The organism is Amycolatopsis sp. NPDC005003 (assembly GCF_053600695.1).
On sequence record NZ_JBSGAI010000026.1, the window covers coordinates 56880 to 113724 of the forward strand.

Annotated in this window: 50 protein-coding genes and 1 pseudogene (2 of these 51 only partly in view); 21 read left to right on the plus strand and 30 right to left on the minus strand. The window is 72.0% G+C overall.

The genetic code is table 11. The features are described 5' to 3' along the window. The 5 genes in view from ACWED2_RS27905 to ACWED2_RS27925 are tightly spaced (at most 46 nt apart) and all read right to left on the minus strand, a layout consistent with a single transcriptional unit that may run on beyond the window. Positions 1-579, minus strand: the 5' portion of a protein-coding gene (locus ACWED2_RS27905) for an SDR family oxidoreductase (protein WP_449693461.1). 129 nt of this gene lie to the left of the window's left edge; only the first 579 of its 708 coding nucleotides appear in the window; its start codon is at positions 577-579; the stop codon falls past the left edge of the window. A 30-nt stretch (positions 580-609) separates the two neighbouring features. Next, the gene (locus ACWED2_RS27910) at positions 610-1857 is read right to left on the minus strand and encodes a cytochrome P450 family protein (RefSeq protein ID WP_449693462.1); all 1248 of its coding nucleotides are present in this window, start codon (positions 1855-1857) and stop codon (positions 610-612) included. 26 nt (positions 1858-1883) lie between these two features. Then, positions 1884-3209, minus strand: coding sequence for an MFS transporter (locus tag ACWED2_RS27915; RefSeq protein ID WP_449693463.1), 1326 nt, complete (start codon positions 3207-3209; stop codon positions 1884-1886). Between the two features lie 8 nt (positions 3210-3217). After that, positions 3218-6820 (minus strand): type I polyketide synthase, encoded by a 3603-nt coding sequence (locus ACWED2_RS27920; RefSeq protein WP_449693464.1) that lies wholly within the window; start codon positions 6818-6820, stop codon positions 3218-3220. Positions 6821-6866: 46 nt separating this feature from the next. Continuing rightward, the gene (locus ACWED2_RS27925; RefSeq protein ID WP_449693465.1) at positions 6867-8528 is read right to left on the minus strand and encodes a condensation domain-containing protein; all 1662 of its coding nucleotides are present in this window, start codon (positions 8526-8528) and stop codon (positions 6867-6869) included. Positions 8529-9303: 775 nt separating this feature from the next. On the opposite strand from ACWED2_RS27925, the gene ACWED2_RS27930 reads away from it, so the two are divergent. Genes ACWED2_RS27930 through ACWED2_RS27945 form a run of 4 tightly spaced genes read left to right on the plus strand, consistent with a single transcriptional unit; the run spans position 9304 to position 15763 of the window. Then, positions 9304-10542: a cytochrome P450 gene (locus tag ACWED2_RS27930; RefSeq protein WP_449693466.1), complete on the plus strand. Its 1239-nt coding sequence runs from the start codon at positions 9304-9306 to the stop codon at positions 10540-10542. 46 nt (positions 10543-10588) lie between these two features. Then, a complete protein-coding gene (locus ACWED2_RS27935; RefSeq protein ID WP_449693467.1) occupies positions 10589-13924 on the plus strand; it encodes a non-ribosomal peptide synthetase in 3336 nt (1111 codons plus the stop codon). Between the two features lie 58 nt (positions 13925-13982). Continuing rightward, positions 13983-14954 carry an aldo/keto reductase gene (locus ACWED2_RS27940; protein ID WP_449693468.1) on the plus strand — a complete coding sequence of 324 codons (972 nt, stop codon included), beginning with the start codon at positions 13983-13985 and terminating at the stop codon, positions 14952-14954. A gap of 11 nt (positions 14955-14965) precedes the next feature. Further along, positions 14966-15763 carry an alpha/beta fold hydrolase gene (locus ACWED2_RS27945; RefSeq protein WP_449693469.1) on the plus strand — a complete coding sequence of 266 codons (798 nt, stop codon included), beginning with the start codon at positions 14966-14968 and terminating at the stop codon, positions 15761-15763. 63 nt (positions 15764-15826) lie between these two features. Here ACWED2_RS27945 and ACWED2_RS27950 read toward each other — a convergent pair whose 3' ends face one another. Then, entirely contained in the window at positions 15827-17101 is a 1275-nt protein-coding gene (locus ACWED2_RS27950; RefSeq protein ID WP_449693470.1) for a PucR family transcriptional regulator, read from the minus strand. 438 nt (positions 17102-17539) lie between these two features. On the opposite strand from ACWED2_RS27950, the gene ACWED2_RS27955 reads away from it, so the two are divergent. After that, positions 17540-18202 carry a cutinase family protein gene (locus ACWED2_RS27955; protein WP_449693471.1) on the plus strand — a complete coding sequence of 221 codons (663 nt, stop codon included), beginning with the start codon at positions 17540-17542 and terminating at the stop codon, positions 18200-18202. Between the two features lie 107 nt (positions 18203-18309). Here ACWED2_RS27955 and ACWED2_RS27960 read toward each other — a convergent pair whose 3' ends face one another. Then, complete coding sequence (locus tag ACWED2_RS27960; protein WP_449693472.1) at positions 18310-20268, minus strand: hypothetical protein; 1959 nt, start codon at positions 20266-20268, stop codon at positions 18310-18312. A 289-nt stretch (positions 20269-20557) separates the two neighbouring features. Here ACWED2_RS27960 and ACWED2_RS27965 point away from each other — a divergent pair, with 289 nt between their 5' ends. The 4 genes from ACWED2_RS27965 (at position 20558) to ACWED2_RS27980 (ending at position 24910) form a co-directional block, all read left to right on the plus strand. Next, positions 20558-21295 carry an ANTAR domain-containing protein gene (locus ACWED2_RS27965; protein ID WP_449693473.1) on the plus strand — a complete coding sequence of 246 codons (738 nt, stop codon included), beginning with the start codon at positions 20558-20560 and terminating at the stop codon, positions 21293-21295. Positions 21296-21488: 193 nt separating this feature from the next. Next, positions 21489-22985, plus strand: coding sequence for a hypothetical protein (locus tag ACWED2_RS27970; RefSeq protein ID WP_449693474.1), 1497 nt, complete (start codon positions 21489-21491; stop codon positions 22983-22985). Then, positions 22982-24292: an N-acetyltransferase family protein gene (locus ACWED2_RS27975; RefSeq protein WP_449693475.1), complete on the plus strand. Its 1311-nt coding sequence runs from the start codon at positions 22982-22984 to the stop codon at positions 24290-24292. Before ACWED2_RS27970 ends, ACWED2_RS27975 begins: the two co-directional genes overlap by 4 nt. Positions 24293-24352: 60 nt before the next feature. Further along, positions 24353-24910: an SMI1/KNR4 family protein gene (locus ACWED2_RS27980; RefSeq protein ID WP_449693476.1), complete on the plus strand. Its 558-nt coding sequence runs from the start codon at positions 24353-24355 to the stop codon at positions 24908-24910. Positions 24911-24970: 60 nt separating this feature from the next. Here ACWED2_RS27980 and ACWED2_RS27985 read toward each other — a convergent pair whose 3' ends face one another. Beyond that, positions 24971-26125, minus strand: coding sequence for a 4-hydroxybenzoate 3-monooxygenase (locus ACWED2_RS27985; RefSeq protein ID WP_449693477.1), 1155 nt, complete (start codon positions 26123-26125; stop codon positions 24971-24973). Between the two features lie 77 nt (positions 26126-26202). After that, complete coding sequence (locus tag ACWED2_RS27990) at positions 26203-26979, minus strand: helix-turn-helix domain-containing protein (RefSeq protein ID WP_449693478.1); 777 nt, start codon at positions 26977-26979, stop codon at positions 26203-26205. Between the two features lie 219 nt (positions 26980-27198). On the opposite strand from ACWED2_RS27990, the gene ACWED2_RS27995 reads away from it, so the two are divergent. Next, positions 27199-27528 (plus strand): alpha/beta fold hydrolase, encoded by a 330-nt coding sequence (locus ACWED2_RS27995; protein ID WP_449693479.1) that lies wholly within the window; start codon positions 27199-27201, stop codon positions 27526-27528. A gap of 31 nt (positions 27529-27559) precedes the next feature. Here the strand turns inward: ACWED2_RS27995 and ACWED2_RS28000 are convergent, their stop codons facing one another. From ACWED2_RS28000 to ACWED2_RS28025, 6 genes are all read right to left on the minus strand, one after another. Further along, entirely contained in the window at positions 27560-29173 is a 1614-nt protein-coding gene (locus ACWED2_RS28000) for an FAD-binding oxidoreductase (RefSeq protein ID WP_449693480.1), read from the minus strand. Between the two features lie 188 nt (positions 29174-29361). Next, positions 29362-29991: a response regulator gene (locus ACWED2_RS28005; RefSeq protein WP_449693481.1), complete on the minus strand. Its 630-nt coding sequence runs from the start codon at positions 29989-29991 to the stop codon at positions 29362-29364. Continuing rightward, the gene (locus ACWED2_RS28010; RefSeq protein ID WP_449693482.1) at positions 29988-31307 is read right to left on the minus strand and encodes a sensor histidine kinase; all 1320 of its coding nucleotides are present in this window, start codon (positions 31305-31307) and stop codon (positions 29988-29990) included. The genes ACWED2_RS28005 and ACWED2_RS28010 overlap by 4 nt, the downstream gene beginning before the upstream one ends. Before the next feature lie 134 nt (positions 31308-31441). Next, entirely contained in the window at positions 31442-32050 is a 609-nt protein-coding gene (locus tag ACWED2_RS28015; protein WP_449693483.1) for a TetR/AcrR family transcriptional regulator, read from the minus strand. After that, complete coding sequence (locus ACWED2_RS28020; RefSeq protein ID WP_449693484.1) at positions 32043-32318, minus strand: hypothetical protein; 276 nt, start codon at positions 32316-32318, stop codon at positions 32043-32045. Before ACWED2_RS28020 ends, ACWED2_RS28015 begins: the two co-directional genes overlap by 8 nt. Positions 32319-32418: 100 nt before the next feature. Continuing rightward, positions 32419-33435 (minus strand): zinc-dependent alcohol dehydrogenase, encoded by a 1017-nt coding sequence (locus ACWED2_RS28025; protein WP_449693485.1) that lies wholly within the window; start codon positions 33433-33435, stop codon positions 32419-32421. Between the two features lie 65 nt (positions 33436-33500). Here ACWED2_RS28025 and ACWED2_RS28030 point away from each other — a divergent pair, with 65 nt between their 5' ends. Next, positions 33501-34088 (plus strand): TetR/AcrR family transcriptional regulator, encoded by a 588-nt coding sequence (locus ACWED2_RS28030; protein WP_449693486.1) that lies wholly within the window; start codon positions 33501-33503, stop codon positions 34086-34088. 19 nt (positions 34089-34107) lie between these two features. Here ACWED2_RS28030 and ACWED2_RS28035 read toward each other — a convergent pair whose 3' ends face one another. The 3 genes from ACWED2_RS28035 to ACWED2_RS28045 all read right to left on the minus strand — a co-directional run bounded on the left by ACWED2_RS28035 (position 34108) and on the right by ACWED2_RS28045 (position 36267). Next, positions 34108-34920 carry an FAD-dependent oxidoreductase gene (locus tag ACWED2_RS28035; RefSeq protein ID WP_449693487.1) on the minus strand — a complete coding sequence of 271 codons (813 nt, stop codon included), beginning with the start codon at positions 34918-34920 and terminating at the stop codon, positions 34108-34110. A gap of 1 nt (position 34921) precedes the next feature. Next, positions 34922-35485, minus strand: coding sequence for a hypothetical protein (locus tag ACWED2_RS28040; RefSeq protein ID WP_449693488.1), 564 nt, complete (start codon positions 35483-35485; stop codon positions 34922-34924). Positions 35486-35673: 188 nt separating this feature from the next. After that, positions 35674-36267 (minus strand): TetR/AcrR family transcriptional regulator, encoded by a 594-nt coding sequence (locus tag ACWED2_RS28045; protein WP_449693489.1) that lies wholly within the window; start codon positions 36265-36267, stop codon positions 35674-35676. 271 nt (positions 36268-36538) lie between these two features. Here ACWED2_RS28045 and ACWED2_RS28050 point away from each other — a divergent pair, with 271 nt between their 5' ends. Beyond that, complete coding sequence (locus ACWED2_RS28050; protein ID WP_449693490.1) at positions 36539-37723, plus strand: ANTAR domain-containing protein; 1185 nt, start codon at positions 36539-36541, stop codon at positions 37721-37723. Positions 37724-37769: 46 nt separating this feature from the next. Here ACWED2_RS28050 and ACWED2_RS28055 read toward each other — a convergent pair. Both ACWED2_RS28055 and ACWED2_RS28060 read right to left on the minus strand, forming a co-directional pair. Next, a pseudogene (locus ACWED2_RS28055) lies at positions 37770-38222 on the minus strand (phytanoyl-CoA dioxygenase family protein); the annotation flags it as partial. Between the two features lie 317 nt (positions 38223-38539). After that, complete coding sequence (locus tag ACWED2_RS28060) at positions 38540-38917, minus strand: hypothetical protein (RefSeq protein WP_449693491.1); 378 nt, start codon at positions 38915-38917, stop codon at positions 38540-38542. 239 nt (positions 38918-39156) lie between these two features. Between ACWED2_RS28060 and ACWED2_RS28065 the strand changes: the two genes are divergently transcribed. The 3 genes from ACWED2_RS28065 (at position 39157) to ACWED2_RS28075 (ending at position 41713) form a co-directional block, all read left to right on the plus strand. Continuing rightward, on the plus strand, positions 39157-40347 hold the full coding sequence (locus ACWED2_RS28065; RefSeq protein WP_449693492.1) for an STAS domain-containing protein: 1191 nt from the start codon (positions 39157-39159) through the stop codon (positions 40345-40347). A gap of 78 nt (positions 40348-40425) precedes the next feature. Then, positions 40426-41208, plus strand: coding sequence for an ATP-binding protein (locus ACWED2_RS28070; RefSeq protein ID WP_449693493.1), 783 nt, complete (start codon positions 40426-40428; stop codon positions 41206-41208). Between the two features lie 121 nt (positions 41209-41329). Beyond that, a complete protein-coding gene (locus ACWED2_RS28075; protein WP_449693494.1) occupies positions 41330-41713 on the plus strand; it encodes an STAS domain-containing protein in 384 nt (127 codons plus the stop codon). A gap of 55 nt (positions 41714-41768) precedes the next feature. Here ACWED2_RS28075 and ACWED2_RS28080 read toward each other — a convergent pair whose 3' ends face one another. Continuing rightward, positions 41769-42512, minus strand: coding sequence for an ATP-binding protein (locus ACWED2_RS28080; protein WP_449693495.1), 744 nt, complete (start codon positions 42510-42512; stop codon positions 41769-41771). A 389-nt stretch (positions 42513-42901) separates the two neighbouring features. Here ACWED2_RS28080 and ACWED2_RS28085 point away from each other — a divergent pair, with 389 nt between their 5' ends. Beyond that, complete coding sequence (locus tag ACWED2_RS28085) at positions 42902-43315, plus strand: STAS domain-containing protein (RefSeq protein WP_449693496.1); 414 nt, start codon at positions 42902-42904, stop codon at positions 43313-43315. Positions 43316-43372: 57 nt separating this feature from the next. On the opposite strand, the gene ACWED2_RS28090 is transcribed toward ACWED2_RS28085, so the two are convergent. Then, complete coding sequence (locus ACWED2_RS28090; protein ID WP_449693497.1) at positions 43373-44449, minus strand: DUF5937 family protein; 1077 nt, start codon at positions 44447-44449, stop codon at positions 43373-43375. Between the two features lie 104 nt (positions 44450-44553). On the opposite strand from ACWED2_RS28090, the gene ACWED2_RS28095 reads away from it, so the two are divergent. Genes ACWED2_RS28095 through ACWED2_RS28110 form a run of 4 tightly spaced genes read left to right on the plus strand, consistent with a single transcriptional unit; the run spans position 44554 to position 48746 of the window. After that, positions 44554-45300 carry an amino acid ABC transporter permease gene (locus tag ACWED2_RS28095; protein ID WP_449693498.1) on the plus strand — a complete coding sequence of 249 codons (747 nt, stop codon included), beginning with the start codon at positions 44554-44556 and terminating at the stop codon, positions 45298-45300. Continuing rightward, on the plus strand, positions 45300-46028 hold the full coding sequence (locus ACWED2_RS28100; protein WP_449693499.1) for an amino acid ABC transporter ATP-binding protein: 729 nt from the start codon (positions 45300-45302) through the stop codon (positions 46026-46028). Before ACWED2_RS28095 ends, ACWED2_RS28100 begins: the two co-directional genes overlap by 1 nt. Positions 46029-46050: 22 nt before the next feature. After that, positions 46051-46869: an ABC transporter substrate-binding protein gene (locus ACWED2_RS28105; protein WP_449693500.1), complete on the plus strand. Its 819-nt coding sequence runs from the start codon at positions 46051-46053 to the stop codon at positions 46867-46869. Further along, positions 46869-48746: a CocE/NonD family hydrolase gene (locus ACWED2_RS28110; protein WP_449693501.1), complete on the plus strand. Its 1878-nt coding sequence runs from the start codon at positions 46869-46871 to the stop codon at positions 48744-48746. The genes ACWED2_RS28105 and ACWED2_RS28110 overlap by 1 nt, the downstream gene beginning before the upstream one ends. On the opposite strand, the gene ACWED2_RS28115 is transcribed toward ACWED2_RS28110, so the two are convergent. From ACWED2_RS28115 to ACWED2_RS28150, 8 genes are all read right to left on the minus strand, one after another. Continuing rightward, on the minus strand, positions 48730-50427 hold the full coding sequence (locus ACWED2_RS28115; RefSeq protein ID WP_449693502.1) for an alpha/beta fold hydrolase: 1698 nt from the start codon (positions 50425-50427) through the stop codon (positions 48730-48732). The two genes, ACWED2_RS28110 and ACWED2_RS28115, sit on opposite strands and share 17 nt — an antisense overlap. 62 nt (positions 50428-50489) lie before the next feature. Further along, entirely contained in the window at positions 50490-50981 is a 492-nt protein-coding gene (locus tag ACWED2_RS28120) for an RDD family protein (RefSeq protein ID WP_449693503.1), read from the minus strand. A gap of 43 nt (positions 50982-51024) precedes the next feature. Continuing rightward, positions 51025-51675: a response regulator gene (locus ACWED2_RS28125; RefSeq protein ID WP_449693504.1), complete on the minus strand. Its 651-nt coding sequence runs from the start codon at positions 51673-51675 to the stop codon at positions 51025-51027. Continuing rightward, positions 51675-52859, minus strand: coding sequence for a sensor histidine kinase (locus ACWED2_RS28130; protein ID WP_449693505.1), 1185 nt, complete (start codon positions 52857-52859; stop codon positions 51675-51677). Before ACWED2_RS28130 ends, ACWED2_RS28125 begins: the two co-directional genes overlap by 1 nt. Before the next feature lie 25 nt (positions 52860-52884). Then, positions 52885-53331, minus strand: a complete 447-nt coding sequence (locus tag ACWED2_RS28135) for a hypothetical protein (RefSeq protein ID WP_449693506.1) — start codon at positions 53329-53331, stop codon at positions 52885-52887. Between the two features lie 114 nt (positions 53332-53445). Further along, positions 53446-54249 (minus strand): hypothetical protein, encoded by an 804-nt coding sequence (locus tag ACWED2_RS28140; protein ID WP_449693507.1) that lies wholly within the window; start codon positions 54247-54249, stop codon positions 53446-53448. Next, positions 54246-54776, minus strand: coding sequence for a SigE family RNA polymerase sigma factor (locus ACWED2_RS28145; protein WP_449693508.1), 531 nt, complete (start codon positions 54774-54776; stop codon positions 54246-54248). The genes ACWED2_RS28140 and ACWED2_RS28145 overlap by 4 nt, the downstream gene beginning before the upstream one ends. Positions 54777-55035: 259 nt before the next feature. Then, positions 55036-56112: a DUF5937 family protein gene (locus ACWED2_RS28150; RefSeq protein ID WP_449693509.1), complete on the minus strand. Its 1077-nt coding sequence runs from the start codon at positions 56110-56112 to the stop codon at positions 55036-55038. 99 nt (positions 56113-56211) lie between these two features. On the opposite strand from ACWED2_RS28150, the gene ACWED2_RS28155 reads away from it, so the two are divergent. After that, positions 56212-56845 carry the 5' portion of an MFS transporter gene (locus ACWED2_RS28155; protein ID WP_449693510.1) on the plus strand. Its footprint extends 578 nt past the window's final position, so the window shows 634 of its 1212 coding nt (coding positions 1-634); it begins with the start codon at positions 56212-56214; its stop codon lies beyond the right edge, outside the window.

The window sequence follows — 56845 nt, forward strand, 5'->3', positions numbered from 1 at the left end:
GCCGCCCCACTCGTCCCAGAACGGCGTGTCGGTGCGGCCCGGCGACACCAGCGTCACACCGACGTCGTCGGTGGTGACCAGGCGGCGGGTGTTCTCCGCCAGCCCGGTGACCGCCCACTTGGTGATGCCGTAGATGTTGCCCGCGCCGTACGCGTGCCCGGCGACACTGCCGACGAACACGAGGCGTCCCTTCGTCTTCTTCAGCTCGGGCAGCGTGGCCCGCACCAGCAGGGCCGGCCCCAGCACGTTGGCGAGGACCATGTCCTTCCAGCCCGCCGGGTCGCCCTCCGCGAGGTCGTCGTGCGTGGCGTAGCCGGCGTTCGCGACCGCCGCGTCCAGCCGCCCGAAGCGCTCCAGCGTGGTGGCCACCGCGGACCGGACCACGTCCCAGTCCCCGGCGTCACCCTGGATCGTCAGCAGTTCGTCCGGCTCGCCGACCTCCTTGGCGAACCGGTCCAGCCGCTCCTGACCGCGTCCGACGATGCTCACCCGCTGCCCCTTGTCGAGCAGCTGCCGTGCGGTGGCGGCGCCGATACCGCTGCCACCACCGGTGATCAGCGTTACGGGAGTGTCGGTCATGTAGCGCTCCAAGAGGTTGTGCGTCGAGGACTAGCGGGGCAGCTTGGTGGTGTACGTGATCGGCAGGTGCGAGACACCGCGGCCGACCGAGTTGTCGTAGAGCCAGGTGAGCTCGTCGAGCGGCACCGCGGGCCGGATGTCCGGGAGCCGGCGCAACAGCGTGTTGAACGCGATTTCGGCTTCGAGACGGGAAAGCGGGGACCCCGGGCAGAAGTGCGCGCCGTGACCGAAGGAGAAGTGCCGGTTGCCGGTGCGGGTGATGTCCAGGCGGTCCGGGTCGTCGAACACCTTCGGGTCGCGGTTCGCGGAGCTGATCATCAGGTGCACGAACGACTCCTTGCCGATGTGCACCCCGGCCAGTTCCATGTCCTCGGCCGCCAGGCGCAGCGTGCCGCGGTAGACCGGCGGCTGGTAGCGCAGGAACTCCTCGACCGCGCTGGGCGCGAGGCTCGGGTCGTTGCGCAGCAGCTCCAGCTGGTCCGGGTTGGCGAACAGCGCTTCCATGCCGTTGCTGATCGTGAACGCCGTCGTCTTGTGGCCGGCGTTGATCAGCAGGATCATCGTGGACACGATTTCGTCGTTCGTGAACCGGCCGTCCTCGTCGGCGGCGCGGATCAGGGTGCTGACCAGGTCCTCGCCGAGGTCGGCGCGCCGCGCTTCCAGCAGCTCCTTCAGGTACTGCTCGATGCTGTCGCTCGCCCACTTGAGACGGGCGTTCTCCTCCTCGGTCGCGTACGGCGCGCCGCTGAGCAGCAGGCCCCACTCGTGCAGCTTCTCGCGGTCCTCGAACGGGACCCCGAGGAACTCGCAGATCACCTTGAGCGGCAGGGTCATCGCGAACTCTTCGAACAGGTCGACCTCGGGTCCGAAGCCGTCGATCAAGGTGTCGGTGGTCTCCTGGATGCTCGGCCGCAGCCGCTGCATCTTGCGCGGGGTGAACGCCTGCGCCACGAGCTTGCGCAGCCGGGTGTGCCGCGGCGCGTCCGCGGTGAGCATGTTGCGGATCAGCGTCGGGCTGGAGTCCTTCAGCAGGTCCTGCCACCACGCCGGCGCGTTGTCCACGCTCTTGGAGATCCGCGGGTCGTTGAACAGGCCGCTGACCGTCTCGTAGTCCATGACCACGTACGCCTCGGCGCCGACCGGGTGGTTGACCTGGTGCACCGGGCACTTCGAGCGGAGCACGGCGTTGTCGGCGTGCTTGTTGGGGTACGCCGGATCGGTGAAGTACTCCGGGGGGAGCTTTTCGTAGTCGACGCCCGGCTGCGCTTCAGTGCTCATTCCGTTTCCTTCTTCTCCGATGACGGTCATACGGCGACGGCCTCCGGGGCCGGCAGGGTGCGGATGCGCTTGGTCAGGGTCGGCAGCGCGGCCACCCCCGAGATCACGCACATCGTGATGAACACCCACGTCGAGCCGGCCAGGTCGAAGACCAGGCCGACCAGGAAGACACCGATCGGCGCCGCGCTCATGGACATGAAGAACACCGCGCCGAGCACGCGGCCCTGGACCTTGTCCGGGGCGACGGCGGCGAGGTACGACAGGAACACCGTGCTGATGATCGGGCCGCGGATGAACACCAGCGTGACGATGAAGCCCAGCGGGATCACGCCCGGTGTCACCGCGAGCAGGATCGCCACCACCGGGCCGATCCACGCGCCGCACAGCACGATCGTCGACGGCTTGAACTTCTTGAAGACCCACCCGGCGGCCATCGAACCGACCAGCCCGCCGACCCCCGCGACGGCGAGGGTGACGCCGATGAACGAGGACGAGGCGCCCCGGCCCTCCGCGGTGGCGATCAGCGCGAGGAACACGCCGGAGTGGGTGAACGCCATGTTCGAGCCCATGATCCAGATGATCAGCGGGCGCAGGATCGGCTGCTTGAACAGGAACTTGAAGCCCTCGGCCGTACCACCCTTCTCCTTGGCGGCCCGGCTCTGCTCGTTCTGCATCGGCTTGCGCACGAACAGCAGGAGCACGGTGGAGATCAGGAACGACACCGCCGCCGCGAGGTACGGGAACGCCCGGGCCACGCCGAAGAGCGCACCGCCGATCGGCGGTCCGACCAGGGTGGCGCCGAAGTACCGGACCTGGTTCTGCGCGGTGGCGTCGGTCAGCTGGGACGGCGGTACCAGCGCCTTGATCGCGGCCACCCCGGCGGGTTGCCCGATGCCGAAGCAGATGGAGGAGCACAGCGCGATCCCGAAGATCACCGGCATGCTCGCGCTGCCGGTGAAGATCAGCACGCTGAACAAACCCAGCAGCACGACCCGGATCAGGTTGCAGCCCATCAGCAGCAGCTTGCGGTCCAGCCGGTCGGCGAGCGTGCCGCCGGGGATGGACATCAGGCTCGCCGTGATCAGCTGCATCGAGCCGACGGCGCCCGCGTACACCGTGGACCCCGTGGTGGCCAGGATCAGCAGCGGGTAGGCGATCTCCGCGGTTTCCTTGGCGATCGCGGCGAACGCCTCACTGGTCCACAGCGCCTGGAAGTCCCAGTTCTTGATCAACGGCTTTTCCGGGGTCTCCGGTGCCGCTGTCGCCTCCGCGCCCGGTTCGGGCACGGCCTCGGGCGGGTCCGCGTCGAGCTCTTGTGTGCTCGTGCCGCGCTCACGCGGTTCAGTGGACATCCAGGACCTCAATTCCTTTCCGGCGCGACGCCGGGCAACGTGGTGAGCAGGTCTTCGGCGAGCTGGTGCACGTGTGGCTCGGTCAGCACCGACCAGTGGTTCCCCGGTACCGGGATCACGCGGACGCCGCCGCCGTACAGCGGGGCCAGCCGGGTGGTGAGCTTCGCCGCCCCGCGCGCGTCCAAGCCGACCTTGAACACCACGGCCGGGCAGTCCACCGCGCGCGGCCGGTAGGGCGCCATCGCGCGCGCCTTGTGCAGGAACAGCTTGTGCAGCGCGGGGTTGCGCCGCATCTGCCGGCCGACCTCGCCGAGGCCCAGCACGCCGGCCACCTGGAAGTAGGCGTGGCTGTACAGGAACTCCGCGTCGAGCCCGATGGGCACACCGCGCCGGCCCGGCACGAACGCGTCGAGGCACAGCAGCACGTCGACGACCTCGCCGCGCTCGACGAGCAGGCGGGCCATCTCGTGCGCCATCACCGCGCCGAACGACCAGCCGCCCAGCGTGTACGGACCCTCCGGCTGGATGCCGAGCACCGCGTCCACGTGGTGCGCCGCCACCTGCGTCACGGACTGGTGCCGCCCGTCCGCCGGATCGGGTTCCAGGCCGTACACCGGGCGGCCCGCGTCGAGCCGGTCGGCCAGCGGCTGGTAGCTGAGCGCGGTGCCCGCGGCGTCGGCGGCCAGGAACAGCGGGCGGCCCGGGCCTTCCCGCAGCAGCACGGCGTTCACCGGCGCGCGCTGGGCCCGCGCCTTCGGCCGGTCCCGCTCGGCCAGCTCGACCAGCCGCCCGAACGTGGGTTCCCGGGAGAACTCGGCCAGCGACACCACGAGCCCGGCCTGGTCCCGCAGCCTGCTCATCATGTTCAACGCCATCAGCGACTCGCCGCCGAGGCCGTAGAAGTGGTCCTCGTCCGAGGCGGGCGGCTGGCCCAGCGCCGTGGCCCACACCCGCTCCAGTGCCGGCCGCACCGAGTCGCCGAGCTGCACCGGCCGCGCCTTCGTCCGGGCGGCGGCCCGCACCGGCTGGTCGCCGGCCGGGTCCGTGCCGAGGAACGGGTGCGGCGGGAGGGACCGGCGTACCAGCGACCCGGTGGCCGCGAGCACGGTTTCGCCCAGCACGTCCACCCCGCGTTCCCACAGCGTGCCCAGTGCCCGCAGCAGGCCGAGGTCACCGTCTTCGGCCCGGCCCAGCAGCGGCAGCCCGGTCTTGGTGTCGTCCCAGCCTTCGTTCCAGCGCACCGTGCCCAGCATCGAACCGCCGGGGCCCAGCTCCAGGAACGTGTCGACGCCCGCGTCCAGCAAGGTCTGCATCCCCGCGTCCAGCAGCACCGGCCGGGTGAACTGCGCGGTCCAGTAGTCCGCTCGGGCGACGGCGGCCGGGTCGGCCCACGTGCCCGTGCTGTCGGACACCAGCGGCAGCACCGGCGCCGAGGGCTCGGTCTCCGCGATGACCTTCCGCAGGAACTCCGCCGCCGGGACCAGCAGCGCGCAGTGCCCCGGCCGGTCCACGGCCAGCGCCCGCACGTCCAGCCCGGCCAGCGCGTCCCCGGCCAGCAGTTCGTCCACGTCGGACTCGAGCCCGGACAGCACCACCCCGCCGCGGCTGATCACCGACACCTTGACCGGGTGGTCCGCGCCGATCCGGCGCAGGATCTCGTCGGAGGTGCCGTTCACCGCGAGCATGCGCCCGGGCGGTGCCTCGGCCCACGCGACGCGCGCCCGCTCGTGCACCACGGCGGCCGCGTCGGCGAGCGACCACACCCCGGCGAGGGTGGCCGGTGCGAACTCGCCGATGCTGTTGCCGAACAGGCCGACCGGGGTGATGCCCCAGTCCATGAGCTGGCGGCCCAGCGCGTAACCCAGCGCCCACAGGCCCAGCTGCTGGTTGATGCCGTCGTCGAACCATCCGGGCCCGCCGTCGGCCTCGGCCACCACCGGTGTCAGGTCGACGCCGCAGGTCCGGAGCACGACCTCGCGGACCTCGTCGAACCGCCGGCGGAAACCGGGCAGCAGCCGGTAGGCGGGTGCGCCCGCGTTGTACCGCAGGGTGCCGTGGCCCGGGAACAGGAACGCCACCTTGCCCAGCGGCCGCGGCGGCACCGGGTCGCCCGCGCCGGCCAGCAGCCGCGCGGCGTGCTCCGTGCCGGACACGGCGAACGCCTGCTTGTGCTTGTGGATGCGGCGCTCGGCGAGCGTGCGGGCCACCGCGTGCAGATCCGGTTCCCCCTGCACCGCGACGGAAAGGTTTTCCCGCAGCTTCGCCAGCGCCTCGGGCGTGGCCGCGGAGAGCGGGAGCAGCGTCCCACCCGGTCGCGGCGCGGCGTCCGCGCGTGCCGGCGGTTCCTGCAGGACGACGTGGGCGTTCGTGCCGCCGACGCCGAACGAGCTCACCGCCGCCAGCCGGGTGCCGCGGTCGGGCCACGGCCGGTGCTCGGTGCACACCCGGAACGGCGTGTCCTCGAGGTCCAGCAGCGGGTTCGGCTGGTCGAAGTGCAGGCTGGGGACGACTTCGCCGTGTTCGAGCATCAGCACGGTCTTGATGAACGAGGCCACGCCCGCCGAAGCGCTGGTGTGCCCGAGGTTGCCCTTCACCCCGCCCAGCAGGCAGTAGCCGACGTCGGGGGTGGACATCCGGAACGCCTCGGTCAGCGCCTGCACCTCGACGGGGTCGCCGATCGGGGTGGCCGTGCCGTGCGCCTCGACGTAGTCGATGTCGGCCGCGTCGACGCCCGCGAGCTTCTGCGCGTAGCGGATGACGTCCCGCTGGCCGGGAATGGACGGTGTGGTGTAGCCCATCTTCTCGGCACCGTCGTTGTTCAGCGCCGAGCCGAGCACCACCGCCGCGATCCGGTCGCCGTCGGCCAGCGCGTCCTCGAGCCGCTTGAGGACCACCACGCCGACGCCCTCGCTGGGCACGGTCCCGGTGGCGGAGGCGTCGAACGGACGGCAGTGCCCGTCCGCGGACAGCGGGCCGCCCGGCTCGTGCCAGTAGCCCCACTCGCCCTTCGGCGCGACGGCGACCCCGCCCGCCAGCGCCGCGTCACACTCCCGGTTCAGCAGGCTCTGCACGGCCATGTGGATCGCGACCAGCGAGGTGGAGCACGACGTCTGCACGGTCAACGCCGGGCCGCGCAGGCCGAGCTTGTAGGCGACGCGGGTGGCGACGTGGTCCTTTTCCATGCCGAGCATGTGGTCCAGCGGGTTCAGGTCCATCCCGGCACCGGTCTGGGTGCGGTCGGCGCCCGCGTACACGCTGATCCAGCCGTCGAACCGGGTGGGGTCCAGACCGGCGTCGTCCAACGCGGACGCCGCCGCCTCCAGGAAGACCCGTTGCTGGGGATCGATTCGCGCGGCCTCGGCACGGCTGTAGCCGAAGAACTCCCAGTCGAAGTTCGCCGAGTCCTTCATGACCCCCTTGGCGGGCACGAAGTTCGGCTGCCGCACGTCGTCCGGGTCGGCGCCCTTGTTCCGCACCAGGTCTTCGACGTCGAACCGGGTGATGCCCTCGACGCCGTCGCGAAGCAGTTTCCAGAACTCTTCGACGTTCTCGGCGCCGGGCAAGCGGCACGCCATTCCGACGACAGCGACCGCGTTATCCGTGGTGGTCACCGCGTTCCTTCCCGTTCAGGTGTGCCGCCGAGCTCGGCGCGGCCGGTCAATTCCGCTGGTCGCCGGTGCGGCGTTCGCGCACCGCGCCGAGCAGCCGGTCGCGGCTGCTGCCCCGGCCCGCGGTCGCGGCGGGGGCGGCCAGCAGCTCCGCCTGCCCGCGTACGGTCCCGGCGCGGAAGAGGTCGACGGTGCGCAGCATCCGGCCGGACGCCTGGCTCAGCCGCTCCACCAGCACCACCAGCCGCAGCGAGTCGCCGCCCGCGTCGAAGAAGCTGACGTCGTCGCCGACGTCGTCGGTCTTGAGCACCTCTTGCCAGATGGTCCGGACCAGGCCCAGCCGCGCGGCGGGGTCGTCCAGCTCGGCCTGGTTCACAGGAGCCTGGTTCAGCACGGTTTCCTCCGGATCGTGTGCGATGGCGGCGGCGCTGCGGCGCAGCGCCTCCAGTAACTCGGTGGTCGTGGCCTCGGTGAACAGGTCCGCCGGGTGGTTCAGGAGGAACTCGAGCCGGTCCCGCCCGGTGGTCTGGTCCAGCCCGACGAACAGCGCCAGGTCCCACTTGCTGTACTCCGGGTGCAGCGGCTGGTAGCGGCCCACGACGTCGGGGGCGAGCACCAGCGGGTCCGCCGTCTCGGCCAGGTTGACCAGCACCGGAGTCATCGGGGGGCGGGCCATGTCGCGCCCGGGGTCGAGCGCGGCGGCGATCGCGTCCAGCGGCACGTCCGAGTCGATGAACGTCTCCATGCCCCCGACGCGCGCGGTCCGCAGCAGCTCCCGCCACGACGTGCCGGCGTCCAGCCGGACCCGCAGCACCAGCGTGGTCATGAACATGCCGATCACGTCCGCGGCCGCCGGGTCGTCCCGGCCGGGCCAGACGACCGCGAACAGGAAGTCGGTCTGCCCGGTGGTCCGCGCGAAGGTGCCGGCCAGCAGGGCCACCCCGGTCATGAAGAGGGTGCAGCCCTCCTGCCCGGCGACGGCCAGCACCGCCTCCGAAACGTCGGCGTCCAGCACGAGGTTCGCGCTGGTACCGATCAGCGACAGCTCGGGGTCGTCCGGGTCGCCGTCGTAGGGCAGCGCCACCGTGGTCGGCGCACCCCGCAGCCGGTCCACCACGTCGGCGACCCGCTCGGCGTGCCCCTCGTCCACCAGGCCGCCCTGCACTTCGGCCGGGTGCGGCGGGGTGGACAGCTCCGGCTCCACACCTTGGGCGAGCGCCCGATAGGTCGTGCCGATCTCCTCCACCAGGAGCTGCCGGGACACGCCGTCGAAGACGATGTGGTGCACGGTCAGCACGAGCAGCGTCCGATCGGGTGCGACGCGGATCACCTCGGCCCGCGCCGGCGCCTCCTCACCCAGCTCGAAAGGCGTGTAGCACAGCGCTTCCACCAGGCGCTCGATCTCGTCCGCGGCCCAGCCGTCGGCGACCGCGTCGGTGAAGCCGACCTCGGGCGCGGACGCGTCGGTGCGGTACTCGACGCGCAGCGCCGCGGGGTCCAGCCGGAATCGCGAGCGCAGGGCGGGATGACGTGCCATCGCGCGTTCCACGGCCGTGGTCAGCAATTCGTGGTCGAGGAGTCCGGTCAGTTCCAGGACGCTCGGCAAGAGGTAGCTGGGACGCAGCCGTTCGATGCGGTCGAGGATCCAGAGACCCTGCTGGGTCGGTGTCGCCGGGTACCAGATGCCTTGTGCAGCAACAGAACTAGTCATCGACGCGCTCGGACCTCGCCAACCCGACGAGGGCGCGCCAAGGCGCGCGCATTCGGCAGCGATCGCATGACCAAACCCCCAGTGAATTCCATTGAACGGGAGTGAACCCCAGTGTTAACCCCGTTAGGCCCCAGTCGATGGCGATCAGTTGTTTCCACTGTCGCCAAATCGCACTATAGCAGCCGGCCGAGGTCCGTCAAGCGGTTCCCACTCGGCGAATACCAATGTCCATCTTGGACAATTGAGCCGGGACGACAGGAGCACTGGTTGACGCTTTCGCGAACCTGGTGTTTAACTGGGCGCGACGTACGGCCGGGTATCGGCCGCGCACCGGGCTGGAAACAGCACGACTGGGGATCGGACTGGGGCTTTCTTGGGGATTGATCATGACCGACGCCTGCCCTTGGGGGCTGCGGAGCCCTGCTTGGACCAACGACGGTTGGGCCGAACGCAGCAATGCGGCCGGTCACTGGCCGGTTGTTTGTCCCGACCTGCGGTTATACCGCTCATTCATTCTCCGTTCGCGGCAACGACGCCGCGCATTCCACCATGCGGTCGACTGTTGACGTCCACCCGAATGTGATGTCCAAATGGGCGACCCACCGGCGATCGCATACGGAATGACCTGCACATACGCACAAAACACCAGGTAGCCGGTATCAAGATTAATCCGGCTACCGGATTAATCTTGATACCGCCCGGATTAATCCGCGCCCGCCCGCCGACCAGGAGTCTGCCGGATGGCTCGCTCCCCGAACCGATGAGGACACCGGCCATGCCCGTCCACAACGCAACCCTTTCCGGATGCCCGGTGCACGCCGTCGACACCGACCTGGTAGACCCCCGCTTCTACAGCAGCGGCAAGGCGTACGAGCTGTGGCGGGACCTGCAGGCGCAGGACGGGCTGAGCTGGCGCCAGGTCGACGACCGACGCGGGTTCTGGTCGGTGGTGCACTTCAAGGAGACCGACTACGTACTCCGCAACACCCACCTGTTCACCTCGGAACGCGGCACCATGCTGGAACTGCTCGGCATGGACGACCCCGCCGGCGGGCAGCAGCTCGCGGTCACCGACCCGCCGCGGCACACGATCATGCAGGCGCGGCTGAAGAAAGCGCTGGCCGTCAAGGCGGTGGACCGGCAGCGCGAGATGATCCGCGAGCTCATCACCGAGCTGATCGCGCCGATCGGCGACGGCGGAGTGTTCGACTGGGGCCAGGCCATGCTGGCGATGCCGATGTCGGTCACCGGGACGATGATGGGGCTGCCGCCGGAGGACTGGCCGTGGCTGAGCAGGCTGACCACCATCTGCATCGCCGCCGACGACCCCGAGTACCAGGACGAGGGCACCCGGGACAAGACGCTGGAGATGGCGCACCGCGAGCTGTTCGCCTACTTCCAGGACCTGGTGCGCTTCCGCCGCGACCGGGTCGGCGACGACCTGATCAGCACGCTGATCAAGACCCGGTTCGAGGGCAGGCACATGTCGCCCGGCGAGATCGTGTCCAACTGCTACAGCCTGCTGCTCGGCGCGAACGTGACCACCCCGCACGCGCCGAACTTCGTGATGGCCGAGTTCATCGACTCCGACGTGCTGCCGCAGTGGGCCGCCGAGCCGGAGCTCGGCACCACCGCGGTCGAAGAGGCGCTGCGCTGGGCGTCCCCGGTGAACCACATGCTGCGGTACGCCACCGAGGACGTGGTCGTGCGGGACACCCGGATCGCGGCGGGCGACGCCGTGGTCACCTGGATCGGCGCGGCCAACCGGGACGAGACCGAGTTCCCGGACGCCTGGAACTTCGACATCCGGCGCAAGCCGAACAAGCACCTCGCGTTCGGCATCGGCCCGCACTACTGCATCGGGCACAGTGTGGCGCGGATCACCCTGCGCACGTTGTTCGAGGAGCTTTTGGCGCAGTACAAGGACTTCGAGGCCGCCGGTACCCCCGAAAGGCTGATTTCCAACTTCGTGTCCGGCTACAAGCACGTGCCGATCACCGCGAAGCGCCGCTGACGTCCCGGTCAGCACCACTCCCCTTTTCAGTGACCCGGAGGTCGGCATGTCATTGGACGAAATCGCGCTGTCGGTCCTCGGACCGGCGACGGACCGGGCCGGGTTCGCCGGCCGGAGCTTCATCTCCCTCGGCGGCGACTCGCTGCGGGCGATGCGGCTCACCGCCATGGCCCAGGAGCAGCTCGGGCTGAAGCTGTCGGTGGCGGAGCTGCTCTCGTCGACCCCCCTGGGCACGGTGCTCTCGAACGCCGTCGGCACCGCGGCGGCCACCACCACCGCGGCACCCGAGCCGTCGGCGCCCTCGCTGACGCCGATGCAGCGGGGCATGTGGCTGCTCGAGAGCACCCTCGGCGGATCCTCCTACAATCTCGTTTTCACGTCCTATGTAGACAGTGGAACGCTCGACCGCGAAGTCTTCGGGCACGCGGCCGCCGCCACGACGGCGCGGCACGCCTCGCTGCGGACGGTGCTGCGCGAAGAGGACGACGAGATCGTCCCCGTGGTGCTGGACGAGGTCGTCCCCGAGATCGTGGACATCACCTCCGACGGCCGGGACTTCGAGGAGTCCGTCCGCGCCGCGGCCGCCGAGCACAGCCGCGTCCCCTTCGACCTCACCGCCGCTCCCCCGCTGCGCTACCTGTTCGTCGCCGGCCCGCAGCGGCAGGCGGTCGTGCTGATCGCGCACCACGTGCTCCTCGACGGGTGGGCCGTCGGCCTGCTGCTCGACGAGCTGTTCAGCTCGTACCGGGCCCTCAAGGCGGGCCTGCCGCTGCCGCGCACCGAACCCGCGCCCACCACGGAAGCCCTGCTGCGCCGCCACGAGCAGGACCGCGCCAGCGGCGAGTGGGACCGCCTGGCCGAGTTCTGGCTGAAGTACCTCGACGGCGTGCCCACCGTGCTCGAACTGCCCACCGACGAGCCCCGCCCGACGATCCAGGACCCGGCGGGCCACCGCATCCCGCTCGACCTCGGGGCGGACCTGAGCGCCCTGGTCGGGGACCGCGCGCGGGAGCTGGGCATCACCCCGTTCGCGCTGCTGCTCGCCTCCTACGGCCTGGCGCTGAGCCGCTGGACCGGCGTCGGCCGGCTGCTGGTCGGCGTCGCCCTCTACGGCCGTGACACCGCCGAGCTGGCCGAGCTGATCGCCGTCGGCGGCAACCTGGCGCCGATCCTGGTGGAGGTCGACGACGACGCGCGGGTCGTGGACTACCTGCGCGCGGTACAGGACTCGCTCGCCCGCGGCATCGAGGCGGGCGCGCTGCCGTTCGACGAACTGGTCACCCGGCTCGGCATCGAGCGCGGGCTGAGCGCCCACCCGCTGGTGCAGGTCTCCTTCGGCATGCACGATCAGCTCGTGCCGCACCGCATCGACGCCGGCGACGTGCAGCTGCGCATCGAGGAGGGCCACGGCGGCGGCGCCCAGTTCGACCTGTCGCTGTTGTTCGGCCGGTCGCGCCCGACGCTGGAAGCGCAGCTCGAGTTCGCGACGGCGCTCTGGGACGAGGCCGACGCACGGGCGTTCCTCGACGACTTCACCACCGCGGCAAGGGAACTGGCCACGGCCGAGGGCAGGGTGGAGGACCTGCGCTGCCTGTCCGACGAGCGCCGGAAGGTGCTCGACGCCGTCAACGACACGCGCCGCGACTTCCCCGCGGTCACCGCGGACGAGCTGTTCCGCCGGGCGGCGCAGCGCACGCCGGACGCGGTCGCGGTGCGCGAGGACGACCTGGAGCTGACCTACGCGCAGCTCGCGGGCGCGGCGGCCGAGCAGGCGCGCCGGCTCCGCGAACTCGGCGTCGGCCGCGGTGACCGGGTGCTGGTGGCGCTGGACCGGTCCATCGCCGAAGTCGTCGCGGTGCTGGGCATCGCGTGGGCGGGTGCCGCCTACGTGGGGGTGGACCTGAGCCAGCCCGAGACCCAGGTCCGGCACATCCTGGCCAAGGCCGCGCCGAAGGCCGCGCTGGCCGGTTCCCCGGAGGCCGTCGCCCACCTCGGCGTGCCTGCCTGCGCGACGTGGGAACCGGCCTGGGAGCCGTCGGCCGCCGAACCCGCCGCCACCGGTCCCGACGACCTGGCCTACATCGCGTTCACCTCCGGCTCGACGGGTCTGCCCAAGGGCGTCGGGGTCCCGCACCGGGCGATCGTGCGGCTCGTGCACGAGCCCGACTTCGTCCACTTGGGACCGGAAGACCGGATGCTGCGCCTGTCGCCACTGGCGTTCGACGCGTCCACCTTGGAGCTGTGGAGCCCGCTCGCGAACGGCGCGGCGCTGGAGGTGTACCCGGCGGGCCTGCCCGCGCCCAGTGAGCTCGGCCGGTTCCTGCTCGACCGCGAGGTCACCGTCGCGTGGCTGACCGCGGGGCTGTTCCGGCTGGTCGAGGAGTTCGCGCCGGCCGGGCTCGGCGGCCTGCGGCAGCTGATCACCGGCGGCGACGTCGTGCCGCACGCCCAGGTGGCGCGCGTGCTGGAACGCCACCCCGGGATCATCGTGACCAACGGCTACGGCCCCACCGAGAACACCACCTTCACGACCACCCACTCGGTCACCTCGCCCGCGGAGTCGGCCGGGCCGCTGCCGATCGGCACCCCGTTGCCGGGCACGCGCGTGCACGTCCTGGACCGGCGGCACCGGATCGTGCCGCCGGGCGCGGTCGGCGAGCTGTACGCGGCGGGCGAAGGCCTGGCACACGGCTACGTGGCCGACGAAGGCGAGACGGCCAGGGCGTTCGGCACCTTCTCCCCCGACGTCCCCGAGCGGCTCTACCGCACCGGTGACCTGGTCCGCGTGGACCGGGCCGGGCGGCTGCGCTTCCTCGGCCGCCGCGACGACCAGGTGAAGCTGCGCGGGTTCCGCATCGAGCTGTCCGCCATCGCCGACGTGCTGGCCGCCGACCCGCGGGTGCGCGACGCGGCCGTCGTGGTCACCGACGGGGACAGCTCGGACAAGCGGCTGCTCGCCGCGATCGTCCCCGCCGGGCCGGTCGGCACCGCGGACCTGCGCGACCTGGTGGCCGAGAAGCTGCCGGTGTACATGGTGCCGAGCCTGTGGGCCGTCGTGGACCGGATGCCGGTGACCGGCAACGGCAAGGTGGACCGCCGGGCGCTCGAAGCCGTGGCGGCACCGGCCGGGCAGCAGGTCGTGGCGGAGGAACCGGACCGGCTCGGTACGGCACCCGACCTGATCGCCCGCGTCCTGGAGAAGGAGGTCGAGCTGACCGCCGACACCGACTTCTTCACCGTCGGCGGCAACTCCATGGGCGCGGTGCGGCTGCTGCGGCTGATCCGCGACGAGCTCGGGGTGTCGGTGAAGCTGCGGGACTTCCTGATCACGCCGACTCCGGCGGGCCTGAACAAGCTCATCGACCAGGCGGCGCGGTCGTGACCGAGGCGACCGTGCACCATGGGGTGCCTGCATCCACCACAGGGGAGACGACACTCGGATGAAGTACCGCAAGATCGGCACCAGCCGTCGTGAGGTCAGCGCGCTCGCGCTGGGCGCGATGATTTTCGGCACGACCGTCGAGGAGGAGCGGGCGTTCGCCATCCTCGACCGGTTCGTCGAAGCCGGCGGCACGTTCGTCGACACGGCCAACAACTACGCCTTCTGGGTCACCGGCTCCCAGGGCGGCGAGAGCGAGCAGCTGCTCGGGCGGTGGCGACGCAGCCGGGGCATCACCGACGAGGTGGTCATCGCCACCAAGCTCGGCGGCCGCCCGAAGACGCCGGGCTTCGCCTTCAACCCCGAAGGCCTCGCGCCGGAGGTGATCCGCGCGTCCTCGGCGCGCAGCCGCGAGAACCTCGGCGTGGACCAGCTGGACCTGCTCTACGCGCACGCGGACTTCATGGACACGCCGCAGAAGGACATCGTCGAGACCTTCGCGTCCCTGGTGAAGGACGGGTCGGTCGCCATGATCGGCGCCAGCAACCACTGGTCGTGGCGCCTGGAGAAGTGGCGCTCGCTCGCCGAGTCCGCGAACCTGCCCGCCTACGAGGTCGTCCAGTACCACCACACCTACCTGCGGGCGCGCACCGACGTGCCGAGCCGGCGCTGGAAGGAGGGCAACGAAGGACTGTTCGGCGCGGAGCTGATGACCTACCTGAAGGATCGTCCCGAGTTGACCCTGGTGGCGTACACGCCGCTGCTGTCCGGCGGCTACGTGCGCGAAGACCGGCCCCTGGGCGAGCTGCACGACCACGCGGGCACGCAGGCCCGGCTCAAGGCGCTGCACGAGGTGGTACGGGAAACCGGCGCCACGGCCAACCAGGTCGTGCTGTCCTGGATGCTGGGCGGCGACCTGCCGGTCATCCCGCTCGTCGGCGCGTCGTCGGTGGCGCAGCTCAACGAAAGCCTGGACGCGGTGGACCTGGAGCTGACCGCGGACCAGCGCGCGCTGCTGGACGCGGCGCACTGATCCCGCAGCCGATGACCACCCACGACGCCACGGTGCCCGCCGTCCGGCCGGCCACGGCCGCGCTCCTGCTCGCCCACGGAGCGGCGGGCACCGTGCGCGCGAACTTCGGGCCGCTGATCCCGGCCCTTTCCCGCACGGTGCCGTCCTTCGGCCCGGACTTCCCCGGATCGGGCGAGACACCCCGCGCGAGCGGTCCGTTGCGGCTGGACGACCTCGCCGACCAGCTCGTGGCCGCCGCCGGTGACGCGAAGACCTTCGCGATCCTCGGCTACTCGATGGGATGCGCCGTCGCGGTCCGCGCCGCGATCCGGCACCCCCACCGGGTGACCGGCCTGATCCTGACCGCCGGCGCCCCGCGGATCGACGCCGACACGCGCGCCCGGATGGACGAGTGGCAGCGCCTGGCGGACCGCGACCACACCGCCCTGGCCCGCTTCATCGCCTCGGTGATGTTCAGCGAGACGTTCCTCGGCACGCTGACCGACCGGCAGCTGGAGAGCCTCCTGGAACTGATCGTGTACACCACGCCCGACGGCACCACCGAGCAGATCGAGCTGGTCCGGCGCATCGACGTGGAACCGGACCTGCCGAACGTCACGGCACCGACCCTCGTCATCGGCACGAAGCACGACCGGCTCATCGCGCCGGCCTCGATGCGGACCTACGCCGACGGGATCCCCGGTGCGCGGTGGACCGAGTTGGACAGCGGGCACGCCGTCGTCCTCGAAGCGCCGGAACAGTGGCTGTCGCTGGTCGAAGCGTTCCTCACCGAGACCGGTACCTTGCCCGGACGCGATATCGGTCCCTGAGCCGCGGTTCGTGTCGTCCGGGCTCGATCCTGGGGCGTTATTCCCCGTGCTCCTCGCGGTGCGCTATCCGGGCTCACCCGAGCCGTCGCGTGACGCTCGCCGCAGCGCCATGGCGCGGAGCACCAGCTCCATCGTGAAGCGGGTCTCCGGGTCGTGGAGGCGGTCGCCGAAGACCTGCTCGAGCTGGCGCAGGCGGTAGCGGACCGTTTGCGGGTGCACCACCAGCTCGGCCGCGATCTTCGGGATCTTGCCGCCGTGGCCCAGCCACGACAGCAACGTCTCGGCCAGCCTCAGCTGCGTGGCCTCCGAGAACCCGGCCAGCGGGCCGAACTGGTGCCGGGCGAGCTGGTCGACCAGGTCTTCGTCCGCCAACAGGCACAGCGTCGTCAGGTGCTCGGCGCACCACGTGATCCGGGCCGGGGGCAAAGCCCTGGCCGCCACCAGCCGTTCGGCGGCACGGGCCCAGCGCAGCGAATTCGCCGCCTTGTCCAGCGGCGTCGAGGGACCGACCACGATCCGCACCCCGAGGTCCGCGGCGATGCGCTGCAGCCGCTCGCGGTCGACCGGGGCCGGCAGGAGCAGGTGCGGTTGCGGCAGCTCCAGGTTGCTCAGCACATCCGTCCCCCACCCGGCCACCGGGACGCGGCTCACGTGGGCGTGCGGCTCGACCGACACCGCCGCCACGGTTTCGGGCAGCGACCAGCCGACGGCCTGGGCGGAATCGGTGATCACCTCGAGGGACACGGCCGGCCGCTCGAGCACGAGCTGCAGCAACCGGCGGCGCAGACCCTCGCGGGCCCCCTCGATCTCGGCCTGCGCCTCGCGGTAGCCCTGGAACGACATCTTCGCCAGCTCGTCGGCATAGCCGAACAGCATCTCCCCCAGCCGTCCCATGGCCATCGACGACAGGCGATGGCGCTGCCCGAGCCGCATGATCCCCTGCCAGGCCACCCGCGTACCCACCCGGTACGCCGCATGGAGATCGTCCAGGGTGCGGCCCGCGCGCGCCTCGCCGGCACCCAGCCGCCGGCACGTCTCGTGCAGCTTGTCCCGCGCGGTCGACGGGTCCTCGATCAGGTCCACGAACAGCCGGACGGCACAGTCGACGCCCTGCCGCGTCACGTGGTTGTAGCGGCCCTCGTCCGGCCGGGCGTAGACCGGGACCGCCCGCCAGACCTCGCGGACGATCTGCTCGACCAGGGTGGGCAGCGCCGGCCGCATGAGCTCGGCGAGCTCGTGCGCCTGACCGCGTCTTCGGAAATCGTCGCCGTCGCCGTCGTCGGCCGCGCGCCGGACGGCCGTGGTGGTGAGCCGGTGACCGTTGTGCCGGGGTGTCAAGCGTTCCTCCACCCGTTCGTGCTGGCATTCCGCGCTTTACCCGACAGTAAAACAGCGGCCTCGGAGCAGGGGACACCGCCAAGGGGCGGCATCTCTCCCCTCAATCGATCAAGACCGCGGCACCGCGGCTCCCGCAGTCCCCCGGCGCCGGCGCTGCGGACCTGCGCGCGGCCGGACCGGCGGCTCGCGGCGTTCAGGCGTCCGGGCCCCACCCTCGTCGGCGCCATCCGGCACCGGCGGGCGAAACGTCCGAATTGAGTGTCCACAATGGACTTTCTGTCACCGGCGCACAGCCACGCGGCCGCCCGCGCGGACACCTCTTGCCCGGCTGGGACACCAGTGCGACAGTCGCTTTCGCCCGACGGCGGATCCACCGTCGCCGTCGGCCGTTCCCTCGCCATCGAGGTTTTCCTTTCCGAGCAAAGGTGTTGATAGCCCATGAGATCCGTCCTCGGCAGCGCAGCCCGGGTGTTCTCCGCCTCCATCGCGGTCGTTCTCGCCGGCCTCGGCGTCGTCCTCGCCGCGCCGGCCGCCTCGGCCGCCGCCTGCACCGACATCGACGTGTCGGTGGCCCGCGGCACCTTCGAACCGGGCGAACTCGGCCTGTTCGTGGGCGACGCGGTCTACTCGGCGGTGCAGAGCCGGCTGCAGCCGCGCTCGGTGAGCAGTTACGCGGTGAACTACCCGGCGGACCTCAACGAGCCGGCCTCGGTCCAGCAGGGCAACCGCGACCTGGTCAACCACGTCACGAGCCAGGCGGCGGCCTGCCCCCGGCAGCGCTTCGTCCTGGTCGGCTACTCACAGGGCGCCAACGTGGTCGACAACTCGATCGGCATCAGCAGCGACGGGGTGATCGTCGGCGGCCCGATCGTCGCGACGATCCCGGCCGCGCTCGCCCCGCGCGTCGCCGCGATCCTGTTGTTCGGCAACCCCATCCGGTGGGTCGGCCGGAGCGTCACGGGCACCTACGAAAGCCGCACCAAGGACTACTGCGCCGACGGCGACCCGATCTGCCAGTTCCTCGGCACGAACGTCCTGGCCCACTTCAGTTACGGCGGCAACGCCGCCGACGCGGCCGAATTCGTGGCCGGCAAGGTCTGATCCGGCGGTCCTTTGTGGAGCTTATTGACCGGGTCCGCCGGAGCCGCCCGCATCCGCTCGCGGGCGGCTCCCGCCGGATGGAAGTCCACTGTGGACCGCGATCGACCCTATGACCCACCCGAGACAGGGCGGAGGACGGGCTGGACGGCGAACGGCCGGTACCCGGCCACCGGGGGCAGGTCGAAGTGGTCGAACCGGCCCGACCGGAGATCCCAGCGCACCACCCGGCTCCCGCCGCCGCGTTCGTGGGTGAACACCAGCGTCGTGGGCGTCTCCCAGAACGGGGCCGAGGGGATCGCGGTGCTGAGGTCGCAGCCTTCCGGCAACGGGTGTTCTTCCGGTTCGCCGCCGGTGAGGAGCCAGACCGACGGCGGCGCGTACTGGAACGCGTACAGCAGTTCGCCGCCCGGGGCGAGCTCGTACTGCCGGTCGGCCGGGAGCGGGGTGCGGGTGCCGGCCGGGTCGTGGCGGAAGACGCCGTCGGTGCCGCGTTCCAGCGCCGTGCCCGAAAGCGGGTCGATCTGGCAGAGGCCGGGCGCGAGCGGCTCGGGGTCGGTGCCCGGGCGCCAGCGGAACGTCCGGCTGCCGGTATGGAAGCCGTCGGCGTAGTACAGCGCGCCGTCGATGACGGCCAGCGCGCGGCGCGTGAGCTCGTCGGTCCGGGGCAGGGACGCGACCTCGCCGGTGGTGACGTCCAGCAGGTGCGGCCGGTCCCACGACCGGCGCCCGACGTGGTGCTCGACCCCGGCCAGGAACCGCCCGTCGGCGCTGCGGACCGGGTGGGTGCCGAGGTCGGCCGGCAGCCGCTCGGTGGTGCCGTCCCACCGCACCAGCATCCCCGGCCCGCCGGACGTGGCCACCACGATCCCCACCGGTGTCTCGTGGGCGCGGTAGCGGTACCGGTCGGGGACCCGGCCGAGCACGACCGGCTCGCCCGCGCGCCACACGATGACCTCACCGTCGCCCCCGACGACCCCGGCCCGCGGCGGCGGCCCCGGGAGCGTCGCCGGGTGTTCCGCCCGCGACGGCACCACCACCGAAACGGGCATCGAAGCCTGCTCCGGCCGCCGCCGGGGAAGCGCCGCGATGCCGCCACCGACCTGCTGCACCAGATGGTCCGAGACGGCGTGGGCGAGCAGGCCGGGCACCTCCTCCGGCGCGACGAGCAGCCGCTCGGCGAGGTCGTCGACCGGGGCGGGATCGCCCCACGCGGCGACGCTGGCGACGTCGGCCGCCGCCCAGGTGTAGCGGGCACTGGCAGCCGACCGCGCCACCTGCGCGGCGAGGCTTTCGGGCAGGGAGAGGCGGTCCGTCGCGAGCGGCGGGTGTTCGGCGAGCCGGTACCCGTCACCGTCGGTGACGAGCACGCCGGCGGCGACCAGCAGCGCGACCGCGTCCCGCTGGGACACCGGCGGTGCGAGGCCGAGCTGCGCGCAGATCGCCGCGTCCGGCGGATCCCCTTGCAGGGGCTCGTCGAGCCAGGAATCCGGCCGGGGTGGGCCGTACCCGGCGGCGGCCCACCCGGCCGACACCACGGGGTAGCCGAGCACCTGCTGCCACCCCGGATCGGGCCCGAAGAGCGCCGGCCGCGTCCGCCGCACCCAGCGTGGCAAACCGGGGCCGTCGGCCGGCCAGAACTGCACGAGCCAGACGTCGCCCTCCTCCCCGTCCGCGGCGGCCCGGCGAGCGACCCGCACGCGGAACAGCCCGCGCCGGCCGAGTTCCAAGGTCTCGTCGTGCTCGCCCCCGGTGAGGAACCCGAGGGCAACCCGCCCGCTGCGGCTGTGGAACGGCGACTCGACGACGTCCTCCCAACCGTCGAGCTCGAGGCGCGGCGGCGCGTCGTGGGCTTCCAGCCGCACCGACTGGAACGGGTCGCCGGCGTGGCCGTGCACCCACCCGTCCCCGGCCGTGGCGACGGTGCCGGACAGCGCTTCGGTCGCCAGCTCCCCCAGCAGCTCGTTCTCCAGCGGCTCCAGGCCGTCCGCGGCGTGGCGGTCGCGGACCACCAAGGTCCCGTACTCGGGCAGGTACTCGTCGTCTTCCAAGATCCCCAGCAGCGTCACACCAGGACGGTAGCGAATCCCCGACCGGGTTCAGTCCGCATTCGACAACGTGACGTACGACTACCACCCGCCGCGTCGGCTGCTGACCCTCCGGGGTTGATCCGGACGGCCGTCCCGGTCCGGGTGGTCGTCTGCCGCTCGCCTGCATCGTCGGCGCCAGTCCTCTCCTGAGCTGCCCAGCCACCCGGCGAGGCCTACTGTTGTCATTCAGCAAGCAAGCCACCACACCTGCACCCTAAGTGAACACTCGATCACCAGACGCTGCGCAGACCACCCCGAGGAGCACCACATGGACGAAGACCTGCTCTACGAGCGGGACGCCGCGCGAAGAGTGGACGAGGTCACCGCCGCATTGGATCGGCTGGCCGGCACCTTCGCGGAAGAAGAGGAACTGCCGGTGGTCCTGCAGCGGGTGTGCCGGCAGGTCATCCACGCCGTGCCGGACGCGGAGCTCGCCAGCATCACGCTGCTGCGCGACGGTGTTCCCTACACCGCGACAGCGACCGGGGACAGCGCGCACCACGTCGATCAGGCCCAGTACGACGCCGGGCGAGGGCCCTGCCTGGAAGCCGCCCAGACCGGCGAACTGCAACGAGTCAAGGTGACCGATGCGGGGCAACGGTGGCCCGAGTTCGCCGCGGCCGCGACCGAGTCCGCGGTCGTCGCTTCCCTGTCCGCCCCGCTGTTCGTCGACCGCCAGTACCGCGGCTCGCTCAATCTGTACGACACCGGAGGCAACAGCTTCGGCGCGCTCGACGCAGCACTGCTGGACCTGTACACCGCCGCCGCCGAAGCCGCGCTGCGCAGCACCCGCCGGCACCAGGCCGCCCGCGAGACCATGAGCCAGCTGCGCGCCGCCCTGACCTCCCGCGCGGTGATCGATCAGGCGAAGGGCATCCTCATGGCCCTGCACTGCATCTCGCCCGACGACGCTTTCAAGCTGCTCGTCAAACAGTCACAAGAGCAGAACATGAAGCTGCACGAGGTTGCCCGAAACTTCGTGGCCACCGCCACCAACCCACAGTGACCCACCACGAAAAGATCATTTCGGCAGGAGCGAAGACGCCGGCTCGGCCGGCGTCGAAGAAGGTCGATCAGTGCCGCGCGGCGCTGTAACAGCGGACATGATCATCACGACCCCTGGGCAAAGGTACCACCCACCTGGGCTTCCTTGGGTCAGGGAAGCCGTTGCCTCCAAGCAGGATCGCAGGTCGTGGAGAATGATGGAGATCGTCAACACGCTGTTTCAGATCGGGCTACCCACACTCGCAGGTCTCTTCATCTTCTTCGCATACCTCAGACCGACGATCCGGCTGCTCAACCGCACGATCCATCGAAGGTTCAAGATCACCCGGATCGTTCGAGCGACTTGGATGGTGTTGACCTTCCTCAGCTACGGCCGATCACGCAAAGAACTCTACCGAGCGGCTTGCATGCGGGTAGAGGCCGAGTTGCTGAACCCCCGCCCGGAAGGACCCGACCGCTGGGAGTACCGGCACCGCTCCGAATTCCGCGCAAAGCTGCAAGCCTACCGGAAAGCGCTACGGGAGTGGCATGACGACATCGGTTCGCTGACTGACAAACTGATGAAGAATTCCGACAACAACAAGATCGTAGTGGATACTTGCTTCGCGATCTCGGAGGTGCAAGAGGAAATTCTGAGGTACTTCCGGGTCCGGCTCGCGGAAAACGCAAAGGTTGACGCCAACCCGGAAGTCTTCATGTCGGAGGTGCATATACAAGAGGCCTTCGTGGCACCCCTGCAGTTGCTGTCCGGACTACTGGGCAAATATGGCGAAGACTGGCCCCAGCTCATTGAAGGACACCGCGCGACTGTTGACGAACTGGACGACGGTCTCGGAGACATCCGCAGCTTCCAGGCGTTCTTGTTCACGTGTTGGCTGACCTGGGGTCCGAGCATCCCGTTCGGCACGTGCAAGCGTTGGGAAGGAAAGAAAGTCATGCAACTCGGTTACGGCGATGAGAGCAATTCGATCGCGCTCGCCGTCCGGAACGCCGACGAACCTCCTCCGCCTCGGGTAGCCCGCGGTGGACACGTGGTCCTCGCCGAAAGCTGGCAAGTGACCGGCGTGATCAAGGCAGCGGGTGCAGTCGATCATTTGCTGTGCAGCACCCAGACCCAGCTGCTACGCGACGGACAGAACCAGCTCGTGTTGGAGACGAGCGGACCGATCACCGCACCGAGCGAGACAGACAGCGTCTACTACTCTGCCTACATCTGGGTGATCATTGTTCTCTGCGGCACCGATGGGCGGCCGAGGCACAGCGAACCGTGGAAGAACATGTTGACGTTCTTCGAGCACGGCAACGTGGCCGATGACTCCACGTACCTGATGCTCAAGCGGCAACTGGCCGCCAAGGCGCGCACCTCCTTGGAGTCGATCTTGCGCGAACATCCCGATCTGATCCTGAGCTTTGCCTGCGCGATAGACGATTGCGGCTGTGGTGAGCCGATCAGGTACCCCGCCCCACCTGGCGAGTCCATGCACGAGCTGCTGTTCACCGAGTCCTGGCTGGCACAGCTGGACGCCGAAGGCCGGCGGGACCGAATGCGCACGTCTCTCCCCGGCAAGGCCCGCGTCGCGCATGCGGCCTGCAAACTCCCGAACACCGTGTCCGGCTACCAGAAGGACCAGGTGAGCAGGACGAAGGCCGACCCGAACGACCGACGACACCCGGAGGTGATGGTCGGTTGATCCGTTTCCGCGACCTCACCGCCACCGACGCCGACATCGCCGCGCTCACCGCCTTCTACCAGGACCACTACGCCGCCGAGTTCCCCGACCCCGACGAGCGGGAATCACTGGGCAACATGATCGAGTACCTGCGGCTGCGTGAGCGGGGCTGGTACGGGCGCAACAACTACCACATCATTCTCGCCTCGCGGAATGGTGACACGGTCGGCTGCTCGATCATGGATTACTTCGCCGGACCCAATGCGGGAATGATCGAGTTCCTGATGGTTGTCCCCGCGGCCCGCAACGCGGGCGTGGGACGAGCCATCCTCGCCGAGACCGAACGCGCCCTCCAAGCGGATGCCACGACCAAGACCGGCACACCGCTTGCCCACGTGTTCGCCGAGATCAACGACCCCTTCGTCCCGACAGGGACGCCGGACAACCTCAACCCGGCCGATCGCGCACTGATCTGGGACCGGTGGGGCTTCCACGGCCTGGACCTGCCCTACGTCCAGCCGGCCCTGTCGGAAACCCAGGAACCGGTCACCAACCTGCTCCTCATCTGCAAGACGTTCGGCGAGCCGTGCACGCCGCGGACCGTGCGCTCGGCCGTGGCCGACTACATCCGCTGGGCCATGCGCGTGGAGGACCCGGAGCGCTGCCCCGAGTTCCGGACGGTCGCAGCTCACCTGGCCACGCTCGCGTCCGTCGGAACGTTCTCCCTCTCGCGCTACGTAGGACATCCGATCCCGCACGCGCGAGCACTGACCGCGCCGACGGATCCCGACTGGGCCGCCACAATGGCTCTCTACCGCACCGCCTTCGGTATTACGGAGTACGGCATCCCCGAGTCGGAGTTCACCCGAAAGTACCCGGTACCCCTGCATTTCTGGACACTGCGCCGCACACCCACCTCCGCAGTCGCCGGCCTGGTCACGTTCTTCACGCTGACCACCGCCGGATTCGGCGGCTACGGGCTGTTCACCGACGACCTGCGCGGCGTCGGCGCCCTGCGCCCGATGATCGCCCAGGTCGAGCTCCAGATGCTCGCCGACCGCCCCACCACCCGAGGCTGGTACATCGAAGTGGCGCCGAAGACCAACCGGGCCCCGCTTCGGGCTGTCGGCTTCGTCGAGCTTCCCGTCCGATACACCGTCCCGTCCCGAAACGGCGACGAACTGCCCGCGACGCTCATGTACAAGCCGATCGGCCGGCACTACCCACCGACGCTCCCCACCGAGTCCGAAGTGGACGCCGCTGTTCGGGAGATCAGGGAAGTCGTCTACGGATTTCACCCCGCCGAATCGATTCCTCGAAGCCCTTGAGGAGAGCGCGCTCGTGCCGATGGCGTTCGGCCGGCCTGCGCGTCCGGCAGACTGACCACCATGAACCACACCGCCCGCGAGTTCGCGCGCCTACGAGCTGCCCTCGAGCGGCGGCTGCCCGGTACCGCACCGTTCCTGCCCGGCGCCACCGATCACGACCTCGACCGGCTCGCCACCGCGACCGGCCTCACCCTGCCGGCCGAGCTGTGTGCGCTGCTGCGCGCCTCAGCCGGCCAGGACGATCCCGGCCACCTGTACGGCCCGCTCAACTTCCACCACTTCCTGACCGTCGACGAGATCATCGAGATGCACCGCATGCTGACCGAGGCGGTCGGCGACATGGCCAAGCCGGTCGCGCAACCCGCCTGCTACCGGTGGACCGTGTGGTCGGAGTCGTGGCTGCCGTTCCTCGCGTTCGAGGGTGACTGCTACCTCCTGGACCTGGATCCCGGCGAGCGTGGCACCGTGGGCCAGGTCGTGTGCCGTCCCAACGTGCCGGACCTGGGTGAGCCGGTCGCGCCGTCACTCACCGCGTTCCTCGCCCGCGCCGCCGACCTCATCGAAACCGGGCACGCCGTCGCCGAGGAAAGCACACTCGTCCTCCTCGACTTGTGCTGAGCCGAGCCGGTTCCGTACTGCCGCGGGCGACCGGATCCTGACCGGATCCGAGGACGCGGGTCAGTTCGTCGGCATCCGCGGCTGGAGGAAGTTCTCCAGGTTCGCCCGCGCGACCTGCTTGAGGAACTCCCCGCGGTAGGTGGGGTCACCGGAGTCGTGCATCGTGTCGGTCATCGCGACCGCGGACGCCTGTCGTTCCCAGGTGTGGGTCAGGCAGGTGTCCGAGTAGCTCGCCAGCAGGCTCCCGTCGTCCTTTTCGACCTGGTGGACGATCGCTTGGGCGAGTTTCCCGGCGTCGTGCAGGGCGAGGCTCATTCCTTCCGCACTCATCGGGGAAATCAAGTGCGCGGCATCCCCTAGAAGGTGGAGCCGGCCGTAGCTCATCGGGCTGAACACCACACCGCGCAGCGGCACGATCTGCTTGCTGACGATCGGGCCCCGCGGCGCAGGCCGGCCGAACCGCGTTCCGAGCTCGCTCCAGACGCGTTCGTCCGGCCAGTCCTCGACGGTGTCGGTGACCGGGCACTGCAGGTAGACGCGGCTCGCCTGCGGGCCGCGGGTGATCTGTGCGGCGAAGCCGCGGGAATGCACCGCCATCACGGCCGGTGGAACGGCGGGCACCTCCGTCATGACGGTCAGCCAGGCGTAGCCGAACTCGTGGGTGTGGCCGGCGAGGAAGCCGTCGGGGATGGCCGTCCTGCTGACGCCGTGGTGGCCGTCGCTGCCGGCGACGAAGTCGCAGCCGATCACCGTGGCCGAGCCGGCGGCGTCCCGGTAGCGCACCCGGGGCTGCTCGGTGTCGAGACCGTCCAATGAGATGTCCGCGGCCTCGAACCGGAGGTCGCCACCGTCACGCAGGAACATCCTGATCAGGTTCCGGACCAGTACCTGCTGCGGGACGAACGCACCTTCGGCGTCCTCGTCGCCGTCCATCTTCCATTCGCGCTCTTCGCCGTCGATGATCAGCGGCATCCGCTCGTCGGAGGAATCGTGAGCGGGCCCTTCGACGGCCTCTCCTGCTCCCCATTCGTGCAGCACGCGCACGCCCTGGGCGTCGAGCGACCCGGCCCGTTGCCGGTTCTCGACGTGCTCGCGGCTGTGCTTTTCCAAGATGACGCACCGGATTCCGCTGCGTTGCAGGAAGGTGCCGAGCGCGAGCCCGGCGACCCCGCCGCCCACGATGACGGCGGTGGTGGTTTCTTCTGTTCGAGTCATGATCGCCACTGTGGCCGGGCCGGTGTTTGCCGTCCACCGATAACCCGACGTGCGATAACGGAAACCCGCCAGCTTTCCTATTCGCCGCGGTCGCGCAGCCCGGCCTGGTAGCGCCCGGGGGTTTGCCCGACGACGGCGGTGAACGCCTCGATGAAGGTCGATGGGTTCGACCAGCCGCAGGTGATCGCCGTGTCGGTGACGGAGTCGCCGGCGGTGAGCCGGATCAGGGCGTGGTGGATGCGCAGGATGGTGCGCCAGCGGTGGAAGCTCATGCCGAGGTCGGTGTGGAACAGGCGGCTGAGCGTGCGTTCGCTCGTCCCGGCGGCCCGCCCCAGTTCGGCCAGGGTCGTGGTCCGGCCGGGATCGGCGTGCAGGAGATCGGTCGCGGCGCGCAGCCGATCGTCGCGCGGCTCGGGCAGGTGGAAGGACTGCTCGGGAATCTCGCCGAGTTCGTCGAGCACCACCGCGCGCAGCCGCCGGTCGGCGTCGGCGGATTTCGCCCGGTCGCCGGTCAGCGCCAGAATGCCCTCGCGCAACAGGGGCGACACCGCGAACACGCAGGGGTGCCCGACCAGGTCGCCGCACTCGCCGGCGGGGACGGCGAGGATACGGGCGTCGGTCCGGCCGTAGAAGCGGTGCGAGTGCTCGAAACCCGGCGGCGTCCAGGTGATCCGGTCGGCGGGCGCGATCCAGGTCCCGTAGTCGGTCGTGGTGGTGAAGGCCCCGGCTGCCGCGTACACCAGCTGCCCGTCGCGGTGGGAGTGGCTGCCGAGGTGATACCCGTGCGGGAGCCAGCCTGCGCCTTGCGGCGTCCGCTCATCCGGCGGCGCGGAGGCTTGGCGGGTTTTCTGCATCGGACGTCAGCTTACCGGCGACCGCGTCACCGCGCTCCGGCGTACTGCGATTTCAGTACACCCGTGCCAGCAGTCGCACGACGACGGGACAGGTCCGTGGGCCAGCCTGACGAAGTCCCGCTGCCCACGCCCTGCGCGCCGGCGCGAGCGGGTTCCCCGGCAAGGACGTCTCGGCGGACGCCCTGCCGGACGGCATCCGCACGGTGGCGGCCGGCATCGATGACCACATCTCGCCGAAGCCTGCTGGCCGAAGCGGTGTTCCACGACGTGTTCGCCGCCGACGTGCCCAAGGCGACCACCGACCTGATGTGGGCCGGCCAGCGGCCGATCGACGTGCGCGCGCTGGGAGAACCGTCCGGCGCTCCGGCCTGGAAGACCATTCCCTCCTGGTTCCTCGTCGCCCGCAACGACGACGTCTTTCCCGCCGCCGCACAGCGATTCGCCGCGCAGCGGGCCGGCGCGCACACCGTCGAAGCCGGCGCCTCGCACGTCGCGATGATCGCGCAGCCCGCCGCGACGGCCGAGCTCATCAAGCGCGCCGCGCGCTGACGGCGTGGTCCGAACCGAGCAGCGTGGGACGTCAACCCGGCGGTTCCACCGAAAGCGCGTGCCGGAAGACGCCACGCGGGTCCCAGCGGGCCTTGACCTGCTGGAGCCGTGGGTAGTTGTCCTTGTAGTACAGCGTGCGCGCCGGCACGCCGGAGGTGTTCCACGCCGGGCCGGCCAGGTCGGTGTCGGGGTAGTTGATGTAGGAGCCGTCGTTGACGTCGTCCGGCACCGGCACACCGCCGGTTTCGGCGTACACCTCGCGGTAGAAGGTGCGGATCCAGGAAAGGTTGGCCGCGTCGTCGGCCTCGTCGGCCCATACCGTCTGGTAGACCGCTTTCATCACCGCGTCGCGCTGGGCCACGGCGGTGGCGTCCGGCGATGTCGCGTTCACCTGGCCGCCGTAGCCGACGAGCAGCAAGCCGGACTCCGCGCCCCCGCCGGCGTTCGTCAGGTTGCGGTGGACGGCGGCGAGCTGCCGGTCGGTCAGCGACTTGCGCAGGTACCCGGCTTTGAGCTTGTACCGGCGGGTGGCCCCGTCGCCCAGCTCGCCCGTGCCCGGCCAGGTCGTCTTGTGCAGCCACGGCAGCGTCCGCCGCAGGTCCGCGATCGGCCGGACGCTGGTGCCGTCGGTCACGGCGGTCAGGAAATCGGTCACGACGCCGTCCGCGCCGGGCAGGTCCGCGTCGATCTGCCCGACCACCGAGAAGTACCCGGCGTTCCGGTGCTGGGCCAGGAAAAGCCCGAACAGGCCGGCGGACCGCGAGCCGGGCGCGCTGTTGTGCTCGTGCCAGACGCCGAAGTTGCGCACGAGCGTGGTGAAGTCCTGCTCGCTCGTGCCCGCCCAGGGCCAGGCGAGCACGCATTCCAGCATCCGCCGCGGCGAGGGCGGCAACAGCCGGGACGGATCGCCGGTGGCGCCGGGCGAGCGCAGCCAGTACCGGGTGACCACCCCGAAGTTGCCGCCACCGCCACCGGTGTGCGCCCACCACAGATCGCGGTGCGGGTCGTCCGGCTCCCGGGTGGCGGTCACCGCCCGGACGCTGCCGTCCCGGTCGACCACCACGACCTCCACGCCGTACAGGTGGTCCACCACCGAGCCGTACCGGCGCGACAAGGTCCCGTACCCGCCGCCCGCGAAGTGCCCGCCGGCGCCCACCCCCGGGCAACCGCCGCCGGGAATGGTCACCCCCCAGCCCTTGAACAGCGCCCGGTACACCTGCCCGAGCGTGGCTCCCGGCTGCACCGAGAACGCGCGCTTGCCGGCGTCGTAGCCGATCTCGTCCATGGCCGAGAGGTCGAGCAGCACCCGCACCGCCGGGTCGGTCGTGAAGTTCTCGAAACAGTGGCCGCCGCTGCGCACCGCGACCCGCCGCCCGGCCCGGACCGCTTCGGCCACCGCACGCACCACCTGCTCGGTCGAGCCCACCACCCGGATCTCGTCCGGGCGTCCCACGTGCCGGAAGTTGTTGCCGCGCAACAGTCCGTCGTACCGCGGGTCGCCCGGCCGGATCGTCGGCGGCCCGGCCGCCGTCGGCTCGGTGGCCGCGTACCCGGGTACCCCGGCGGCCATCGTGGCGCCTGCCGCGGCACCCGCGCCGGCGAGCAGCACACGACGACTGATCCGATTGCGCTCCGACCGACTCATCCGCGATCCCTTCCGGCTCCGATTCACTGGCACGCACACCGTCCCAGCACCGGCACCGGGCCCACATCACCCGAATCGCGGGCCGGCGGCTGAAACCCGGTCCACCGGATGACCACGCCGCATCCACCGATCGGATGACCACGAACTCAGCCGGCCGGGCTCTGCCCGGCAGTGCCGGTGCCCGGCCGTCAGTCCCGCGGCTTCAGGTAACCGCGGGAGAACGCGGCGGCCACGGCGGCCGCCCGGTCGTTGACGCCCAGCTTCGCGTACACGTGCAGCAGGTGGGTCTTGACCGTCGTCTCGCTGATGAACAGCTGCTTCGCCGCCTCGCGGTTCGTCGAGCCCCCGGCGATCAGTTCCAGCACCTCCAGCTCCCGCTGGGAAAGCGGTGCCGGGGCCGGTTTGCGCACCTGTCCCAGGAGCCGGGTCGCGACGGCGGGGGAAAGCACGGCCTGCCCGCGGGCGGCGGCCTCCACCGCGCGGACGAGCTCCGCCCTCGGCGCCTCCTTGAGGAGGTAGCCGGTGGCGCCGGCTTCGATGGCCGGCAGCACGTGGCTGTCCGTGTCGTACGTCGTGAGCACCAGCACCCGTGACGGTATCCCGCGCCGCGCCAGCTCCTTGATGGCGGTGACCCCGTCGGTCCCGGGCATCCGCAGGTCCATCAGGATCACGTCGGGGCGCAGCCGTTCGGCGGCCGCCAGCGCCTCCGCACCGTCACCGGCTTCACCCACCACCTCGAAGCGCGGATCGGCGCCGAACATGCCGCGCAGCCCGTCCCGCACCACCGGGTGGTCGTCGACGATCAGCAGGGAGATCACCGCTCGCTCCCGGCCGGGATCGCCGGCACCGTCACCGTGATCGCGGTGCCCCCGCCCGGTTCGGACTCGACGTCCAGCCGCCCCGCGAGGAGCTGCACCCGCTGCCGCATGCCGGCGAGCCCGAAGCCCCCGTCCCCGGAGCCGCCGGCGCGGTCGGCGTCCGGGCGGAAACCCACTCCGTCGTCCAGCACGTCGAGCGTCACCAGGTCCTCCATGTACGACAGGGTCAGGGAGACCCGGTTGGCCCGCGCGTGCTTGGCGACGTTGGTGAGCGCCTCCTGCGCGGTCCGCAGCAGGGTCACCTCGACGTCGGTGTGCATCGGCCGGGCGTCGCCGGTCGTGGTCAGCACCGCCTCGACGCGGTGCACCTCCGACCAGCGTCCGGCCACGTCGCCGATCGCCTCCGGGAGGCGGGCCCGCGCCAGTGCGGCCGGTCCCACCGCGTGCACCGTCCGGCGGGCCTCGGTGAGGCTCTCGCGGGCCAGGTCCATCGCGTTCGCCACGTGCCGGCGCGACACCGCCGGTTCGCCCGGCGCCTGCTCGGCGGCCTGGAGCTGGGTGAGGATGCCGGCCAGCCCCTGGGCGAGGGTGTCGTGGATCTCCCGCGCCATCCGCTGCCGCTCGTCGAGCACGCCGGCCTCGCGGGCCTGGGCCAGCAGTTCGGCCTGCAGGCGCGCGTTCTCCGCCAGTGCCGTCTCCAGCTCGACGTTGGCCTTGTGCAGCTCGGCCAGCGCCCGCTTCTGCCGGTGGTTGCGCCGATCGGACATCACGTCGGCGGAGAAGGCCAGCGTGGCCATCACCGTGGTGAGCGCGCTGACGGCGGGCCACCGCCACCACGCCTCGGCCGTGATGTTGGCGGCCCCGCCCACGTAGGAGACCGCCGAGACCGCGGACGTGACGGCCACGCCGACGTACCGCCACCCGCCCTTCAGGTAGTGGAGGGCGTGCACGTAGCCGATGAAGGCGAAGAAGCCGAACCACGGCGTGAGCAGGACCAGGCAGGCGGTCAACGCCATGAGCCCCGTGTAGTACCAGCCCATCAGCGGGGTGTTGCCGTGCCACTGCGGGTGGACCGTGTGGAACCAGAGGACCCACGCGGCGAGCAGCGTGGCGAGCCCGAGTACGCCGGGGAGGTACACCTGCGCGTTCCAGAGCGGCTGCAGCAGGGTCAACACGACGCTGACCGCCAGCAACGGGTACGGGAGCACCTTCAGGACCGCGGTTTCCCTGCGCTCCCAGCGGTCGAACTCCTCGCGCAACTCGGCCTCGACGCTCACGACCTGCCCCCAGCGGAAGTACCCCTCGGCCCGGGACACCGGCGAAGATCGCCCATCCCGGCGCCACGGCCGAACGCTGCCGGTGACCGGCCGTGGTGTCCTGCCATGATCGCACGCGTCGGCGGCTCGGGGAGGCCCGGTTCGGCACCGGCGCTCGGGACGTTGTCCGCCGGTCAGGACCGGATGCCCGCCGCGCGCAGCCACACCACCCGGCAGGTCTCGGCCGCCTGGTCGAGGGCCTCGGGCGACACCGCCGAGGCGTGGTAGAACGTCCGCTCGACCATCCAGCACAGCGCGCCCGCGATGGCCCGCGCGCCGCCGGCGCCGTCCTCGTCCGGCACCCCGGCGCGGACCAGGACCGTCGTGATGGCGTCGATGAAGATGTCCGCGGTCTCCCGCCACAGCGCGCCCAGTTCGGGGATGGCCGAGGACTGGTCGATCGCGACACGCATGATCAGGCCGTGCTCGTGCCACCGGTCGCGGGTGCGCCGCAGGGCCGTCGCGATCGCCTCGCGGGGCGCCGCCGGGTCGGCGGCCGCCGCGCGGGACTTCTCGTGCAACGCCTCGACGGTCTTGGCGAAGAGGGCGACGAGCGCCTCCTGCTTCGAGCTGAAGTAGAAGTACACCGACGCGCGGGAGAGCCCGGCGCGCTCGGCGATGTCGTTGGTCGTGAGCGCGTCGAAACTCTTGACCGCCAGGAGTTCCCCGAGGACTTCGAGGATCTTGGCCTCGCGGACGTCCCCTTTGGACGGTGCGGCGCGCCGGCGCCCCGGCTCAGGCATCGGCCGTCGCGAGCTGGTGCCCGTCCGGGAAGTCCGTGGACCGCGAGAGCTCCGCCCACGCCTCGATGTCGGCGGTCACCGCGGCCCGGCCGCTCGCCACGAGCCGCAACGCGTCCGAGCCGAGCACCAGGTGCACCGGCGGCTTCTCGGCCTCGACCACCTCGAGCACCGCCGCGGCGGCCTTGGCGGGATCGCCCAGCACGTCGATCGGGCCGACAGCGCGCTCCATCTCGGCGACCACGGCGGAGACCGCCTCGTCGTCGGTCACGTCGAGCTGCCGCGCGTGGGCGCACCCGGGCGCCGGCTCTTCGAAGGCCGCCAGGTCGATGGACTCTACACCTCGTCGACAATAATCGACACGGTGTCGATTATCGGGTGAAGACCGGCTTCCCCGGCGGCGGGTCCAGCAGCACCTCGACGGCGTCCTCGTAGCCGAACGGGCCGGCCAGGATCGGCGAAGGGTCCAAGGTGCCGCCTTCCACGAGCTTCAGCACGGCGGGGACGTGCGGGCTCGCGTGGGGCGGACCGACGACGAGGGTGACGCCGGTGCCGTACAGGGAGAAGTACGGCAGCCGAGGCTCTCCGAAGTAGACGGACCGGATGACGCACGTGCCGCCCGGCCGGGTGGACAGCAGGGCGCACCGGAAGCCCGCGCTCGCGGCGGAAGCGTCCACGACCAGGTCGAAGGCGCCGTCGAGCCGGTCGGGATACGCGTCGGCCGCGATGACGGTCGCGCCCGCGGCGGCGGCCTTGGCGCGGCGCCCTTCGTCGACGTCGAGGTAGGTGACCTTCCCGGCGCCCAGCGCGACGGCACTCAGCACGGTCAGCAGCCCCAGGCTGGCGGTTCCCCCGACCACGAGCACTTCGGCGCCGGGCCGGGCGTCGAGGGTCGGCCGGACGGCCTGGAAGGCGTCGGTGAGGTTGTCGGAGGCCGAGGCGGCCACGACCGGATCGACGCCCTGCGGCAGCGGTGTGAGGTTGCCCGAGGCCCACGGGACACGGACCAGCTCGTCGAACAACCCGCCCCAGAGCCCACCTGCGCTCGTGCCGTAGGACGCCAGGCGCGGCACGGAAGCGCAGGTGCCGGGCAGATCGCGCCGGCAGTTCTCGCACGTGCCGCAGCTGATGTGCCACGGGATGACCACCCGCTGGCCGACGCGCAGCGGCGAGTCGTCGTCCGCGAGGTCGACGATCTCGCCGACCGCTTCGTGACCGAGCGCGAACGGCGCCTCGAACGGCGCGGGCGACACCACGAGCCGGCGGTCGAGATCGCAGGCGGACGAGGCGATCGGCCGCACCAGCGCGTCCCCGGACGCGGCGAGGCCGGGCGCCGGCCGGTCCTGCCATTCCAGGCCGCGGGGACCGGTGACGACGAGGCTTTGCATGGCACTCCTTAGACGATTCTCTCTAGAGAGAGGACTCTAGAAGGTGCGTTCGCTATCGTCAACGCATGCCACGCCTCGTGCACGACACGTCGACGATCCTCGACGCGGCCACCCGGCTGCTCGCCGCGGGAAGCGCCGACGCGATCACCATCGCCGGCGTGATCCGGGAAGCCGCGGTGTCCAGCGGCTCCGTCTACCACCGGTTCCCCAACCGCGCGGCCCTGCTGGCCGCCGTCTGGAACCGGGCGGTGCAGAGCTTCCACGACGAGCTGTACCCGCTCTTCGACGACGAGCCGGTGGCCGCGGCGGTCGCACTCGGGCGCCGGACCGTGACCTGGTGCCGCGACCACCCGGCCGACGCCCGCGTGCTGCTGGCCGGCCTCGCCTCCTTCGAGCCCGCCGCCTGGCCCGCGGAGGGCCGGGCCGCGCGGGAGGCCGATCAGGCCCGCTGGGACCAGCACATCCGCCGCCTGGTGACCGGCCTCAAGACAGCGACCGGGCGGAGCACGGCGGAGATCCTGCTGATCGTCGTCGACCTGCCCTACGCCGCCGTCCGCCGCTACCTCGGCGCCGACCGGCCGATCCCGGCGGCCCTCGAAGACATCGTCGAGCGCGCCATCCGGGCGGCACTCACCGGGGAGGCGCCGCACTGAGCCCGCCCGGCCGGGTGGGTCAGCGGCCGTACGCTTCGAGCAGCCGCAGCCACACTTCGCTGACGGTCGGGAACGCCGGGACCGCGTGCCAGAGCCGGTCGATCGGCACTTCGCCGGCGACGGCGACGGTCGCCGCGTGGATCATCTCCGCGACGTCCGGGCCGACGAGGGTGCAGCCGACGATCACCTTGCGGTCCTCGTCGACGACCATCCGGGCGTGCCCGCGGTAGCCCTCGGCGTGCAGGGCGGATCCCGCGGTGGCGGCCAGGTCGTAATCGACGACCCGGATGTTCAGCCCGGCGGCCCCGGCCTTGGCCGCGGTCAGGCCGACCGACGCGACTTCCGGCTCGGTGAAGACCACCTGGGGCACCGCGCGCTCGTCGGCGGTCGCCGCGTGCCGCCCCCAGGGAGCGTCGTCGACCGGCTCTCCCTGGGCACGGGCCACGATGACGTCTCCCACCGCGCGAGCCTGGTACTTGCCTTGGTGCGTCAGGAGAACGCGCCGGTTGACGTCGCCGGCCGCGTACAGCCAGTCGTTGACCCGCATGGTGTCGTCGACCGTGAGCCAGGCCCCCGGCTCCAGGCCGATCGCGTCCAGGCCGATGTCCTGGGTGTTCGGCGTGCGGCCGATCGCGACGAGCAGTTCGTCGGCTTCGATCTGCTCGCCGTCGGTGAGCGTGACGGACACCGTGCCGTCGTCGCAGTAGGAGCACTCGCCACCGACCAGTTCCCGCTCGACGATGGCGGCGCTCAGGCCGCCCCGCACCACCCGGTCGGCCACGTTCTCCCCGACCGGGCCGGCCCCGATGACGACGACGTCGTAGGTGGTCACGTCAGTTCCCCTTCGCGGCGCGGCCGAGGCGGATCGCCGAGACGAGGAAGAAGATGCCGCCCAGGACGGCGTAACCGGCCACGCCGGACAGCGCCGGGTTCGCCGCGGAGGCGCTGATGACGAAGTTGGCCCCGGCCAGCACCGAGATGCCGCCGCTGAGGATCATCGGCCACTGGCCGCCCATCCCGCGGCGGGAAACGCCGACGACCAGCTGGACCAGCCCGGCCACGATCGCCCACGCACCCCACACCCGCAGCACCGCCGGGATGCCCGAAGTCGCGGCGACACCGATGCCGATCGTGGCGAGCAGGCTGATCGCCATGTTCACGTACAGCCCGGTGACCGAGCCGGAACGCTTCGCAGACCGGGCGTCCACGACGGCCGCGCCCACGTCGAACAACGGGTACACGACGACCAGGGCGACACCGGCCGCCCCCAGGCCCGACTTGGTCGTCAGGAACACCAGGACCGCCCACCCGATGGCGAAGGCGAACCGCACGAAGTACAACCGGCGCAGCGCCGGGGCGAACCCACCAACGGCGGGCGAGTCGACAGTAGTCACCATGATCCCTTTCGCAAGACCGAACGTTCTATCTCATCTCAGCCTGGCGAGCGGCCCACGGGAAGTCAAGACAGATCGTTCTATCTGAAGTCTTACGTCCGGCTGCCGTGCCCTTTGACGGGCAGCGGGGCCCCACGCGCGAGTGGACCGCGGTCAGGCAGCCGGCACAGAACAGCCGGCGGCTCTCCGCGTCATTTCCCCGCGGAGTCGAGGCGGTGCTGCAGGATCCCGTCCACACCCTGGAGGAACGTGTCGCAGACCTCGGCGGGATCCGACAGGCAGCCCGCCGCCATCGCGCCGTCGCGCAGCATCACGAAGTGGCGCCCCGCGAGTTCGGGCGGGGTCGTCCCCACCTGCGCGAGCAGGTCCGTCACCGTCCGGCGGAACCACTCGCGATGCGCGAGAACGGCTTGGTGCACCGGGTGGGCGGGATCCGGGTACTCCGCCACCGCGTTGAGGAAGGCGCAGCCGCGGAAGTGCGCCGACCCGATACCGTCGGCGATCGTCCTGGCGATCGCCCGCACCCCGTCGGCCGCCGGCAGGCGGGCGGCGATGACCTTGCCGATTCCTTCGCGCTCCATCTCGTGGACACCCTGGAGGTACGCGACGACGAGGTCGTCCTTGCTCGGGAAGTGCCGGTACAGGGTGGCGCGGGTGACCTTGGCCTCCGCGACGACCCGGTCGATCCCGACGGAGTGCAGGCCCTCGGCGTAGAAGATGCGCGTGGCCGTCGAGAGCAGCCTCGACCGCGCTTCGGAGACCTGACCTCGGGCGTTGCGCACCATCTTCCGAGGTTAGCAGAGAGAACGATCGGTCACTCGACCACGCGATCGCCCGGAGGCCGGCGCCGGCGTTGTGGAGGACCCGCTTCCGACCAGCGAAGGTCCGAGGGGGTCGACCTGCGAGCGAGACAGTCGACCCCCTCCGGCCACCGCCGACCGTGCGCACGTCTCCTCGGGCCATCGTGTGCTCCTTTCGGGGACCGTTCGGTGTGGCGATGTTTCGCCGGTCGCGAATCCGGGTATGTCGGCGGCTCCGGGCGGGAGGGGGGCACGCGTGGCCGAAACCGAACGCAGGGTGCGAACTCCGCTGTGGTCCGCCGAAGTCGTCGCCGACGGCGAGCGGCCGGTCATCGTCGTGACGGGCGCGCTGGACCTGAACGCCGGACCCGGGTTCGGTGACCGGGTGCGGGAACTGGCCGTCGGCGCCCCGGACCCCGTGGTCGACCTCAGCCGGGTCACCCTGCTCACCGCACCCGGCGTCCGGCAGCTGCACGCCGTCGCCGACGCCCTGGCGGCCGAGGGCCGGCGCCTGCGGGTGGTGACCGGCGCCGGCATCGTGCTGCGGGTCCTGCGCGCCGCGCAGGCCACGGACGTCATCGACACCTACGTGACGCTGGACGCGGCGCGGAAGGCCCTGCCGCACCTCGCCCCGGACGGACGGGCGGAGCTGGACCGGCTGCGGCACGAAGTCGCCGACCTGCGCTCGAAGCTCGCCAGCCGGCCGGTGATCGCGCGGGCCCTGGGCATTCTGCAGGAGCGCTATCGGCTGGCCGACATGGACGAGGCGTTCCGGCTGCTGCGGTACGCCTCCCGGAACCACAACATCAAGCTGCTCGTCCTGGCGAAAGCGCTCGTGGAACTGCCTCGCCCGCGCGACCGGACCTGGCTCATCGGCCCGTTGCAGCGCCCGGCGCCGCCGTTGGGCTTCGCCGCCGACCGGTCCGGGAAGACGCCCTCGACCGTCGTGGAGCTGCTGCTGCGAGTGACGCTGGCCGGCACCGGCGCGGCGGCGGGGTATGCGCAGCTGCCGGGGGAAACCGAGACCGAGTTGCGCTTGGCCGCGTGCCACGGGCTCGGCGCGGAGTTCGCCGAGGCGTTCGCCCACCTCGATGGCGAGCAGTCGACGTGCACGGCCGCACGGGCCAGAGGCGCGGCCGTGCTCAGCGCCCACATCGCGCGGGACCCGCTGTACTGCCGGCCGGCCACCCGCCGCGTCCTGCTCGGCGCCGGGTTCGCCGCGGCCCACAGCATCCCGCTCCAGGACCTCAGCGCAAGCTGCGCCGGCGTGCTGACCACGCTGCACGCGGACCCCGGCCCAGTCCTCCGCGGCCCGGCGTGGGACCGGGTGCACCGGCTCTGCCGGGAGACCGGCGCCTGGCTGCAGTGGTACCACCGCCACGAAGTGCTCACCGCCCTGCAGCACCTCCACGCCCGGGTGACCACGGGGCAGCTCGGCTGACCCCGGCGTCATCGGTCCCCGGCCCGGCGCAGCGGGGTGACGTCCCGTTCGAACGCGGATACGGGGTGATGTTGTTGCCCGAGCCGTGCAGGACGTTGGCGTCGAACCACAACGCGCTCCCCGCGGGCCCGGTGAACTGGTCGATCCCGTGCGCCGCGGCCAGGCGTGCGATGTCCGCTTGGGCCGGCACGCCGATTTCCTGTTCCCGCAACGAGTTCCGGTGGTGGTCGGCCGGGGTTTCGCCCGTGCAGGGGACGAACGTGCGGTGCGACCCCGGGATCAGCATCAGCCCGCCGTTGTAGGGCAGGTTGTCGCGCAACGCCAGCGACACGCTGACCGCCCGTGGCGCCGGCAGGCCGTCTTCGGCGTGCCAGGTTTCGAAGTCGGAATGCCAGGAGAAGCCCTCGCCCACGAACCCGGGCATGCAGTCGATGCGGCTCTGGTGGACATAGACGTCCGAAGGCGTGGCCGTCACGGACATGGGTTCCCCTCGGGGATCGGTGGTGGCGAAGCCGCCCGCACCGACGCCCGGAGGCCATGGGGGCACTCCCTCCGGACGTCGGCACGGCGCGCAAAAGCGCCGGCGAACCCGTCGCCATCGACCCGCGACGGGCTGGCACGTCCGGAGAGCTGAAGACGAACCGCTGCCAGCATACCCGGCGCCACAAGGGCCGCCCACGATGACGCAACGGCCGGATGCCGACCAACTGTGCCCGGCACATCGGTTGCCGCGCGGCGCACCGAAGCGACGGAAACCCCCGACGGGTCACTCGAGCGGGTGGCCGCCGTGCCGGCCCGGCGAAGCGACCGGCGTGTTCAGGGCGGCGCGACGACACCCCGCGCCGAGCCGGCCTTCGCGTCCGGCGACGGCGGCGGTGTCGCACAGTCCGCGGCTTGCCGCCGGTCCGCCTCGGCGGCCGCACGGTGTTCGGAGGCGCGACACCGCTCCGCGAGCCCGGCCGCGGCGCCGCGTTCGGCCGCGCGCCGCTCGAGGACCCGTGCCGCGCGCTCGTGCGCTTCGGCCGAGCTCAGGAGACTCTGGCGGAGGCTCTCCCGGGCGCCGGCCGCGCGCGCCAGGGCGGCCTCCGCGTGGTGGACGGCCTGAGCCGCGGCAGCCGGATCCAGCTCGGCGCGGGCCTGGAGGGCCAAGGCCGCTCGACGGGCGGCCAGCTCGCGAACGCGTGCGCCCGCCATCGCGCTCCGCGCACGAGCACGCTCCGCGCCCCTCGTCGCCGCACTCACCGATTCAGGATTTCCCATGGGCCGGATTCCCATCACCCTGCTTTTGCACCAGGATATCCGCGCGTCCGCCGATGCGAAATCAATCCGCCGCCGCGCTGTCCGCCTGCCGCGGCGCACGCCACGCCGGCCACCCCGATTGCGAACGCGCCGCGCAGGGTATTCCGGCGGGGTAACGGACGAGGAGGTGGGACATGGGTACCGGAGCCGAGGTCATGGCGGTCGACGCCGAGCACGCCCTCGTCTTGCGGGTGCGTGGGACGCTGGGAGCCGAAACGGCGCAGGCCACCTTGGGCAAGCTGCTCGACGCGACCGTCACCCTCCCACCCCCGCACCTCGTGGTGCTCGACCTGCGGGACGTGGACCTCCTCTCGGCCGCCGGGGTCCGGGCGCTCGGCGAGTTCGCGGTGCGCCGCGCGCGGGACGGCGTCCACACCGCAGTCCTGCTCGACCCGGACGCGCTCAACGCCCGCATCCTGCACCGCGGCCTGCCCGCCGGCACCCTGCCGGTGCACGCCAGCGTCGACGAGGCGCTCGCCGCCGCCCCGGCGCCGTCCGACGAACGGCAGCTCGGCGACCAGCTGGCGGCGCTCACGCGGATCCTGCTCGACGCCACCAGCGTCAGCCAGGCCATGCAGCACGTGGTCGCCGCGACGACGGTCGTCGTGCCGCACGCCCGGCTGGTCAGCATCACCCTGCGCGACCCGGGCGGACGCTACTTCACCCCGGTGGAAATCCCCGACATCGCCGCCGACCTCGACGACGTCCAGTACCGCACCGGATCCGGGCCCTGCCTCGACGCCGCGCACCCCGACGGCCCCGCCTACGCCCTGGACCAGGACCTCGCCCGGAGCTCGGCCTGGCCCCAGTTCGCCGCCGTCGCCACCGCCCACGGCCTCGGCGCCGTGCTCTCCACCGCCCTGCTGCCCGCACAACCCGCCGGGCTCGCCGGCGCCCTGAACATCTACGCCCACCGCGGCGGCATCACCGAAACCGACCGCCACCGCGCCCTGCTCCTGGCCACCCACGCGACACTGGCCCTCCGGCAGGCCCACGGCGCCGAAACCGCCGACCCTCGAACGCACCCACCTCCGCCGCGCGATCGCCTCCCGCGACGTGATCGGGCAAGCCAAAGGGATCCTGATGGCACGCCAGGGCATCGACGCCGAAGCCGCCTTCCACCTCCTGCGCCGCACCTCCCAGGACCTCAACGTCAAACTGGCCGACATCGCCGCCACCCTCGTCCGCAACCACGCCACGCTGGCCCCCGCCGAAAGCGAGTGACGCCGCCGATCCGGCGGCCCGGTTCCACAGCGGGCGCCCACGACGACGGCGCGGGGCGCACCGGAACGCAGGCACCGGCCGAACCGAACGGGTTACCCTGAATCGGACAACACGATGACGTGCCACTCCCCTGGCGTCACGCTGCGGCCGTGTCCGGCGGCCGCGGAAAGGCGAGGGTCATGGCTGCAGTGCGGCTGGAACTGACCCGGCGAGCACGCTCGACGGTGCTCGCCCTGACCGGCACCCTCGGCCTGCCCACCCACGCCACCGTCCGCGACGGCCTGCTCAAAGCCGCCACCGAAGCCCCCGACGGCCTGATCGCCGACGTCTCCGGCCTCGGCTTCGCCCACGACGCGCAACTCAGCGTCTTCGCCCTCGTCGCCATGCGGCTGAGCGACTGGCCGGGCATCCCCCTCGCGCTCGTCACCGCGCGCCCGGACCAGCACGCGCTGCTCAGCCGGCTGCCGATGGCCCGCTACGCCCGGGTACACCGGGACGTGACCGAAGCCGAACGCGGATTCCACGACCCGGTGCGCCGGCGAGCGGTCCGCGACTTCCCCCACGCCGAAACCACCCCCGCCCTCGCCCGCGACTTCGTCGCCGAAATCTGCCGAAGATGGGGCATCCCCGAACTGATCGACAACGCTCTCGTGCTCGTCACCGAACTGGTCGAGAACACCCTGCAGCACACCCGCTCCCGCCCCGAGGTCCGCGTCGACCTCCGCCGCGGCATCTGCACCATCGCCGTCGCCGACGACGATCCGCGCCCCGCCGAACTGCACGAACGGCAGACCGCGACCGAACCCGGGCTCGGCCTCAAGCTCGTGGCCCAATTCGCCCGGGCCTGGGGATGCAGCCGGACCTGGGCAGGCGGCAAGGTCGTCTGGGCCACCCTGCTCACCTCCCGGAGAATCGCCGGAATCACCACGACCGGTCCCGGAGAAGAACCTCGGTTCCCCTGAAAGCCTGAATCGGCGCCGCCGGCGGGTTGAGTTCCGCAGAGCGTGCGCTTATGGTGGCGATCCGGCTCGAGCACGAGCCGTCTCACATTCCTCGAGCCCGTTCGACGGAATTGGAGCGTTCATGGCGCAGAACAGTTCTTCCGGCCGCACGTTTTCCGGTGTGGTCGCGGTGCCGTTCGAGGCTCGGATCGTCCAGGACGAGCCCGGCGTGGTGACCGTGGCGGTTTCCGGGGAACTGGACCTGGCGACCAGCCCCGAGTTGCGGAAAACGGTCCGGGAAGTGCTGGCGGCCCGGCCGTGGCGCCTGACGGTCGACCTGACCGCGGTCACGTTCTGCGGCTCGACCGGGCTGCGGACCCTGCTCCTCCTGCACGCGGCGGCCGGCGAGGCAGGTACCCGGCTGCACCTCCGGCCGACCGCCGCGATCACCCGCCTGCTCAGGATCACCTGCCTGGACAATGCTTTGCCGGTCCTCGAGCCCGCGCCGCGGAAGAAGCCGAACTAGCGTCGCCGGCTCGACCCGGCGTGCGCCTGGGCGCGATGCGGCCGGCACCGCGCGGTCATGATCGCGCGCGCTCGGACTTCAACACCGCCCACACGATCTTTCCCCCGGACCAGCGGCGGCTGCTCCCCCACGCCTGCGCGGTGTCGGCCACGATCCGCAGCCCCAAGCCCGGTTCCCGGATGTCGGCCCGCTCGAGCAGCACCGCGGGCCGGTCGCTGCCGTCGGCCACGGACACCGACAACAGCTGCCGGCGCAGGTCGAGCCGGACATCGGGTTCGGACGCGGTGTGCTCGAGGACGTTGCGGACCAGCTCGCCGGCCACCAGCGTGCTGCCGTCGATGAATTCCGGCACCTGCCACCGCAAGGCGTGCTCCCGCACGAACGTCCGGGCCAGCGTCGCCGCGTCGTCGATGCGCGGCAGGACCTTGCGCGCGGTGCGCCGGATCGGGGTGTCCTGAGCGGTCTCCGCCGCGGCGACGCTCGGGTGGACCGGGACGAACCGCTCGATCCCGTGGCGGTGGAAGGCGAGAAGGTGCTGCGGCCTCCGGGTGACCACGGCGAAGGGGATGCCCGGCCACTCCGCGATCCGCTTCGCGACGAACGGGAACACCGTCGACGGCGACAGCTCACCGATCGCCAATGCCTCGAGATCGGCGACCAGCCGCGGCGGACCGTCCGCCGCGACCTTGAGCAACCCGTCGCGGAGAAAGCCGTAGCCGGCCAGATCGAGGGCACCGGACACCGTCACCAAAGCGCTCTGCGGGCGCTTGCTCACCTCGAGCGCGACCCCGATCTCCACTGCGCCTCCGTCTCGCCGCGGGCCGGCCCGACGGGACGAAGGGGCCGGATGTCCGCGCCGGCCGGCGCCGATGCCCCCGAGGAACCGACGCTAGCCCACCGGATCACCTCCGGCCAAGCCCGCAAGGTCGCGCAGTGATATCGCAACGGCGACGAGCACCACCCCGGCCGCCGCACCCGTCGCCGGCGAAGAGCAGGTCTGAAAGCGCTGCCCGGTCACGGACATCCGCTGGATTCCGCTTCGACCGGGTGCGGTTTTGCACCTCACCCGACCGGGTAGTCGATGCCGACGGCCTCCACCGGGCCGCAAACCTGATCCAGGGACGGTGTGTCCACCATGACCAGCGACTTCGCGAAGAGTCCCGGCGCACGGCCGAAGGAGTGGCGGCCGTGACCGGGCCCCGCCGGCCCGAGCGGCTCGAGGTGGTGCACTCGCACCGGGACTCCAGCGGCGTCGTCCTCGTGCTCTACGGCGACCTCGATGCCGGCACGGCCCTCCGGCTCGAGCAGGCCGCCGCCCAGCTGTTCGCCGCGGAGTACCCGCCCGAAGTGCTGTTCCTGGACTTGTCCGGGCTGTCCTTCCTGTCCGTCGCCGGGGCACGGGCGATCCTCGCCGTGCACGAAAGCGCCGGCACGTCGCGCGTGCGGGTGGTCACCGGGGACCGGCCCGCCGTGCGGGAATTCCTGCACGTCACCCGGTTCGACGCGGTCCTGGACTGCTACCGCACCCGGGCCGGGGCCATCGCCGCGGGCAGCCGGGCCGAGTTCGTCAGCCACGTGCAGACCATCTGGGACGCGGGCTGACGGCATCAGGGTGACGGGGTGACGGGGGGCGGGACCCGGCCACCGGGAACTCGGGCATCACCGCATGATCGCGGTGAGCACGTCGACTCCCAACGGCAGCAGGCGCTGGAGGTTCAGGCGGTGCTGGATCATCCGGCCGTCCCGGCGGGAGACCAGCAGCCCCGCCTCGCGCAGGCGGCCGAGGTGACGGGACACCTGGGGCACCGTCATGCCGGTCCGGGCCGCGAGGTCGGAGGTCGTGATCGGCTCGTTGACCAGGTGGCGGCACAGCGACAGCCGGGCCGGGTCGGCGAGGATCGCCAGGCGCAGGCGGACCTGTGCCAGGGTGTCGCGAGCGCCGTCGCCCGCCACCGGGAAGTGCACGACCACCGGGTACTCCGGATCGGTCTTGACGATCAGGTGCGGCCGGGCGTGCACGGAGGGCACCAGCAGGCAGCGGCGGCCACGCAGGTCGGCGCGCAGCGACTGCAGCTTGTCGAACACCACCGACGCCGGGTCGTGGCGCACGGCCGCGTTCGGGCTCAGCGAGGCCAGCACCTCGGCCACCGGCAGCGCGCCCACCCGCGCCCGCACCGCCGTGCACTCGGCTTCCAGCCGGTGCGACACCCGCGCCCACTCGTCGGCGAAGAACTCCCCGGCGCAGGCGCGCAGCACGTCCAGCAGGTCCGCGCGGAAGGCCGCCGGATCGGCGACGAGGTGCCGGGCCAGCTCCCCGCGGCCGAACGACCGCCGCTCGCACGAGACGACATAGGCGTCCTTCGCCGCCGCGTCGCCCAGCAGGTCGCCGAGCTCGACCAGGCCGCCGTGGATCGCCTCGGCCGCGGTCGCGGCGAACCGGTCGAGCGGCAGTGCTTCGATCCGCCGCAGCTCCGCCTCCAAGGTCTGCCCGAGCGGCAGCTCGAAGGGCAGCAACAGCCGGCAGCGGCGCCGGGCCCACAGGGGCGCGTAGGTGGTCAACCGGCCCTGAAGGGCCTCCGAGGTGTCGGCGCGGATCCGGGTGAGCCACGGCCGGACCTCGAAGTGGTGCTCCGGCTCGGCGATCGAATGCAGGCACGCGAGCAGCTCGGCCAGCGGCGACACCCCCGTGACGAGGTCCGCCGCTCGCGCTCCCTGAACGGTCAGCACCACGGACATGACCGCAGCTTAGGACGGATGCTTACCGCGGTCGCGGTAAGCATCCGCGACGCGGGCGGGAATCGGACCTAGCCTTCCGGGATCGCGACACGAGAGGCCAGGTCATGCCCGACTTCCTCCGCACCTTCTTCGATCTCCACGAGATCCTGGACGTGCTGCCCGCGCTGCTCACCGAGGGGCTGCGCAACACCTTGCTGATCGCCGCACTGGCGATCGTCGCCGGCGTCGCCGGCGGCGTGCTGCTGGCCATGCTGCTGCTGTCCCGGCGGCGGCTGGTCCGGCTGCCCGCCCGGATCTACGTCGACGTCTTCCGCGGGCTGCCGGCGATCGTCACCGTCAGCCTGGTCGGCGTCGGCCTGCCCGCGGCGGGCCTGCGCCCGTTCGGCCGCGAACCGCTCGGCTACGCCGTGTTCGCCATCGCGCTGATCTCCGCCGCGTACTCGGCCGAGATCTTCCGCTCCGGCATCCAGGCCGTCCCGGCCGGGCAGCTGCACGCCGCCCGCAGCCTCGGCATGCCGTACCTCACCGCGATGCGGGTGGTGGTCGTCCCGCAGGGCGTGCGGAACGTCCTGCCCGCGCTGGCCGGTCAGTTCATCATCGACGTCAAGGAGAGCGCACTGGTGTACCTGCTCGGACTCGGCTTCGGCCAGCGGGAGCTGTACTTCATCGCCCAGGAACGGCAGGCGGCCACGTACAACTCGTCGGCGCTCGTCGCCGCCGGGCTCTGCTACCTGCTGCTGACCGTTCCCCTCACCTACGCGGTGAACCGGCTCGACCGGCGCATGCGCGAAGGCCGGCGGTTCACCACGGCGGCGCCGGTGCCGGCCGTCCCGGCGAAGGCGGCAGTCTGATGGCCGCCGTGTCCGTGCGCGGCCTGCACAAGCGGTACGGCCCGGTCGAAGTGCTCCGTGACGTCGACCTGGACGTGGCCGCCGGGGAGACCGTCTGCGTGATCGGGCGATCCGGGTCGGGCAAGTCGACCCTGCTCAAGTGCCTCAACCTGCTCGAGGAGCCGACGTCCGGCGAGATCCGCGTCGCCGGGACGGCGATCACCGGCCAAGGCGTGGACGTCGATGCCGTCCGCAGCCGCGTCGGCATGGTGTTCCAGCACTTCAACCTCTTCCCGCACCTGAGTGTGCTCAAGAACGTCACCGCCGCGCTGCGGCACGTCCGCCGCCTCGGCAAGGACGCGGCCGAAGCCGCCGCCATGACCCAGCTGGACCGGCTGGGCCTGGCGCACCTGGCCCACCAGCGACCCGGCCGGCTCTCCGGCGGGCAGCAGCAGCGCGTCGCGATCGCCCGCGCGCTCGCCATGGAACCCGAGGTGATGCTCTTCGACGAGGCGACCTCCGCGCTCGACCCGGAACTGGTGAAGGACGTGCTCGACGTCATGCGCACGCTGGCCGCGTCCGGCATGACCATGCTCGCCGTGACGCACGAGATCGGCTTCGCCCGCGAGGTGGCCGATCGCGTGGTGTTCATGGACGAAGGCCGGATCGCCGAAGCCGGTCCCGCCCGGCCGACCCTCGACGCCCCGGAAACCGCGTGGCTGCGCGACTTCCTCGCCCGCGTCCTCTGACGAAGCCCGAAAGGAATCACCCATGCGCCCACTCCTGATCGCCGCCGCGTGCGGGCTGCTGCTCGCCGGATGCGGCAGCGGCTCCGACGCCGGCAACCCGTACGGCCTGATCGAGCCGGGCACCATCCGCGCCGCCACGCAGACGAGCCAGCCCCCGTTCGCCTTCGGCGACCCGTCGGGCAAGCCGGCCGGGTTCGTCATCGACCTCACCGACGAAGCCGCCAAGCGGCTCGGGCTGAAGGTGGACTACAAGTCGACCTCGGTCACGTCGTCGCTGGCCGGACTGACCAGCCGGCAGTACGACCTGGCCGCTGCCGGGCTCGGTGTCACCGAGGAACGCCAGAAGAGCGTCTCCTTCACCAAACCGCTCTTCTGGAGCACCACGGCGGTGCTCACCACCGCGCGGAGCAGTGCGTCGAAGCTGACCGACTTCGCCGGCAAGAAGGTCGGCGCGGTGACCGGCTCGACGCAGGAACCGTTCGTCCCGGCCAAGATGCCCGGCGCGGTCCCGATCGGGTTCCCCAACGCCAACGCCGCCGTGAGCCAGCTGCTCAACGGCAGCCTCGACGCCTTCGTCGTCGGCGGCCCCGACGCCGGGCACTTCCTCGAGCAGTACCCCGCGCTGCGCCAAGCCGCCTCGGCGCCGGTGGCGCACCCGACGTCGATGGCCGTGCCGAAAGACCACGGCGCCCTGCTCACCGCGCTCGACGAGCAGCTCGGCGCGATGGTCGCCGACGGCACCTACGCGCGGCTGTACCGGAAGTACTTCACCACCGCTCCGCTCCCCCAGCTCGTCGCGGCCTGGCCCGAGCTCGGCGCGCAGTTCGCGGGCGGGCTCTGATGGGCGGCTGGGAGCGGCTGAAGCTGCCCGGAGGCCGGGAGTGCTGGCGGCTCGTGCTCGACGTGCCCGCCCGCGACGGCACCGCCCTCGTCGCCGACCTCTACGCGGCCCGGCCGGATCCCCCCGCCGGCCCGGTGCTCCTCGAGCGCACGCCGTACGGACGCCGGCTCGCCCGTCCCTCGGACGGCGACGGCCCGCCGTCGCCCGAGGCGGTCGCCCGGCGGTTCGTCGACGGCGGCTACCTGGTCGTGCGCCAGGACTGCCGCGGCCGGGGCGACTCCGGCGGCACGTTCACCAAGTACCTCAACGAGCCCGAAGACGGTTACGACACCGTCGAATGGATCGCGGCCCAAGACTGGTGCGACGGCCGGGTCGCGACGATGGGCGTCTCCTATTCGGCGCACGCGCAGGCCGCCCTCGCGTCGCTGGGCGCGCCCCACCTGGCGGCCATGTTCCTCGACTCCGGTGGCTTCGCCAGCGCGTACGAAGCCGGCACCCGGATGGGCGGGGCGTTCGAGCTGAAGCAGGTGACGTGGGCGTTCCACCGCGCCCGCAGCAGCGCGAAGGTGCTCGCCGACCCGGTGCTGCGAGCCAGTTTGGACGCCGAGGACCTGCGGGCGTGGTTCACCCGGATGCCGTGGCGGCGCGGGGCGACCCCGTTGCGGTTCGTCCCCGACTACGAGGACTACCTGCTGCAGCAGTGGGAACACGGCGTCTTCGACGACTACTGGCGCCAGCCCGGCATCTTCGCCCGCGGCTTCCACGATCGCTTCCCGGACGTCCCGAGCCTGCACATCTCCAGCTGGTACGACCCCTACATCCGCACCGCGACCGAGAACTTCCGCGAGCTCGGCCGCAAGAAGCACAGCCCCGCCTACCTCGTGCTCGGGCCGTGGACCCACGGCGCGCGCAGCGCGCGGCACGCCGGCGACGTCGACTTCGGCCGGGAAGCACCGCTGGAGGGAAACCTCGACGACGACTACGTGACCATGCGGCTCCGCTGGTTCGACGCGCACCTGGCCGCCGCCGGCGAGCCGCCGCCTCCGGTGCGGTACTTCCTGATGGGCGGCGGCTCCGGCCGCCGCACACCCGAGGGACGGCTCGACCACGGCGGCCGCTGGCGCACCGCCACGACGTGGCCGCCGGAGACCGCCGAAGAGCAGGTGTTCCACCTGGCCGCCGACGGCGGTCTCACCCGCGGCCCGAAGCCGGCGGACGGCGGCTGCCTGGAGTACGACTACGACCCGGCGAACCCGGTGCCGACCCTCGGCGGCCAGGTGACCTCCGGCGAGCCGGTGATGAGCGGCGGCGCGTTCCACCAGTGTCCCGACGAGCGGTTCTTCGGTGCGGTGCCGCCGTTCCTGCCCCTCGACAGCCGGCCTGACGTGCTCGTGTTCCAAACCCCGCCGCTGGCGCACGACGTCGCGGTCGCCGGGCCGGTGACAGTGCGGCTGGCCGTCTCGTCCACCGCGGCGGACACCGACTTCACCATCAAGCTGATCGACGTCCACCCGCCGAGCGCCGACTACCCCCAGGGCTTCGCGATGAACCTCACCGACGGCATCCTCCGCTGCCGCTACCGGAACTCCTTCGCCGAGCCGGAACCGCTCGTCCCGGGCGAGGTGTACGAGATCACCGTCGAAGCACCCGACACGGCCAACCTGTTCCGGGCCGGCCACCGGATCCGGCTCGACGTCAGCTCGAGCAACTTCCCCCGCTTCGACGTCAACACCAACACCGGCGCCCGGGAGGTGGGCGACCGCCGGAAGGTCGTGGCCACCAACCGGGTCCACTTCGGCGGCCGTTCGTGGCTGACCCTGCCGGTGCTGCCGGACGGTGCCGACGGTCGAGCGGGTGCTTTCAACGCCCGTCGTTGAGCTCACCGATGGTGCGCCGCACGGCGGTGCGCAACGCCGGATCGCCGGTTTCGGCGGCACTGACCGCCACCGGACGGCTGCCGGTGACCGGGCCGGCCACCGGGAACACGCGGTCCTCGCCGGGCAGCGGGACTCCCGGGCAGGTGACCGGGCCCGGCCGGGAATTCGCGACCAGGAAGACGTTGACCATGCCGTCGACGCACGGGTTGCCGCCCAGGGCGTACTGGCCGTGGAACGCCGCGTCGTCGACCGAAACCAGCGGGACCCCGGCCGCGCGGATCGCCGAACGTGCTTGCTCGTAACCGGTTTGCGGGTCGAACTCGCCCTGGACCACCAGCACGTTGGCCGCCGCCTCCGGCGGGAGCCCGGCCAGGGTCTGCCGGGGGCGGTCGGACCAGAACCCGCACGGCTCGGTCAGTCCGTAGGCCCAGCCGAAGATCGGGTACCGCGGGCCCTGCCGGTCGGACAGGCGCTTGTACCAGCCGGCCGTCCTGGTCGGCTGGTCGCCGCACGCCACCGCGTAGCGCGTCCCGGAAACCTTGCGGTAGTCCGGTTCCGCGGCCGCCAGCCCGGCGGCGACGTCGGCGCCGGTCAGCTGCGCCAGCCGCTTGCCGAACACGGCCGTCGACCACGTGTCCAGCTGCCCGGCGAGCGCCGCCGGAGGCTCGGCAGGCGTGCCGTCCAGCTCACCCGCGCCGGCGACGAGCACGGCGGCCACCAGGATCCACCGGATTTCGTTGCCGTTGCCGACGAACAGCGCGTCGAACTGGTCCGGTGCGACGCCGAGCCCGGCGTAGAACCCGCGCAGCCGCTCGATCTTCTGCTTCACCTCGGCCGGGGACGCGCCGAGCTGGGCCGGGAACTGCCGGGCCAGCCACGGCACGAAGACCTCGTCGGTCTGCCGCTGGCCGATCATCGGGAACGCCTCGAACGCGGCCTGGAGCCGGCCTTCGAAGTCGACGCTGGAGTCGAGCACGACCTTGCCGGCGTGCCCGGGGAACAGCGAGGCGTACTTGGCGCCGAGCCAGGTGCCGTAGGAATAACCGAGGTAGTTGAGCTTTTCGTCGCCGAGCAGCGTCCGGATCAGGTCCATGTCGTGCGCGGTCTGCCACGTCGTGACGAACGGCTCGACCGCGTCGCTCTGGCACGCCTCCGCGATCGCCCGCGGCGTCTTCCGGTGCTCGGCGATGCTCGCCGCCGACCGGTCGCGCGCGTCGAGCGGCCCCTGCGGCAGCCGTCCCACCGGGACCTGGCAGGCGAACCCGGTGTCCGCGGTCCCTTCGTGCCCGGTGCCGCGGGGGTCCATGCCGACGATGTCGTACCGCTCGTTCACGCCCGGCTCGAGGCCCGCCAGCGCACCCGCGAGGGAGCTGCCCTGCCCGCCGGGACCACCCGGGTTCACCAGGAGCGCACCGAGACGTTCACCCGTCGCCGCGACGCGGCTGACGGACACGCTCAGGTCCACCCCGGCATCCGGGTCCGCCCAGTCCCGCGGCACGGTGATCACCGCGCATTCGGCCGGTTTCGCCCCGGTGGCCACGGGGAACGGGCACGCTCCCCAGGCCACCTGCTGGCCGGTGTAGCGGTCCGGGGTGGCCGCGGCGGCCGGTTCCGCGGGAACCGCCGGCACCGCGAGCAGCACGGCGGTGACCAGAAACCGGCCCACTGTCGTCTTTTTCACGTGATACCCCTCGTCCGGGTGAATGATCACCCGGAGTATGGCGCGCATTCCCGGCGCCGGGATCAACCAAAAGTACGAGGACCGGCCCGCACCACGAGGGTCCGCGCCACCAGGTCGCCGATCCGCTGCCGGCGCCGGGTCACCACGATGCTGACCACGGCCACCAGTCCGAACAACAGCCCGTCGACGGTGAACAGGAGCCATCGGAAGACGTAGGCGCGCACCTTCGGCGGCCCGCCGCGCAGGGTTTCCACGCGCAGCCCCATGACCAGCATGCCCGGCGTGACCCCGCCCCGGCGCGCCGGGACCCAGATCTGGATCACCGCGTCACAGGCGTAGTTGACCGCGAAGAACGTGATCGCCGGGCCCCACAGGATCACCTTCGGCGGCACCAGCCCCCACCGCAGCAGCGGAATGACGAGGAGGCCGGCCGCGAGCGCGGCGAACACCCCCACGCCGGCGGCGAGCGCCTGGTCCAGCACCGCCTGCACCACCCGGCGGCCCGCCATCCGCAGCCGCTCCGGCACTTCTCGCCGCCCGGCCGGGACGGTCACCGCGCTGACCGCACACTCGGCGAGTCTCGCACACCGGTCAAGGTCATCCGAGCAACCCGCGCTGCCACGCCCAGACGGCGATCTCCGTGCGGTTCCGGAGTTCGAGCTTGCGCTGCACGCTCGCCAGGTGCGTCTTGACCGTCGAGAGGGAGACGCGGAGGTCGTCGGCGATCTCGGCGTTGGTCCGGCCGCGGGCGACCGCGAGCACCACATCGGACTCGCGCTCGGTCAGCAGGCCCGGTGTCCCCTGCGCGCGCCGCCGCGCCTTTTCGGTGAACCGGGCGAGCAGGCGCACGGTGACCGACGGCGACACCATCGCCTCCCCGCCGGCCGCCGCGCGGACCGCGTCGACCAGCAACTGTGGACCGGCGTCCTTGAGCAGGAACCCGCTGGCGCCGCCGAGCAGGGCGGCGTAGACGTTCTCGTCCGCGTCGTAGGTCGTCACCACCACCACGCGCAGCGGGTGCGCGACGGACGGCCCGGCCAGCAGCTCGGTGGCCCGCAGACCGTCCACTTTGGGCATCCGGATGTCCATCAGCGTGACGTCCGGCCGCAGCTGCCGCGCCAGCCGGACCGCGGTCTCCCCGTCGGGGGCTTCGGCGATCACTTCGATGTCCGGCGCGGCGTCCAGCACCAGCCGGAACCCGGTGCGCACCAGCACCTGGTCGTCGGCGACGAGCACCCGGATGGTCATCAGAGCCCCCTCGGCAAGGCGTCGAAGGGCGTGTCCTCGCCGCCGAGCGGGAGCCGCGCCGTGACGGTCCAGCGCGCCCCGGGTCCCGGGCCCGCGGTCAGGCTGCCGCCGAGCATCTCCAGCCGCTCGGTCATGCCGATGATCCCGAACCCGCCGGGCGCGGAACGGGGGTTCGCGGGCACGCCGTCGTTGCCCACCTCGAGCACGAGGTCGCCGGTCTCGACGCGGACGGAGACGACCACCTCGGTCGCGGCCGGTGCGTGCCGTCGGGCGTTGGTCAGCGCTTCGGTCACGACGCGGTGGACGGTCGTGGCGACCTGGGACGGCACCGGCAGCTGGTCCAGTTCCTCGGCGACGGCCACGCGGGCGGAGGAGCCGGCGGCCGCGCGCACCGCGTCACCGAGCACGGCACCGGACAACGGAGCCACGTCCCGAGTGTCCCGCAGCATCCCGACCAGCCGGCGCGCGGCGGCCAGTGCCGCACCGCCGGCTTCCTCGATCTCGCGGTAGACCGCCGCGTGCCCGCCGACGTCCGCGTTCGCTTCGGCGATCGCCCGGGCGGCCTGCACGCGGACGACGATCCCGCTGACGTGGTGGGACACCAGGTCGTGCAGTTCCCTGGCCAGCTGCAGGCGTTCCTGGCCGCGGACCCGGTCCAGCGCGGCCCGTTGCCGGGCGTCCGCCGCGCGCAGGATCAGCCCGACCCCGAGGCAGGCACCCCAGTACGCCGCGGCGGCCACGGCCAGCAGCGTCTCCGGCTCGCCGGCGTCGTAGCGGAGCAGCGGCGCGGCGATCATCACCGCACCGAGGGCCGGTGCCAGCACGGCCGCGTGCTTCGGCTCGAGCTTGCGGCCGGCCGAAGCCGTGAGCAGCCCGGCGGCCACGATCTCGGCGATCGGCGGCTGCGGCCGCGGGTGCGCGGTGACCGACACGACCGTGCTGATCGCCGACAGCGCGGCGACGACGCTCCCCAGCACGCCGACGTGGCGGGGGAAGCGCCGCCGCAGCACGGCCAGCACCGGGATCGCCGTGCCCGTGGACGCCAGCACCCCGGTCAGCGGTGCGGCCCAGCCGCCGCCTCCGCCGGGCACGTTCAGCACCAGCACCACGTCGGCGACGACCGCCGCGGCCAGCACCGCGAGCTCGGTGCCGAGCATGCCGCGCCGGACCCCCGCTCTGCGCATGGCCGTCATGATCCCGCGTCCCGGATCAGCCCGCGCGCCGAACCCCGGCGACGTAGCGGTTGGACGGCGGCAGGTAGCCGAGCACGGTCGCGACGACAGCCACCCCGCAGCTCAGGTAGCCCGCCCACGAAGGTTCGGTGGTGAGCAGGGAAGCGGCCTGCAGCACGGTGAAGACGGTCAGCGTGACGCGGGCCCAGTTGCGGCCGGCCTTGAGCTTGAACGACAGCCAGAGGTAGATCAGCGCGATGACCCCGGCGATGGCGACCGGGACGGCCTGCGCGAGCAGGGTGAGCCGGTCGAGCTGCTCCGGGGTGAGCGCGGGGTTCGCCCGGCGCAGCGCCGCCGCGATTTCGTCGCGCGCGCTCAGGACGAGCAGCCCGCCGGCGATCGCGGACACCGTGGACACCAGGAAGCCGAAGAAAGCGGCGATGATCGTGCTGGGCGGGTTCTCCCGCGCGGTTTCGGTGGTCATACCGGGGAAGTTAGGACTCGCCGCGCCCCGGCACCGGCTGGAGCGAGCTCGTCTCGTACTTTCGGCCGAGGCCCCGGCGGTGCGCGGGTGCGCACCGCCGGGCCCGGGCCGGCCTCAGCCCGCCGGGGTGAAGCCGCCCTGGACCGTGTGGGCGCCGTCGGCGGCCGTGGCCTGCACGCGGTAGCTGTCCGCGTCGGCGTGGCGCGAGCCCGCCGCGTGGTTGTACTGGACGGCGAAGATCTGGTGCGCGGCCGGGACGGTCCGGCCCGGCTTGAGCTCCCAGCGGTACACCAGTCCGCCGTCACGTTCCTGGGCGGTGACGGTGAAGTCGTCGCCGGGCCCGGTCTGCCACTGGCCCGTGCTTTGCACTCCCCCGGTCTGCTTGACCTGCACTTCCACGGTGAGCGCGGTCAGCGGCTGGGTGGTGTCGAGCGTGAGGGCGCTCTGGGCCCAGAAGACGGTGCTGTGCGGGTCGACGGAGCCTTGCGCCGACAGCGGCCCGTCGGAGACCCGGCGGCCGGCCGGTGCGGCGGGGTTCGGGCTGACCGGCGCCGTACGGCCGGTGGTCGTCCGCCCCGGAACACCCGACGTGGGGGCCGGTGCCGAACCGGCGGTCGTGCGGGGCGGCCGCGTCGGACCGGGCACCTCGCTCGGGCTCGGGACGGTGAGCGTGGGCCCGCCGTCCGGGCCGGCCGGCGCGGTCTGGTCGATGCCGGCGACGGCGACTCCGGCGACGGCCAGGATGCCGGCCGCGGCGGTGCCGGCGAGCACCACCTTGGGCCAGGACCTCGCGATCCCCGGCCGCCGCCGGACGGCGGTGCCGGCCATGCCGCGGTGCACGCGGGCCAGCATCCGGTCGCGGTCGGGCTGGTGTGCCTCGGCGGCCTCGCGCAGCCGCCTGCCGATCTCGTCGTTCACCGGCTCCTCCTTTCCGCCGCCAGGTTCCCGGCCGCGCCCGCCCCGAGCAGGCGCTCCAGCTCGGCCAGTCCCTTCGAGGTCTGGCTCTTCACCGCGCCGACCGAGATGCCCAGTGCCCGCGCGGTCTCCTTCTCCGACAGGTCGAAGGCGTGCCGGAGGATGACGCAGGCCCGCTTCCCGAACGGCAACCGGTCCAAGGCCGCCCGCACGTCGACCACGGCGGCCACGTCGGGGCTCCGTTCCTGGTGCGCCCCCGGTGCCCAGAACAGGGCGATCCGGCGGCGTTCGCGGGTCACGCTGCGGATCCGTTCGCGGGCCAGGTTCGCGACGACCCCACGGGCGTAGGCCAGCGGGTGGTCGGCCGCGCGCAGCCGGTCCCAGCGCTGCCACAGGGCGATCAGGGCGTCGGCGGCGAGGTCGTCGGCGGCGTCCGGCTCTCCGGTCAGCAGGAACGAGAACCGGGCCAGCCCGGCGTAGTGGCGTTCGAAGAACTCGTGGAACTCCGCCGACGTGTCATCGAGGAGCATGTGTCTCGGCTGTCCTCTTCCTGTCTGCCCGTCGGGACCGCGCGACCGGGCCGGCGCGAACGCCGGCCTGGTGCAGGTCAGGACGGCTCGCCGTACAGTACGCCGCGGCCGCGCCGGACACCGGTGGACCTGGTCTTGCGCAAAGCAGCACTCCTCGGATCCGCCGGGGCACCCCGGCCGTCGAACTCGCTTCCGTCCCCCGGTTGCCGCCGGTCCCGGAAAGGTTTCCGCCCGGACCGGAATTCGATCGAGTCTCACTTCAGCGCAGCACGGCCGCCAGCAGGTCGGACCCCAAAGCGGTCAGATCGGGCACGTTGACGGTGTACCGCACGTACCTCCCCTGCCGCCGGCCGGACACCAGTCCCGCGCGGCGCAGCACGGCCAGGTGGCGGGACACTTCCGGTGCCGAAAGGTCCCAGGCGTGGGCCAGCTCGCCGGTCGTGTGCGGGCCGCGGGCCAGGGTGCGCAGCAGCCGCAGGCGGACCGGGTGCGACAGCGCTTCGAGCCGGGCCGTGACCGTCTCCAGCGACACCGGCTCGGGCCCGTCGACCGGGTACTGCACCACCGGTGGCCACCCGCGCGCGTGCACCGCCACCAGGTGCGGGTGGCCGAAGACGCTGGGGAGGAACGTGACGCCGGTGCCGTCGGCGGTGGTCGCGTTGTCCTGCAGCTTGTCCACCACGATGCCGTTGCCGTCGGGCGCCAGGGTGACCGCGCCGGAAACGGACGCGAGTGCCGCTCCGAGGCCCTTGTGCCGCACCAGGTCGTTCTTCCGGCGCACGTCGGCGGCGAGGTGCCCGACGACGCCCGTCCACGCGGCGTCGAAGAACGCTTCGGCGCACTGTTCGAGGGTGTCCCGCACCCGCGCCCGCACGGCTGCCGGGTCCGCGAGCAGCCGTTCCGCGAACGCCTCTTGGAGCGCGCCGCGGGCCTGGGCGAGGTCCAGGGCTCGCTCGCGGGCCGTCGCGTCGGCCAGCGGTGACGGCGCTCCGAAGTGCACCCGGTTGCTGCCGCAGGTGGTGATGAGCGCGGCGGTCACGTAGACCTCGTCGTCGATCCGGTCCACGTCGTCCAGTTCCCCGGCCAGCGTCGGCCGGGGGCGGGCGGGGACCAGGAAGTCGGCTCGCGAGGAGCGCCAGAGGAACTCGGCCTCCCGGAGCCGCTCGGCCAGCTCCGGCCGCAGGCCGGCCCAGACGTCCGCGGCCCACCCGGCGAGCCGCGGGTGGTGGCCGGGTTCGGCCAGGACGTGCAGCATCGCGGTCAGCTCCGCCAGCGGCGAGACGGCGAACCGCAGCCGCCCGGCCGGAGGGCCGCTGAGGTCGATCCGCACGGTCATTCCCGCATTGTCGCTGGCCGGGCGGCCGACGACGGCACCGGTTGACGAGGTTCGTCAATCGAGGCGGCGACACCGGCGGCCGGCCGCACCGTGGACGCCATGACGACCCTGATCCGGCCGCGGGCCCTCGTGCGGGCTTCCGGCGGCCCCCGCTACGCCGTCGCGCTGGCCGTGGACGCGCTCGGCACCGGCCTCCTGCGGCCCTTCCTGCTGCTCTACGGGGTGCTGGGGCTGGGGCTTTCCGCGACGGCCACCGGCGTCGCGATGACGGCCGGGGTCGTCGCCGGCCTGGCGTGCCTGCCCGCCGTGGGCCGCCGGCTGGACCGGGGCGCGCGCAGCACGGCCGTGGCGGCGTCGATGCTGGTGCGGGTGCTGGGTGTCGCGCTGCTGCTCGCCACGCCCGCAGGCCACGCCGGCCCGTTCGCGGCGGCCGCGCTCTTCCTCGGCATCGGCAACCAGGCGTGGCCGGCCGCCCACGCGGCGCTCGTGGCCACGGTCGCCCGCGGGCGGGAACGCGACGCCGCGCTCGCGGCCGGCCGGGCGCTGCGCAACGCGGGCCTGGGTGCTGGTGGGCTCCTCGCCACCGCGTGCCTGGCGGGCGGTGCCCCGGCGTTGCGGGTGCTGGCCGTCGTCACCGGACTCGCGTACCTCGTCGCGGCGGCTTTGGCGGGGTCGGTCCGGCTCCGCGCCGAGCCGGCCGCGGCGCCGGCCGATGCCGGCGGCCCCGCACCCC

What these genes read in the sequence shown, in the direction of transcription:
- ACWED2_RS28100 (WP_449693499.1), top strand. Translation starts at nt 45,300, where the DNA reads ATGGCCGCCGTGTCCGTGCGCGGCCTGCACAAGCGGTACGGCCCGGTC.
- ACWED2_RS28030 (WP_449693486.1), top strand. Translation starts at nt 33,501, where the DNA reads ATGCCACGCCTCGTGCACGACACGTCGACGATCCTCGACGCGGCCACC.
- ACWED2_RS27940 (WP_449693468.1), top strand. Translation starts at nt 13,983, where the DNA reads ATGAAGTACCGCAAGATCGGCACCAGCCGTCGTGAGGTCAGCGCGCTC.
- ACWED2_RS27935 (WP_449693467.1), top strand. Translation starts at nt 10,589, where the DNA reads ATGTCATTGGACGAAATCGCGCTGTCGGTCCTCGGACCGGCGACGGAC.
- ACWED2_RS28070 (WP_449693493.1), top strand. Translation starts at nt 40,426, where the DNA reads ATGGCTGCAGTGCGGCTGGAACTGACCCGGCGAGCACGCTCGACGGTG.
- ACWED2_RS27970 (WP_449693474.1), top strand. Translation starts at nt 21,489, where the DNA reads ATGATGGAGATCGTCAACACGCTGTTTCAGATCGGGCTACCCACACTC.
- ACWED2_RS28000 (WP_449693480.1), bottom strand. Translation starts at nt 29,173, where the DNA reads ATGAGTCGGTCGGAGCGCAATCGGATCAGTCGTCGTGTGCTGCTCGCC.
- ACWED2_RS28105 (WP_449693500.1), top strand. Translation starts at nt 46,051, where the DNA reads ATGCGCCCACTCCTGATCGCCGCCGCGTGCGGGCTGCTGCTCGCCGGA.
- ACWED2_RS27990 (WP_449693478.1), bottom strand. Translation starts at nt 26,979, where the DNA reads ATGCAGAAAACCCGCCAAGCCTCCGCGCCGCCGGATGAGCGGACGCCG.
- ACWED2_RS27980 (WP_449693476.1), top strand. Translation starts at nt 24,353, where the DNA reads ATGAACCACACCGCCCGCGAGTTCGCGCGCCTACGAGCTGCCCTCGAG.
- ACWED2_RS27910 (WP_449693462.1), bottom strand. Translation starts at nt 1,857, where the DNA reads ATGAGCACTGAAGCGCAGCCGGGCGTCGACTACGAAAAGCTCCCCCCG.
- ACWED2_RS27985 (WP_449693477.1), bottom strand. Translation starts at nt 26,125, where the DNA reads ATGACTCGAACAGAAGAAACCACCACCGCCGTCATCGTGGGCGGCGGG.
- ACWED2_RS28015 (WP_449693483.1), bottom strand. Translation starts at nt 32,050, where the DNA reads ATGCCTGAGCCGGGGCGCCGGCGCGCCGCACCGTCCAAAGGGGACGTC.
- ACWED2_RS28095 (WP_449693498.1), top strand. Translation starts at nt 44,554, where the DNA reads ATGCCCGACTTCCTCCGCACCTTCTTCGATCTCCACGAGATCCTGGAC.
- ACWED2_RS27955 (WP_449693471.1), top strand. Translation starts at nt 17,540, where the DNA reads ATGAGATCCGTCCTCGGCAGCGCAGCCCGGGTGTTCTCCGCCTCCATC.
- ACWED2_RS28125 (WP_449693504.1), bottom strand. Translation starts at nt 51,675, where the DNA reads ATGACCATCCGGGTGCTCGTCGCCGACGACCAGGTGCTGGTGCGCACC.
- ACWED2_RS28150 (WP_449693509.1), bottom strand. Translation starts at nt 56,112, where the DNA reads ATGACCGTGCGGATCGACCTCAGCGGCCCTCCGGCCGGGCGGCTGCGG.
- ACWED2_RS28060 (WP_449693491.1), bottom strand. Translation starts at nt 38,917, where the DNA reads ATGGCGGGCGCACGCGTTCGCGAGCTGGCCGCCCGTCGAGCGGCCTTG.
- ACWED2_RS28110 (WP_449693501.1), top strand. Translation starts at nt 46,869, where the DNA reads ATGGGCGGCTGGGAGCGGCTGAAGCTGCCCGGAGGCCGGGAGTGCTGG.
- ACWED2_RS28045 (WP_449693489.1), bottom strand. Translation starts at nt 36,267, where the DNA reads ATGGTGCGCAACGCCCGAGGTCAGGTCTCCGAAGCGCGGTCGAGGCTG.
- ACWED2_RS28130 (WP_449693505.1), bottom strand. Translation starts at nt 52,859, where the DNA reads ATGCGCAGAGCGGGGGTCCGGCGCGGCATGCTCGGCACCGAGCTCGCG.
- ACWED2_RS27915 (WP_449693463.1), bottom strand. Translation starts at nt 3,209, where the DNA reads ATGTCCACTGAACCGCGTGAGCGCGGCACGAGCACACAAGAGCTCGAC.
- ACWED2_RS28065 (WP_449693492.1), top strand. Translation starts at nt 39,157, where the DNA reads ATGGGTACCGGAGCCGAGGTCATGGCGGTCGACGCCGAGCACGCCCTC.
- ACWED2_RS27925 (WP_449693465.1), bottom strand. Translation starts at nt 8,528, where the DNA reads ATGACTAGTTCTGTTGCTGCACAAGGCATCTGGTACCCGGCGACACCG.
- ACWED2_RS27965 (WP_449693473.1), top strand. Translation starts at nt 20,558, where the DNA reads ATGGACGAAGACCTGCTCTACGAGCGGGACGCCGCGCGAAGAGTGGAC.
- ACWED2_RS28135 (WP_449693506.1), bottom strand. Translation starts at nt 53,331, where the DNA reads ATGACCACCGAAACCGCGCGGGAGAACCCGCCCAGCACGATCATCGCC.
- ACWED2_RS28040 (WP_449693488.1), bottom strand. Translation starts at nt 35,485, where the DNA reads ATGGTGACTACTGTCGACTCGCCCGCCGTTGGTGGGTTCGCCCCGGCG.
- ACWED2_RS27945 (WP_449693469.1), top strand. Translation starts at nt 14,966, where the DNA reads ATGACCACCCACGACGCCACGGTGCCCGCCGTCCGGCCGGCCACGGCC.
- ACWED2_RS28025 (WP_449693485.1), bottom strand. Translation starts at nt 33,435, where the DNA reads ATGCAAAGCCTCGTCGTCACCGGTCCCCGCGGCCTGGAATGGCAGGAC.
- ACWED2_RS28145 (WP_449693508.1), bottom strand. Translation starts at nt 54,776, where the DNA reads ATGCTCCTCGATGACACGTCGGCGGAGTTCCACGAGTTCTTCGAACGC.
- ACWED2_RS27930 (WP_449693466.1), top strand. Translation starts at nt 9,304, where the DNA reads ATGCCCGTCCACAACGCAACCCTTTCCGGATGCCCGGTGCACGCCGTC.
- ACWED2_RS28090 (WP_449693497.1), bottom strand. Translation starts at nt 44,449, where the DNA reads ATGTCCGTGGTGCTGACCGTTCAGGGAGCGCGAGCGGCGGACCTCGTC.
- ACWED2_RS28075 (WP_449693494.1), top strand. Translation starts at nt 41,330, where the DNA reads ATGGCGCAGAACAGTTCTTCCGGCCGCACGTTTTCCGGTGTGGTCGCG.
- ACWED2_RS27995 (WP_449693479.1), top strand. Translation starts at nt 27,199, where the DNA reads ATGACCACATCTCGCCGAAGCCTGCTGGCCGAAGCGGTGTTCCACGAC.